The organism is Thermincola sp. GK-1 (genome assembly GCF_059412445.1).
The window spans coordinates 1-57,671 of the sequence record NZ_JBSQAT010000011.1 but is presented as its reverse complement, the minus strand read 5'-3'; the positions used below and the strand labels follow the sequence as shown (position 1 = coordinate 57,671).

Here is a 57,671-nt window from a genome sequence, read left to right as displayed (position 1 = left end):
CCAAACCAGGTTATTATCGGGTTGGCCTTGTTTTTAACTTTTTTTATTATGGCGCCTACCTGGAGCCAGGTTAATAAGGAGGCGCTGCAGCCTTACCTGTCAGGAAAGCTCTCGCAGGAACAGGCTTTAAAGAAGGCTGTTACACCGGTCCGGGACTTTATGTTCAAACAGACCCGGGAAAAGGATTTGGCCCTGTTTGTGAAAATGGCCAATATTAAACGGCCTAGGACACACGATGATGTTCCGACTTATGTTTTAATCCCTGCCTTTACAATAAGCGAATTAAAAACGGCTTTTCAGATAGGTTTTATGATTTACATTCCTTTTATCGTCATAGATATGGTGATAGCCAGTTCTTTAATGTCCATGGGTATGATCATGCTGCCGCCCATGATGATTTCTTTGCCCTTCAAGTTACTGCTCTTTGTTTTGGTCGACGGATGGAACCTCATAGTAAGGTCTCTGATTATGAGTTTTCAATAGGAGGCGTAAAATTTTGACACCGGAAACTATAATTGGCATAGGAAGGGATGCCCTTATAACGCTTCTCTTAATTTCCACACCTATTTTGGCTACCAGTTTACTGATAGGTGTAATAATCAGCGTTTTTCAGGCGGCCACCCACATTCAGGAGCAAACCCTTACATTCGTACCCAAAATCCTTGGGATATTGGGAGCCATTGTACTTTTTGGGTCGTGGATGTTAAACGTACTTTTATCATACACTTCCAATATATTCATAAATTTACCATCATATATCAAGTAAATGAAAGAAGGGCTGCCATGGACAGTTTAACCAGTTTGCTGAACAGGGTTGACATATTTCTGGTGGTTATGGCCAGAGTAAGCGGTGTTTTGCTGGTAGCCCCCGTTTTTAGCTCCCGGAACCTGCCTACGCAGGTAAAAGCAGGCCTGATCGTACTTATAAGTATAATTGTATTTATGGCCAAACATCCCCAAATGGCAACGGTGACAACATCGATTATTCCTTTTGTCTTGCTGTTGATAAGTGAATTAGTAATTGGCTTAATTATTGGTTTCGCCAGTTATCTTATATTCAGTGTGATTTATATAGCCGGTCAGGAGATAGATATGCACATAGGTTTTGCCATGGTAAACGTGGTTGATCCGTTAAGTGGAATATCGGTTCCTCTTGTCGGAACTTTTAAATATATGATTGCTATTTTAGTTTATCTTACTACCAATAGTTATAATTATTTATTTGCTGCTTTATTTCATAGCTACGATGTAATACCTTTGCTGGGTTTTCAGCCCAACAAGGCCATTTCCACATACTTAATCGGCATGTTTGGTAATGTTCTGGCATTATCCGTTAAACTGGCCGTCCCAATAGTCGGCGCACTGCTGGTGGCTGAAGTTGCCCTTGGCATAATTGCCCGGACGGTACCTCAGATGAACGTGTTTCTGGTAGGGATTCCGGCCAAGATAGTCATCGGCATCATTCTCCTGGTATTGATTTTGCCGTTTTATATGTTCTTCCTGGATATGCTTTTTGAAACCAACTACAGTGACTTGCTGAAACTGATAAAACTTATGCATTAGGGGAAGGTTTAATATGATCCACAAACGCCAACCCAGGCATCTTTCGCTTAACCTGCAGTTGTTTGCCCAGGAAAAGACTGAAAAGGCGACAGCGAAGAAAAGACAAAAGGCCAAGCAGGAAGGCCAGGTTTTAAAAAGTATGGAATTCAACTCTGCTGTTGTCTTGTTGGCGACTTTTATTTCAATAAAACTGTTTTTCCCTTATATGCTTGAACAGCTATCCGGATTTTTCAGGGAAATATACAGGATGTGGGGCAGCCAGGACTTTGTATTAAACGTCAGGACCTCTCATCAATTATACTTTTCTACGATAAAGGTAAGCTTCATGACTGTTCTGCCAATAGCAGGCATCGCAATGGTTTCGGGTGTGGCCGCAAACTTGTTGCAATCAGGCTTTATATTTACAACCAAGCCGCTGAAGCCAAATATTAGTGCTTTAAACCCTATTAACGGAATTAAGCGCATGTTTGGCGCCAGGTCGCTGGTGGAACTTGTGAAATCCCTGGTAAAAGTGGCCATAGTAGGATACATTGCTTATGCCGGTTACAAATCTGAGTTTAACAAATTCCCCCAGCTTTTGGACATGAATATTCGGGCTTCCAGTTTGTTTATAGGCCGGTTGATTCTTAATATGGCATTTAAGATCGCTGTTTGTTTGCTGATATTCTCCGCGTTTGACTACTGGTATCAATGGTGGGAATATGAGCGCAGCCTGAAAATGACCAAACAGGAAGTCAAGGAGGAATTGAAACAGACGGAAGGGGACCCGAAGGTTAAAGCTGCTATCAGGCGAAAACAACAGCAGATGTCTCTTGCCAGAATGATGCAGGCAGTTCCCAAGGCCGATGTGGTAATTACCAACCCAACTCATTACGCTGTGGCATTGAAATATGATGCTGATACCATGTCTGCTCCGGAGGTTGTGGCCAAGGGCCAAGATTACCTGGCCCAAAGGATAAAACAGGTAGCTAAAGAACACGGTGTTATTTTGGTTGAAAATAAACCACTGGCTCAGGCTTTATATAACGCCGTTGAAATAGGCGAATCCATTCCGGCGGAACTCTATCAGGCCGTAGCCGAAGTGTTGGCCTTTGTATATAAGCTTAAAGGCAGGATTTAGGAGGAACGCATATGTCCAGCTCTTCCAATACTATCAATATTAGAGGCTTGAAACACCTGGATATTGTTTTTGCTGTAGCGGTTCTGGCAATGGTTATCATGATGATTGTTCCCATACCTACCCAGTTGCTGGATATTCTCTTGACGGTTAATATTTCCGTCGCCGTGGTTATTTTGTTGGTGGCGTTATATAACAAAGAGGCCCTTGAATTTTCGTCTTTTCCATCCCTTCTATTAATTACCACCTTATTCAGATTATCTCTTAATGTTTCTTCCACCCGGTTGATTTTGCTGCAAGGCTTTGCCGGTGAGATTATTCAGACTTTTGGCCAATTTGTCCTGGGTGGCAGTGCTGTTGTAGGTTTTGTCATCTTCATTATCCTGATAATTATTCAATTTATTGTCATTACCCGGGGAGCGGAGAGGGTGTCGGAAGTTGCTGCCCGTTTTACCCTGGATGCTATGCCGGGCAAGCAGATGGCTATAGATGCCGACCTAAACACGGGACTCATTTCTGAGGAAGAGGCCAAGGAACGCCGCCAAAAAATTCAGCGGGAAGCCGACTTTTATGGCGCCATGGACGGTGCTTCCAAATTTGTCAAAGGTGATGCCATTGCCGGTATAATTATCGTAGTCATAAACATAGTTGGTGGTTTTATCATCGGGGTTCTGCAAAAAGGTATGTCGGTAACCCAGGCTTTAAATACATATACCATTTTGACTGTAGGTGATGGCCTGGTAAGCCAGATCCCGGCCCTGCTCATATCTACAGCCACAGGTATTATTGTAACCCGGGCCGCTTCCGATACTGATCTGGGACACGAAGTGGGCTGGCAGGTTTTCCGGCAACCGAAAGTACTGGCAATTGCTACTGGCGCTTTGGTTCTACTAGCTTTTCTGGGAATGCCGGCTATTCCATTTATTGCCCTGGCCGCTGTCATGGGCGTCATTTCTTACAGTATACATAGGACTCAGCAGCAGACGGCACAACTGCAATCAGAAAAACAACAGGAAGAAGAAATTGAAAACATTAAGAAACCGGAAAATGTCCTGGGCTTGCTGCACGTAGATACCCTGGAACTGGAACTGGGTTATTCTCTTATTCCTTTGGTAGATGCCCAGCAGGGCGGTGACCTGCTGGACAGGGTCGTTATGATCCGCCGCCAGTGTGCGCTGGAACTGGGCATTGTTTTACCACCCATTCGTATGCGGGACAATATGCAGTTAAAACCCAACTGTTATTCGATAAAAATTAAAGGTGTTGAGGTGGCCGGCGGTGAATTAATAATGGATAGGTATTTGGCAATGAGTTCCGGTCTTACCGAAAACGGGATAACCGGTATAGATACCGTGGAACCGGCATTTGGTTTGCCGGCCAAGTGGATACCTGCCAACCTGCGGGAACAGGCAGAATTAGCCGGTTATACCGTTGTTGACCCGTCTTCGGTGGTAGCCACTCATCTAACTGAAGTTATTAAAAGTCACGCCCATGAAATCCTCAGCCGGCAAGATGTCCAAACACTTCTTGATAACATCAAGAGCAATTATCCGGCTGTTGTTGAAGAGCTGGTACCCCAGGTACTTTCCCTGGGAGAAGTCCAGAAAGTGTTGGCCAACCTGTTGCGGGAAAGGGTGGCTATCAGGGATTTGGTTACTATTTTGGAAACGCTGGCTGATTACGGGAAAGTAACAAAGGACCCGGAAATGCTTACGGAATACGTAAGGCAGGCGTTGTCACGCCAGATTATAAAACAGTACCTGGACGGCAATGAAAAATTACATGTCATTACTCTGGACCCGGCTGTGGAACAGTTAATTCGCGATTCTATCCAGCATACTGACCATGGGTCTTTTGTGGCGATAGACCCTGTCAAGGGACAGGCTTTGTTTGAAAAACTGTCGAATGTGATTACCCAGGTTACGGAAAAAGGATACATGCCCATTATTTTATGTGCACCGGTGGTCAGGATTTACTTTAAACGGCTCACGGAAAAACTTATGCCTAAACTGGTAGTACTGTCCTATAACGAACTTGATAACAGGATTAACGTAGAATCCGTTGGGGTGGTGAACATTTAGTGCGGGTTAAGAGATATGTTGCCGAAAATCTGCAGGATGCCATGCTGAAAGTGAAAATGGATATGGGAAAAGATGCTGTTATTTTACATACCCGGAAATTTAAAGAAGGCGGTTTTTTCGGCTTTTTTGGTAAAACCATGGTGGAAGTAACGGCCGCTGTGGAAGATAATCCAATTTCTCCGGTTTCGCAGCCCAAACCTACTGCGCAAAAGGTTGCTAACCAGGCTCAGGTTCATTCATTTGCTAACTTTAAGGAAAAAGCCGGCGGTGTCGATGATGAACGGAACGCTGATTTGCAGGCGGAGCTGCAGGAAATGAAAATGTTAATGTATGAAATGAAAAGCCAGATGGAAGCTAACTTGGATGCTAAAAGCCTGCCGGAGCCGCTGCAAAGGTTCCACCAGATACTGATAGATAATGAAGTGGAAGAGGCGCTGGCAGCGAAAATACTAAAAGGGCTTTTAAAAACTTATCCTGCCGAAGAACCGGTAGAAGGGCATAAACTTAAGAAATCTCTGGAACAGTCCATGTTAAAAATATTACGCCGCCCCAAGCCTATCACTTTTAAAAAGCAAGGATTGCATCAACAGGTTGTGGCTCTGATCGGACCCACGGGGGTAGGAAAAACTACAACTATTGCCAAGCTGGCAGCCACCTTTTCCATCGTCGATAAAAAGAAGGTTGCCCTGATAACTGCTGATACATACAGAGTTGCGGCTGTAGAGCAGTTAAAAACTTACGGAGAAATAATCGGTATTCCTGTTAACGTTGTTTATACACCCGAGGAGCTGCGGGATTCTATCGGCCAACATACGGACAAGGATTTAATTCTCATTGATACGGCCGGACGCAGTCATAAAAATGTTGCCCAAATGGCAGAACTGAAAGCATATCTGGATGCGGCTGATGCAACAGAAATTCTCCTGGTGCTGAGCGCTACAACGAAATACAAGGATATGCTGGAAATTATCAACAGCTATTCCGATATTCCACTTACTAAGCTGGTATTTACTAAGCTTGATGAAACTTCAACATACGGAGCTATTTTAAACATTATCAACAAAACCCAAAAGCATTTGTCTTATGTTACGGTAGGCCAGAACGTTCCCGATGACATTGAAATTGCAGACCCTGAAAAAATTGTAAAAATGATTGTGAAGGAGCGGTAGGTATGCGTGATCAGGCAGAAAAATTACGCATTCTTGCTCGAACCATTAAAAACCAAGTCGAGTCAGAAATCAAAGGGAACGGGAAAAAAACCAGGATTATTGCTGTTACCAGTGGGAAAGGCGGCGTTGGCAAGACTAACTTTACTATAAACTTTGCCCTGTCTCTGATGGCTTACGGTCAAAAAGTGATAGTTCTTGACGCCGATTTGGGTTTGGCCAACATAGACGTCATACTGGGTATAAGCCCCAAGTATAATCTGTACCATGTTTTAAAGGGAGAAAAAACAATCCAGGAAATTATCGTACCAGGACCGCAGGGACTCCAGATAATTGCCGGCGGTTCAGGTATCCAGGAACTGGCCAACCTGCGGCGCTGGCAGGTAGAACAGTTTATTGCCAAACTTGGTGAACTGGAGGGCTTGGCTGACATTCTGATTATAGATACGGCTGCAGGGTTATCGCGAAATGTAATGAGCTTCGTTTTGGCGGCCGATGAAGTGATTGTAATAACTACCCCTGAGCCAACTGCCATCACTGATGCCTATGGATTGGTTAAAGTGATGACCACCAAGAAAAAGAACGGCGTAATACATTTGGTGGTTAATAAAGTGGAAAATGCCAGAGAGGCCGATGTTACAGCAACTAAATTGTCAATTGTTGCTGAAAAATTCTTAAAGCTCAACATCGGGAGTCTTGGTTTTATACTGGACGACCCGTCTGTATCCAAGGCTGTCAAAAGCCAGGAACCCTTTGTTTTAAAATATCCCAAGTCGCCGGCTACTGCCTGTGTTCAAAAACTGGCTGCGCAGTTGATGGAGCAGGAATATGCTGAGCCCAGTGGGATTAAGTCCTTTTTTAACCGACTTTCCAATTTTTTTGGTTAGTGTTGTTCAAGGAAAGGAGCTTTGCAATGGGAGCCTTTGGCCCAATTAAAATCAACCAACCCATTGAAATTGAAGTTAATTTTTCTTTGGGAATAAACAAATTTAAAAGCCGTGTGGAAGGTATCACGGAAAAAAACTTGGTCGTGGCGGCGCCTATGGTTAACAGACAAATTGTTCCCCTGAAGATAGGCACCCAGGTCACCGTGTCATACCTGGATAACGCGGCATTGTATACCTTTGATACTGTTGTTTTGGCTACCGACTTAAAACCTGTACCCACACTGACACTGGACAAACCCTATAACATAAAAAGGGTGCAAAGAAGAAACTTTGTCCGGATAGATGCTAAAATACCGATGACTTTTTGTCTCCTGAAAGAGAACCTGGAAAAGAATTCCGACTTTTACTATGCTACAACCATTGATATAAGCGGCGGGGGTATTATGTTCAGCACAGAAAATCCCCTGCATTTGGGAGACCTGCTGGAAATACACATGGCTTTTCCGGATGGAGTGAATGTTCTCGCTATCGGTAAAGTGGTCAGGGTTATCAAGAATGGTCAGGGTGATCAGCAGATGTATTCAGTAGGTATTGAATTCAACATTATCGAGGAGAGCGAAAGGGATAAAATAATCCGTTATATATTTAACCAACAGCGTGAACTTCGCAGAAAAGGGCTTCTTTAGGAGTGGACATGGAAAACAGAAAGTATACAGTTTTAGTTGTGGATGATTCTTTTTTTATGACGCAATTCATTTCCGACCTACTGCATCAGGACCCTGATATTCAAGTTATCGGTACAGCATTCAACGGTGCTGAGGCGTTGGAGAAAGCAGAAAAACTGGGCCCCGATGTTATAACTATGGATGTGGAAATGCCAGTGATGAACGGTTTGGAGGCCCTGCGGGAAATTATGCGAAAAACCCCCACACCGGTTATTATGCTCAGTAATTGTACGCAAATTGGGGCCGAAGCTACTATTAAAGCGCTGGAATTGGGCGCCGTTGACTTTGTAACCAAACCTTCGGGGCAAATATCGCTGGACTTGGAAAAAGTTCAGGATGAACTGATAAAAAAAGTGAAAATAGCAGCAGATGCAAAGAAGATGCTTTATCCTGGGAACAGGGTGATTAATGAAGGTCTCCGGGCCCAAAACAAAAAAACTGAAAATGAAAAAACGGCTAGGGATGACGGTATTCTGTTTCAAGGATTTAACCCGGCAAGAATGAAGGTTGTGGCTATTGGCGCTTCCACCGGAGGCCCTAAGGCGTTGCAAACAATATTGCCGCAGTTGCCAGAGGAATTTCCGGCTGCAGTTATTGTGGCCCAGCACATGCCGTCTGGGTTCACCAGGTCGCTGGCCAGCAGGTTAAATGAGGTCTGTTCCCTGGCTGTAAAAGAGGCAGAGGACGGTGAAAGGCTCCGGCCCGGAACAGTATATATCTCGCCCGGAGGTTGGCACACGGTAATTTGGGAAGATTCAGCAGGGTGTTTTGTTAGATTGCAGGAAAATAAGCCGCCAACGGGCAACTGCCCTTCTATTGATACCATGATGGCCTCTTTGGCCAGATGCAAGGTAAGTAAAATTGGCCTACTTCTCACGGGAATGGGCAAAGACGGTGTGATCGGCTTGCAGCAGATCCAGGCAAATGGCGGGTTAACTATTGTTGAAGACAAGTCCACCTGTATAATTTTTGGAATGCCCAAGGCAGCTATTGAAAACGGGTGTGCCGATTATGTGGTCCCGGTTTCAGATGTTGCCAAGTTGCTGCTTGAACTGCTAAATTAAAGCCTATTCGGGAGGTAATACCATGGATATGTCGCAATACCTCGATATGTTTTTAGAGGAGGCGAAAGAACATCTTCAGAAGTTAAATGACAGTTTGTTAGCTCTGGAGTCAAATCCGGAGGGCAGGGGCATCTTGGACGAAATTTTTCGTTCGGCGCATACCCTTAAAGGTATGTCGGCAACAATGGGCTATACACAGGTGGCAGAACTGACCCATGAAATGGAGAACGTGTTGCATAAACTCCGTAGCGGCGATTTGCAGTTAAACAGTCATATTGTTGACTTGCTCTTTAAGTCAGTAGACATCTTGGATAATGCCGTTAATGATATAGCCAATGGAGGAGAAGGCAAACTTACTTTAGGTGAAATTATCGGCAGTTTACGCGATGTAATCAGCGGTCAAGGTTTTGCCGGACAAGATTCTGCGTCCCCGGTAAGTAACGGCCATAACATTAAAAGTGACAGTAAAGAAGAGGCCTTTAATGAATATGAAAAAAACCTCCTCCTGGAAGCCTTTGAACAAGGTTTCAAATGTTACCATATTACCGTACATATCAGCCCCAAGTGTGTGATGAAATCAGCCCGGGCATTTATGGTTTTTAAAAACCTGGAAGAAATAGGAGAAATCATAAAATGCGTGCCAACGGTACAGGACATAGAAGAAGAGAAGTTCGATACCAGCTTTAACGTTGTTGTAATCTCCAGTGAAGGACCTGAGCGGGTACAAAAAGCCCTACTGAGTATTGCCGAGGTGGAAGAACCTGAGATAGAAGAAATTACCAAAGATAGTTTAAATCATGTTACTATCCCGGCGCCGGCCGCAGTCTCAGCATTAGAAGCGCCTGCAATTCCTGCAGGGCAGGAAATTGCAACTGCACAAATGGCATCCGTACAAGTGCCGGAAACCAATCAATCATTACCTAATGTTTCCAGTCAACCAAATCTAACCCAGCCTAAACCGGGACTCGTTCAAAAAATGCGTACGAGCCAAAGTGTTCGGGTGGATATCCACCGGTTGGATAGCCTGATTAACCTGGTAGGGGAATTAGTGATTAATAAAACCAGACTGGTTCAAATCGGTCGTAACGCGCAGGTTCCCGAGTTAACAGAAACTTTGGAGCAAATGGACAGGATCAGTATAGACCTGCAGAATGTGGTTATGAAGGTTCGTATGGTCCCTATTGACCTGGTATTTAGTAGGTTTCCCCGTATGGTTCGCGATTTGGCCAGGGACCTGAATAAAGAAATTGAACTCGTTATTGAAGGTAAAGAAACTGAAATGGACAGGACTGTTATAGATGAAATTGGTGACCCATTGGTACACTTGCTACGAAATGCGGTAGACCATGGAATAGAAACCAAGGAGGAAAGAATTGCCGCCGGCAAACCGCCTGTTGGGAGAGTTATTCTTGCTGCAAGGCACGAAGGCAACCATGTAATCATCGAAGTTAAGGATGATGGCAAAGGAATAGATGTAGAAGCGGTTAAAAAGAAAATACTCGAAAAGCAACTGGCAACACCCGAGGAACTTGCTGCCATGGATGATAATGCGATTTTAATGTATATTTTCCAGCCTGGGTTTAGTACGGCTAAAAAAGTTACTGATGTTTCCGGGCGGGGTGTGGGGCTGGACGTAGTTAAGAACAAAATTGAGGCCTTAAGCGGCAACATCCAGATCGAAAGCAAAATGGGAGAGGGAACGAGATTTAAAATCCAGTTACCACTTACATTGGCCATTATTCAAGCGCTTTTGGTCCGGTTGGAAGCCGAAATTTATGCGATTCCCCTCAGCTTTATTGCGGAAACAACAAGTATTATGCCGGGTCAAATAAACAGTGTTAATGATCAGGAAGTAATGCTGCTCAGAGGAGATGTGCTGCCCTTAATAAAGCTGCATAAGGTTTTTAATGTGCCTCCTTCCGATATAGAAAAAGAAGAAGAGATTAACGTGGTCATCGTGCGAAAAGGAGAAAAAAGGGCCGGCCTTATAGTCGATGCACTGATGGGACAGCAGGAAATCGTAATTAAATCCCTGGGGAGTTTGCTAGGGGGCATCCCTATGATAGCGGGGGCAACAATACTTGGCAACGGCCAGGTTTCGTTGATTATAGATGTGGCCAGTTTGTTCTAGGAGGGACATACCTTGGAAACTGATATTCAGTTAGTGGCCTGTAATTTGGCGAACGAGGAATACGGGGTTGATATCAGATATGTCCAGGAGATTATCAGGTTACTTGATATAACTCGCGTTCCGCATGCCCCGCATTTTATTGAAGGCGTAATTAATCTGCGCGGTATGGTTATTCCAGTTTTGGACCTACGGACGCTTTTTAATAAATCACCGCGTTCGAATACAGAAGCTACTAGGATAATTATCATCAATGCCGAGGAAGTGTTGTTGGGCATAATAGTAGACTCGGTTTCGGAAGTTATTACTTTACCTAAATCGCAGATAGAACCTGCACCTACTGTCTCTAACAATCAAAACTCAACTTATTTTACAGGAGTCGGCAAATTAGGGGAACGTTTATTGATATTGCTGAACATTGAGGAGATTTTAAATGCTGTAACAAATTACAGAAACCCCTAGATAGTTAGAAAGGGTGAACTATTTCTGTGTCAGCGTTTTTAGAATTAACAGAAAGTCAACTTGATGCTCTCAGGGAAATTGGTACCATAGGAGCCGGTAACGGAGCTACCGCTTTATCGGTGATGATGGGCAAAAGAATACATATGACAGTACCGGAAATAAAAATTATACCTTTTACAGAGGTAACAGAAGCTCTAGGGGGTGCAGAACAGGTAGTCGCCGGACTGTTTACTACCACAACCGGACAGGCTCCCTGCAATATTTTATTTGTATTGCCTATAGAGTCAGCGAGGGTATTGGTAGATATTTTGATGGGGCGACCTCTGGGAACTACCGCAGAATTAGATGCTTTGGACAAGTCTGCCTTGGCAGAGGTGGCAAATGTAGTTTCGGGAGCTTATTTAAATTCATTGTCCAGCTTTACCAAATTGGACTTTATTCCTTCAGTGCCTGCTATAGCTATAGATATGGCCGGCGCCATTTTAGATACGGTCCTGGCCCAGGCTGGCACAATCGGCGACCACGCCCTGTTGCTGGAAACAGAATTTAGTGCAATAAAGGAAAAAATTACTGGCCAGTTCTTTTTGCTGCCGGAACAAGGGTCTTTGGAAAAAATATTGGAATCAATAGGGGTGACTGGGTAGATGGCAAAAATCATCAAAATAGGCATGGCTGACCTTAACGTTGCCAAATGCCCGGACATTCTTCAGACTGCAGGTTTGGGCTCCTGCGTGGGTGTATGTTTGTGGGATTCCATTACCAAAATAGGCGGTTTGGCCCATATTATGCTTCCTTATAGCACACAGGCCCGTTCTGTGGGAAACGAAGCCAAGTTTGCTGACACGGCAATTCCTCTGCTGGTAAAACAAATGGAAAATTTGGGAGCTTTGCGGCAGAGGTTGGTGGCCAAGATTGCCGGGGGCGCTCAGATGTTTTCTTTTTACAGTGGCAACGATATTATGCGTATAGGTGAAAGAAACGCTGAGGCCGTTAAAGAGACATTGGCCAAGCTGAAGATTAAACTTTTGGCGGAGGATGTAGGAGGGAACTATGGACGTACCATAGAGTTTTATACTGAAACCGGTAAACTGTATATCCGGACTATAAATGTCGGGGAAAAAATCATTTAATTTCCGGGGAGGAAATGTTCTTGAATTTTAGCCATTTAAAGTTGTTTGTACTCGTCAGTGGCATAGTATCCGTTTTTATATTTATAGTCGCATTGAGCAGTGATGTTTCCTTATGGGCTTCTTTATCCAGAGGATTATTGGGTGGGGGGATTTTTGCAGTAATCACTTTCTGCTTAACTAATATTGTCCGGATCATGGCTTTCAACAATTCAAATTACGGGGACGGAATACAGTCGAGCAGGCCTAAGCTGGATCTCAGGATCGATGACCATGGTGTCCTGGAGACAAATACAATGCGGGAAAAACCTGAAAATAACGTACAAGAGTCAGAAAATGAACTTAATTTTGAGCCGTTTCAGGCTAAACAAATTGACCCCCAGGTTAGCAGGATAGTTAATAATGACCCGAAACGCATGGCGGAATTAATTCGGAAAATGGGTCTTGAAGAGTAAACCCGCTGCAGGAGGTTAAAAAATGACAGGTTCTACCGCTAAAATCCAATACATTTCCCTGTGGGACAGGTTTAAAAAAGAACGGGATCTTGCTGCCAGGGAGCAGTTGATATTAAAATATGCACCCCTTGTAAAGTATGTTGCGGGGCGGTTAGCCATATCTTTGCCGCCTAATGTACAGCAGGATGACTTGATCAGCTATGGAATTTTTGGCCTGATAGACGCCATTGAGAAATTCGAACCAGAAAGAAATATTAAATTTGAAACCTATGCTATTTCCAGGATCAAGGGCGCCATATGGGATGGATTGAGGTCCATGGACTGGATACCTTACTCCGTTCGACAGAAGGCCAAAGAGTTGGAGGAGACCTACGCACGGCTGGAAAATGAATTGGGACGTCCGGCTACAGATGAGGAAATGTGCCAAACATTGGGCATCACCAAACAACAGTTTTACAGCCTTTTGCAGGAAACCAGTTGTACTTCCTTGCTCTCTCTGGAAGATCTGTTTGTGTTTGACCGGGATGGGTCCAATGGGGTCAAGATGATTGATACAATAGCCGACAGTAAAGTGCCTGACCCCGTGGCAGCGGTAATGTTTGAGGAACGAAAAAAGATCCTCGGAGAAGCAATAAATAAATTGCCGGAAAGAGAAAAGATGGTTATCGCTCTTTACTATTACGAAGGATTGACTTTAAAAGAAATCGGCAAGGTACTTGGGGTTACAGAATCACGCATTTCGCAATTACATACCAAAGCTATACTGAGACTGCGGGGGAGGCTTAGCCGCGTGAAGAAGAAGATTCTTTAAATAAGTGGAGGTAAACATGATGAGTAATCGAAACGACAGCAAATTCTTACTTGAATATCGTGGTGACGGAGTATACTTACTGGTTTTTCCTCCCATACGAGGAGAATCTGTGCCTTCTCCCAATGACATCATTATGGAACTTCATTCACGCAAAGTGGAGAACCCGGATTTGAATAAAGTGAGGAAGGCTTTAGAAAATCCGGGTGAAGCTGTCCTGGTAGCGCCGCCGCAACAAGAAGTATTAGTAGATGGAACTTGCCGGGTTGATGTAAGCAGGAACAAAATGGAAGCCTATCTTTTTATTACTCCGCCAAGAGGAGGAAAACAGGTTACCAGGGAAGACGTGATCAAAGCCCTCGAACAGGCAGGAGTGAAGGCAGGGATTGATGAAGAAGCCATTGAACTTGCCCTGTCTATGGAGAGAATGACTGAACCGTTAGTAGTGGCCAGGGGGAAGGCAGCAGAAGACGGCCAGCCGGCCAGAATAGATTATAAGTTTAACCCCGGCGGAATGCCCGGGAAACCCAAGGAACTAATTGATGGCCGGGTAGATTTTTACAACCTGGATTTGATACAAAATGTGGAGGCCGGGCAGGTACTGGCAGAGAAGATTCCGGCTACTCCCGGTGTGCCGGGTTTTACAGTAACGGGAGAAGAATTGCCGCCCAGGCAAGGTAAGGATGTTATTCTGGCGGCAGGAAAGAACGTAGAGCTTACAAATGATGGCTTGGTGGCTGTTTCTACCATTAACGGCCATGTAGTTCTGCAGGGAAATAAAATAACTGTTTCCAACATTCTGGAAGTAAAAGGCGACGTTGATTTCAGTACCGGTAACATCGATTTTAACGGCAGTGTAATTGTTAAAGGATCGGTAAACGACGGTTTTACGGTCAAGGCGGAAGCTGATATTGAAATCCAGGGTTCCGTATCCGGCGGTTTTGTGCATTGTGGCGGAAATTTAAAAATAAAGAGCGGCATAGTGGGTAGAAGCAAAGGGATGATTGTCTGCCGCGGAAGCGTGTATACCCAGTTTATTGAAAACGCCAGTGTCACGGCAGGACAAGATATAGTAGTCGGTGAAGCAATCATGCATTCACATGTATCAGCCGGCAAAACGGTAACGGTCGGTGGCAAGGGAGTGATAGTCGGAGGAGTTATCCGGGCCGGAGAAGAAATCCAGGCCAAGATAGTTGGTTCTAACCTGGCTACGCTTACTGAACTGGAAGCAGGTGTAAACCCCTATTTACGGTTGGAATATGCCAAGGCCAAAACAGAGCTGGTAGCCAAAGAGAATGAGTTGGAAAAGGCTACAAAAGCATTAACTCTCCTGAAACAAATGCAGCAGTCGTTAGGGGAACTACCCACTGATAAAAAGGCTATCGTGGTTAAAGTGGCCCAGACCCAGGCCCAGTTGGTCAAGGATATAGAAGCATTAAAAAATGACCTGGAAAACATGGAGTATCAGATAGCGCAATCTGAACGAGGAAGGATACTGGTCGAGGGTGTTATTCATTCCGGGGTTAGGGTAACCATAGGCATGGCCTCTCTGCATGTACATGATGATATTCACTTTGCTTGTTTGACCAAGGATGGCTCGGAAATCAAAATTTCTTCATATAGATAAAAGTTAGATAAAAGTAAGTGGTAAAAAGGTGGTGGTTGGGTATGTCGTTGCGTCCAGTGGATATGCAAGTGTTGATACCCAAGATAGACGAAGTAGCCAAAAGCCACCAGATTCAAAACCAGCATGAGGAATTTCAACAACAGCAATTTGCGGCTCAACTCCAGAAGCAGGCTGAATTACAGCAGAAACAGGTGACCAATTCCCCCAAATCAGAAGGTGGCAAGATAAAGAAAGAGAAGGAAAAGGAAAAGGAAAAGGAAAAATATCGGCAGCAGTCCGGAGATGGCAAGAAACAAAGGTATAATGCACAAGAAGAAGATTCTCCGCAGGATTTCAAAGAACCTAATAAAGGCAACCTATTAGACATAAAAGTTTAATTCCATGAGGGGAGATTTAGATTGTCGGATTTACTTTTGTTAATTGGCTTGATTTTAGTAATAGGCAGTTTTTGGTCTAGGCGCCGGTTCAATGAGCAGGAAATTAAGGACTTGCAAAAAATAAAGGCAGAAATTGTTCAGGCCAAAGAAGATGTAGGGAGTCTAATGAAAGAACTGATAGGTGTTTCCGAGCAGGTGGTAGAAACGATCAGCGAAAAGATAAAAGAAGCCCAGGTCACAGTACAAAACATGCCGGTTATTAACCCTGATCAATGTACGCGCGCCGAAGAGGAAAACAAAACCGGGAAAATTATCAGCCTGTATGAGACTCGGTCAAAAGAAAAGGAACGGGATATTAAGCTGCAGTTGGCCAAAAAAGAAGTTGTACAAAAACCGGCAGTAACAAAGGATTCCTCTTCAGAATATCCACAGGAAAAGTTGCCGCAGGCTGTTCCGGCCAAGCACCAAGCGGTGTATTCTCTGGCGGAAATGGGATATACAGTAGATCAGATAGCCAAACAAATGTCCATCGGGAAAGGAGAAGTAGCTTTGATACTGGAACTGAAAAACAAAGGGGAAGAAATAAATGGTATTTAAATGGCTGAAGACGGATACCGTTTTGGGCATAGGTATAGGTTTTATATTAAGCGCTGTTTTGGTGGGCTTTTTTCAGCCGAATCAGCAACTTTCTAATAAAAAAGTTATTGAACAGGCCAAAAAACTGGGCATGATTACCAAAGAACAGCATGAGCGGGCATTGGCGGAATATACCCGGAAAAACCCGACCAAAGAATCGGGTAATGATGCAAAACGGGCCAATAAAGATAAAAATGAGAAGGCCCAGCCAGAAACATATGCTTCCTATGACCAAGAAATAGTGAAACAACAGCCGAATATGCCACGGCCCGCCATGAAAACAGCGAGGGTCCATATCCCCGAGGGTTTCGGTTCAGACAAGATAGCAGATTTGCTGCTTAGTGCCGGTGTTATAGCTGATAAAGAAGCCTTTCGCCAAGCAGTTCAGGCTCAGAATGCTCAGCGCAAATTCCAGCGAGGGGATTTTATTTTACCGGTGAATGGCGATATCAACGAAGTAATTAATATTTTGACGAAACAACCTAACTAAATTTTTTGTTAGTTAACATAATTATTATTATAGGAAGTTATCAATATATAAAAAAATGATACAAAAATGGCTTCTCTCACGAGAAGCAAAACATTAAATTATGTTTCGTTTTGTCCGTGGTTTTTATTTTTCTCTGTTTTTTTCTTATCAACGATAGCTAGTTTTCTTTTTAAATCTTTTTCGATAATAATATCATCAATTTCAATTACTTTATAATCAATATCAGTATCAATACATTTAGCGCAGTTATCACATATTTTCCCAGGGTCAAGGTCGCACGTATTGCATTCCAAGCAATTATCACAAACTTTGTCGTCTTCCAACATACAATATTTGTTTTTTTTCCGGCCCTGGATCTTTGTCATATTAATCGCACCCACCTTTGCAGGTTTTATATATTGCACCGAACGATGCCAGGATGATACTGCAGGAATTCGCGCTTTACATTTTTTTTACTCTTATTCTATACTGGTTTAAACATTACTGCATTAAATGTGCCTTAAAAAGCAAAAAAACTATACCGACCGGTTCGCTAACGGTTTAAACGGTTGGCTTTTGCTACCAGCGCTTTTGTCTTTTGGATAATTTCGTCAGGTTCTACTTCTTCCCTGGCAATACCTTCTTCAAGGGCAGCTTTGGCTACGGCTCCGGCTACAGCAGGCGCTACCCGTAAGTCGAAAGGTTCCGGGATTATGTAATCGGGCCTTAAATCGGCTTCATCTATTAACTCGGCTATAGCAAATGCGGCAGCCAGTTTCATTTTGTTACTGATTTCTTTTGCCCTGACGTCCAGGGCTCCGCGGAAAATGCCGGGAAAAGCAAGCACGTTGTTAATTTGGTTCGGAAAGTCGGATCTACCTGTAGCCACTATATACGCGCCGGCTTCCCTTGCTTCATCAGGAAGTATTTCGGGTACCGGATTAGCCATAGCAAAGACAATAGGTTTGTCATTCATGGCACATACCATTTCCTTTTTCAATACGCCGGCAGCAGATACGCCAATAAACACATCTGCTCCGCGCAAAGCATCGGCTAAAGTACCCTTAAGACCTTGCAAATTAGTAACTTGAGCCATTTCCCTCTGGGCAGTATTGAGCCAATCGGCATCTTTATGAATTACACCTTTAATATCGCACATTATTACGTTTCTCAAACCTGCATCCATCAATAATTTAGTAATGGCAATACCTGCGGAACCGCTACCGTTTACAACAAGTTTTATTTCATCCAAAGGTTTTTTAATGAGTTTCAGGGCATTAATCAAGCCCGCCAGAACAACAATAGCGGTTCCATGCTGGTCGTCATGAAAGACGGGAATATCCAACTCCTCTTTCAACCTTTTCTCAATTTCAAAGCACCTGGGAGCAGAAATGTCTTCCAGGTTAATACCGCCAAAGGTTGGAGCAAGACATTTTACAACTCTAATAATTTCTTCCGGGTCTTTGCTATCAACACAAATAGGGAATGCATCTACTCCGGCAAAACTTTTGAACAACACTGCCTTGCCCTCCATAACTGGCAAAGCCGCTTGAGGCCCGATATCGCCTAAACCAAGTACAGCCGTTCCGTCAGTTACAACGGCTACCAGATTTCCCTTGGCAGTATATGTATAGACATTATCGGGATTTTGGGCAATTTCCTTGCAAGGTTCGGCTACACCTGGTGTGTAAGCCAAACTAAGCATTCTGGCATTATCCACAGCAACCTTAGATATAACCTCCACTTTACCGGCATGGTTTTTATGCAAGGCTAAAGCTTCTTCTCTTATTGATGACAATTTGAACTGCACCTCCACTTAAATATCTGCATTCAGTATCCTGTGATATTTTTTTATACCTTCTATATACAAGTCGCCTCCATAGCAATCGTTGACAACAATTACCGGAAAGTCTTCCACTTCAAATTCATAGATAGCTTCCGGTCCTAGCTCGGGATATAATAAAACCCGCGCATTTTTTATTTGCTGGGCAGCCAGGGCTGCTGCTCCACCGATAGACGCAAAGTAAACGGCCTTGTACTTTCTGATGGCATCTTTAACTTCTTTGCTTCGGCTGCCTTTACCAATCATTCCCTTAAGGCCCTTCTCCAGCAGTATAGGTGTATACGGGTCCATACGCCCGCTGGTAGTGGGCCCGGCAGACCCAATAACCTCGCCCGGTCTGGCCGGTGTGGGTCCAACGTAATAAATTATCTGAGACGCCAGGTTAATGGGCAGCTCAGAGCCGGATTGGATGGTTTCAATAAGTCGTTTATGGGCTGCGTCACGACCGGTAATAATTGTACCGGATATGTATACCCTGTCGCCGGCTCTAAGTTTTTCCACTTTTTCCGTAGTCAAAGGAGTTGATAAATAGATAGTTCCCATTTTCACTTACCCTCACATATATAAAGTTAAATTTCCGCTGACATATGGCGGCTGACATGGCAGTTGATATTAACCGCTACGGGCAGACTGGCTATATGGCAAGGAAACACTTCTATATTAACGCCCAGCGCAGTGACACTACCACCAAAACCTTGTGGCCCTATGCCGAGTTTGTTAATTTTCTCTAACAGCCTTTCTTCCATTGCAGCAATATGCTGATGGGGACTTCTTGACCCCAGCGGCCTGAGCAGCGCTTCCTTTGCCAGCAAGGCGGCCTTTTCCATAGTTCCGCCTATACCAACGCCTATAACTATTGGCGGACAAGGATTGGGACCTGCTTCTTCAACCGTTTTTAAAATGAAGTCCTCGACTCCTTCCATGCCATCGGCAGGTTTCAGCATTTTTACTGCACTCATATTTTCGCTTCCGCCACCTTTTGGCGCAACAGTTATTTTCAACTTATCTCCAGGTACCAATTTTATATGAATAACGGCAGGAGTGTTAGAGCCCGTGTTTGCACGTAAAAAAGGGTCTGCTACTATGGATTTTCTAAGATAGCCTTCCTTATAACCTTTAGCCACGCCGTCATTTAGGGCCTGGTAAAGGTCTCCATTGATGTGCACATCTTGTCCCAATTCTACAAAAACCACTGCCATGCCCGTATCCTGACAAATAGGGACTTTTTGGGCCCGGGCGATTTCCTGATTTTGAATAAGTTGGGCCAGAATATCCCGGCCTATTTCGGAAATCTCTTTTTCTTTAAAAGTTTGAATGGCCTGCAGTACATCCTCGGGCAGGTAATAGTTAGCCTCAATACAAAGCTTGGCAACTACATTGGTTATCGTATCAGTCTCTATGTACCTTATCGCAAACACCCCCTGCAAACATTAAGAAAAAAAGGGGGTCGAAAACCCCTTTAACTTATCTGGTACTTTTTAAGTTTATTATACAACGTTGCCAGTGAGATATTCAAGGCTTTTGCAGCTTTTTTCTTTCCTTCTACAGAGTAACCAAATTTGGTTAAGGCCTGCCGCAGAAGCAACTGCTCCATTTTATCAATGGGCATTACATCAGAAACATTTAGTTCTGCCAAACCATTAAGCTGGCTGAACTTATCATAAAGACTTTCGATTATCGAAGTAGATTTTTGCAGTTCTTCCATCAATTTAATCACGTTAGTCAGGGGCCTGAAAACAGCAACTGCACCGTGTAGCTCATCCCTGACCATTATTGGTGAAGCGTGAAACATAAGTTCTTTTCCGTAGTTTATTATATACTCTTTTTCCGCATGCACAGGTTGTTGAGTTTTTAAAGCTATGGCCAACGGACTTTCTGGGCAAACTTCGAAAATGTTGGCGCCAATTCTCTTTTCCCTTGGAATCCCCGTTATTTTTTCAAAAGTTGGATTAACATATGTAATAATGCCGTCATTATTAGCAATTTCTACAGCATCCTGAATAGAATTGAGCACTGACAGTAATTCTGCTTCGGCTTTTTCTTTTTTATTGCCCAGTGTCATAAGAAGATCCAAGCCATTAGCTTCAATCATCTGGGTATCTTCGCTTTTTAATTCGTAAATTTCCCGCCTAATAACAGGGTCTTTTGTAGTTTCCACGATGACATCAATATTGGGAAGTGTAACAACATCCTTTAAGTTTTGCGATACTATAACACCGACCTTTTGTACCTCGTCTAAACCAAGGCCCTGTTTTGTCACGTCAGCAATTCCTACTATTTCCACGTTAGGCTTCATTCGAAAACAATGGTACAGAGAACTGCCTTCTCTTCCTGCGCCAATGATTACAATACGAATCTTCCTCAAATTTACCTCAGCCCCTCGGATATTTTATGGTGTATTTATTTTAATATTGTCTTAATATTGTATATTATTTGACAAATGGCGGAAATATCCTTCGAGGTTAAGGTAAAAAATGCTATAAATTTAAAGGGATTTTTAATTTTTCCCCGGGATAAATATCAGAAGTAGTTTTATGATTTAATTTGCGGATTTCATAAATGACTTTTTCAATATTTACATTACTGCCATAGGCTGATTTTACCAAATCCCACAAAGTATCACCGGACTTAATGGTAACTTCTTTATACTCCGGTAGCAAATTGGCGGCTATAACAGTATTGGTTATAATTAATACCATCAAAACGCTGAGTATTAAGGTCAGAATTCTATGCAGAAATACTTTTTTATTGATTTTCCATCTTTTTACCTTTTTTACCATCATTCTTACCCCTTTCCTCGAACAAGTGTTTGTTCTGAGAAAAAGTTTACCACGAACTGGTGTTCTGTGTCAATGCATTTTCAGAAAAAATTGGCGATATTACCGAACTAATGTTTGCATTTCTGGATAATTATGCTATAATAAACTAGGAGGTGAATATATGTACCCTGATCTTAATGCAAGGCAAATTGCAATTTTGGAGTTTATAAAACGTGAAATCAGAAAAAAGGGTTATCCCCCTTCGGTACGAGAAATTGGTAAGGCTGTAGGGTTAAGTTCCAGTTCTACGGTACATGGACATTTAGCTCAGCTCGAGGAAAAAGGATATATTCGCCGTGACCCGACTAAGCCCAGGACTATAGAAATACTTGATCCTGATTCGCCGGTCATCAAAAAGGAAATGGTCAATGTGCCCATTGTCGGAAAAGTTACGGCCGGGGAGCCGATTTTAGCCGTTGAAAATATTGAAGATACCTTTCCGCTGCCTCTGGATTTTGTAAAGAATGACAATGTATTTATGCTGTCAGTACGGGGCGACAGTATGGTTGAAGCAGGTATTTTGGACGGGGATTACATTCTGGTAAGGCAGCAGTCAAACGCCAAAAACGGCGATATAGTCGTAGCTCTTTTAGGTGATGAAGCCACGGTAAAAACTTTTTATAAAGAAAAAGACTATATCAGGTTGCAGCCTGAGAACCCTCGCCTTGAACCCATTATTACTAATGAAGCACAAATAATCGGCAAAGTTATTGGTGTTTTCAGGCGCATTCACTGATAGCCAATTTTGTCTGGGAATGGGACTATTCCGGTCTTATTCCCTTTTCCTTTATTAATGCGATTTGACAATAATTAAGTCTACGCCTTAACCTAAAAACAAAGCTGTTTGGACATAAAAAAAGACTGCCGACACTACTTTATCGACAGTCTAATGCCGTAGTTGGTTAACTAAGAACTTTAGTTATATAAAGAACTGCCATAGCTATGGCAAATGAGAACTTGACGGCAGAGCCGACGGCCATACCAAGTAAGGTGCCAATACCAACTTTGGATGCCTCAGCAATGTTCTTGCCGGCTATTATCTCTCCGATAACTGCTCCTACCAAGGGACCCAGTATAATACCGGGCACGTTAAAAAGCATAAAACCAATAACCCCGCCAATGAGAGAACCCCATATACCTGATTTGGTAGCGCCGTACTTTTTGGCACCCAGACTTCCGGATACATAATCTATTACCATAACCAGCGCCATTAATAGGAACAAGGCAACCAGCGTCAGAGGGGTAATTTTGTTAAACTCTTCGTACCAACCGTATAAAATGGCAGTAACAAATATTAAGGGTGCGCCGGGTAAAACCGGAAGGATGGTTCCCAGGGCGCCGATAATAACTATGATAACGGAAATCCAAAGTATTACCTGTTCCAAACGATAACCCCCAACAAAACTTCAGCAAACAACTTTTGTCAAATCACGCGGAATTTACCGGGATCTTCGGTCTTTAACATAGATGCTGCCCGGTTTGGATTTGGCATATTTTTTCATTTCAGCCGCAATTTCCGCCACACGCCAGTGGTTCTCAATCTGCCTGTTTTCATTGCTCACAACAGCAATTGAGATAGACATGAAGGGATAAGTAACGTCCTGATTGGTACGATCCTTTGTTATTATATGTCCCCTTCTCCGGTCTTCCGAAGAATAAAAAAGTTGGATGGTTGAATCAAATTGCTCAATAATGTTTGTACAAATATCATCTACCTTATCAGGCGTAGTAATACAGATAAAGTCATCACCACCGATGTGACCGATAAAGTCGTCGGGGTTGCCAAATTCCTTTACGTTTTTATCCAAAATGTGGGCAACAAATTTTATGACTTCGTCACCTTTCAAAAATCCGTAAACATCATTATAAGCCTTGAAATTATCCAGGTCTAGATATAAAACGGCAAATTTCCGGTTGCTTACCTCAACCCTTTGTTTAATTTCTTCTTCTATTACAATATTTCCGGGAAGCCCGGTAAGTGGGTTAAAAGCTTTTTCCTGTTTTGCGCGGCGCAGGTGGGTCTTAACCCGAGCCACCAGCTCCAGGGGGTCAAAAGGTTTTGTTATATAATCATCGGCCCCTGCTTCAAGTCCGGCCACCTTGTCTTCAGTCATTGCCTTGGATGTAATCATGATAATGGGAACGTGGCTCGTTCTTGTATCATTTCTCAGGAGCCTGCATATTTCAAAGCCGTTCATTTTGGGCAGTACCACATCTAGCAAGATAAGGTCAGGAGTCATCTGGTAAATCAATTCCATGGCAGAACTAAAATCTTCTGCGCCATAAACAATAAAACCTACTTTTTCCAAACAGTCTTTAATAATACGCACCATGAATTTATCGTCATCTATAACGAGAATTCTTTGTTGTGCCGTCTCTTGCACTGCCCACCCCCCTTTAACAGTGGCTAAATTGTCCTTAACATATAGGTTATTCGACCAAATTCTTCTAATTCCTGCACCTTAATAATATATTTACTTTAAGAAGTTATTTTCCTGGCTGCCTTAATGGCTGCAATCTTCACGTAATCTTTTGACAGGCCGCCCTGTAAATATATTGCATAAGGTTCCCTGATTGGCCCGTCTGCACTTAATTCAATAGTAGCTCCCTGTACAAAAGTGCCGCCGGCCATTATTACCTGACAGTCATATCCGGGCATATCCCATGGTTGGGGTAATACGTGACTGTCAATCGGAGATGCCTGCTGCAAAGCTTCGCAAAAAGATACCATTGTTTCTGCGGAGCCAAGCCGAATGCTTTGGATTAAATCAGAGCGGTAATCATTCCATTTGGGCAGTACGTCATAACCTAGTTCCTCAAACAATGCAGCCGTAAACACAGCGCCCTTCAGGGCTTCACAGACAACATGCGGAGCAAGGAAAACTCCTTGCAAAAACCAGCGATTCCAGTCGGATGTTGCGCCGACGGCAGCACCAATGCCGGGAGCAGTCAATCGTTCGGCGGCGTTTTTGATCAAACTTTCTCGTCCGGCCAGATAACCGCCCGTGGGAGCAAGACCGCCGCCCAAATTTTTAATCAAAGAACCCGCCACAAGGTCAGCTCCAACTTCCGTGGGTTCCTGAACCTCTACCAGTTCACCGTAACAGTTATCCACAAAGATGACTATTGAGGGATTAATTTCTTTCACAAATTTACAGGCAGAGCCAATGTCTTGGATTCTCAGCGCGTTTCGCCATGCGTACCCCCGGGACCGCTGGATAAAAACTATTTTAGTTTTAGGGCTTATGGCCTTTTTAACAGCATCCAGGTCAATCTGTCCGTCTTCTGTCAAATCAACCTGGCGATAGGTTACTCCCCAGTTCTTCAGGCTGTTAGGCGACTCCCCTCTTATACCGATAACTTCCTGTAGCGTATCATAAGGAGCGCCGGTGACAGATAACAATTCATCTCCCGGCCGCAGGTTCCCAAAAAGCCCTACAGCTATGGCATGAGTTCCCGTAGTAATCTGCCCTCTGACTAAAGCCGCTTCGGTACGGAAAATAATACTGAAAATCTTTTCGATTACCGTACGCCCGGCGTCAGAATAACCGTAACCGGTGCTTCCTTTTAAGTGGTAATCTGTAACCTGGCTTTCATTAAAAGCTTGCAGTACCTTTTCATGGTTTTTAAAAGCAGTTTTATCCAATAAATTATAAACAGGTTGGATTTTTTCTTCAGTTTTTAAGACTATTTTCTCAAGGTTCACACTCAGATCACTCCTCGATTTTCAAACTTTTTTTCAAACTGGACAGATGCAGTTCATCCGCTTCAATATCCAGGTAAATGGCATCATTCCTATAATCTTCGTGCAGGACCCTGGCGAAACGGTAAACCGTGCCTAATTTGTTGGCTTCACCTTATCGTATAGATCCCTCCTAATTCTATCCTCTAGTTAAGTATGTGTCAACTTTCGTTCTCCGGCAATTCGGTGCCCTCATATATGGCACCAGCCATCCTCTGGGCCCTGGCGGCGGAGTTCCAAGGGAGCAAATAAAATACCTTCGTTTAATCTTCTTAAGGCTTATGAATAAAGGGAAGATATGGGAATAACCTTAACATCCTGCCAATTACAAGACATTCCTTAGCCAATTTTCCCGTGCCCCCTTGATATCTTCCGGAAGTATAGTCATTAGTTCCTCACGGGTAACTTTAGTTTTGGAAACCAGGCGGACTGCCTGCAACCTAATGGCTTTTTCGATAATATTGCGGACCATTCTGGCATTTCCTTCGTGGTGATGCAAAGCAGTTTTACATGCTAGAACATTTTTCAGAGTTTCCCTTGCCTGTGGAGATAACCGGTATTGACGTTGGTTGAGCATTAATTCGCCTATCTGCAGCAGCTCTTCCATGCTGTAGTCGGGAAAATCAATATGTATGGGAAACCGTGACCTTAAACCGGGATTGGTCCCGATAAACTGTTCCATTTCTTCCCGATAACCTGCCAAGATAAGCAGTAGGTTATCTTTATGGTCTTCCATGGCTTTGACTATTACGTCAATAGCCTCCTTGCCGAAATCCTTTTCCCCGCCGCGGGCAAGAGAATAGGCTTCATCTATAAATAATACGCCACCCATGGCTTTTTTTATCTGATCTCTAGTCTTTTGCGCTGTATGTCCAATGTATTCGCCAACCAAGTCTGCCCGTTCTATTTCAAGTAGGTGGCCTTTGGACAAAACCCCTATTTCTTTGAAGAGGCGGCCAAAGACCCTGGCTACGGTGGTTTTTCCTGTACCGGGGTTTCCTTTAAAAATCATGTGCAGCGCCTGAGGCTCTGTCAACAGCCTTTCTTCCTCCCTGAGTTTTTGTATTTTGACAAAAGCCCGGATTTCGTTAACGATTTTTTTTACAGGCGCCAGACCTACCATCTGGTTCAATTCATCCAGAATTTCCTGTTCTCTGTCTATTTGTACCGATTCTTCTTTGGCATAATCCTTAAATTTTTTCCGGTTTTTTTCATTAAAGTAATTTATGGCTTTACTTGGCGGAAGATGGCCCTTTTCGACCAAATTCAACAATTTCTCAGGAGTAATTAAACCTTTATGGCGATCGCGAATAATTTTGATTTCCATGGTTTGTCAACTCCTTATTAGAAATAATTTCTACCTAATATGTTTATGAGGAAAAATGTAATTCATGTATAATTCATTAAAAAGATGTGGATTTATTGGTAAAATATGCAGGATTTCTGCGATATATGTAGAAATAAATTAGCATTAACATAAGAAACAAGAACAACCCATTGTTCTAAAAGCATTCGAGTCAGTCTTTTTGGTGAACTAATAAACAGTAGGGTTTTTAATACAACAGAATTCACTCCTTGAACATCTTGAGGGCAGGTTATAGTTGTTGCAGACATTATTTTGTTTTTTAATAGTGTGTGATTTATGGGGATCATTTTTAGCGGGTAAGCAGGTCTTAAGCCGCATCAACCAAAACCAATAAATTTTATGATTAATCACCACCCGACCGAAAGGAGGTATTCTTGAGTTTTCCTTCAAGAGCAATTATAACAAAGCCCAAAATCAAGATTTAAAAGGAGGTATTTTTGTTGACTAAAACAGATTTAGTTGCCCAAGTGGCAGAAAAGGTTAGCAACTTAAAGAAAAAAGACTGTGAAAAGGCTGTAAATGCTGTATTCCAAAGCATTCAGGAAGCATTGGCTCGCGGTGAGAAAGCTCAGTTCATTGGTTTTGGTACTTTTGAAGTCAAGCAGAGAAAAGCCCGGAAAGGCCGCAACCCGCAAACTGGAAAAGAAATCAAGATTCCGGCTTCCAAGGTTCCTGTGTTCAAAGCTGGTAAGGCTTTAAAGGATTCTGTTGCTAAAAAGAAATAATGTTGTTTAATATTTCACAAAGTGATTAGATATATAAAAAACCAGCTCAGTAAAAGAGCTGGTTTTTTGTATGCGCCAGGCCACACGGATTATGTCCAAACTAAAGACATAGCGGTAAGGTTCTCTTGACCAATTACTAGTTAAATGGTAAAATTATTACAGACGGACAATTCAGGGTGAATTAAACATAGGAAGTAGGTGCGGTTCGAGCAACAGCACGCTTGGGTGGGTTGTTGTAAGTGCCTAAAGAAACGGAAGGGTTTCCACCGAAACCTAGCGTTGAAAAACCCGGTCGAGGGAGCTGGGGCTTTCTCTTAGTTCTACGAGGGCTGGAGATAGGTCATTGCATAGTGGTCTAGGGTGAGTTACGCGAGTTAACGAAGCCAGGGCACTCTAACTCTCTCTTCTGCTGAAAACACATCAGAAGAGAGTTAGAGTGCCCTGGTTTTTCTTATCCGGCAACCATACTATAACCATGGTAAAGATCCAAGTGAGTCTTTTACCCAGGGATTAAAAAATTCAAAAAAAGGAGAGTGATGTATATTGCAGAAGCAATGTAATGGTTTAAACTGGAAGAAGGATAATGAAAAAAAATGGAATGATTGGACGTGGCAATTGCGAAATAGAATTACATCCGTTGAAGAATTGAAAAAAATTCTGAAACTTACCCCAAAAGAGGAAGATGGAATACGAAATTGCCTCACTCACCTTAGAATGGCCATTACCCCTTATTACGCCTCACTTATGGACCCAAACGATTCTAACTGTCCTATCAGAAAACAGGCGGTACCAACCTCCGATGAATTGGTTTCCGTATGCAGCGATATGGATGACCCATTGCATGAAGAAATCGATTCACCTGTTCCCGGGATTACTCATAGGTATCCGGACAGAGTATTAATGCTGGTCACAGACCAATGTGCCATGTACTGCCGCCACTGTACCCGGCGACGGATGGCAGGAACCAATGACAGGCAGTTGCCAATGAAGCAAATTGAAAGGGCTCTGAAGTACATTAAAAGCTCACCTTCTATTAGAGATGTTTTGATTTCCGGAGGAGATAGTTTTCTGCTCCCTGACGAAAAAATTGAATACCTGCTGAAAAATTTAAGAGCTATTAAACATGTAGAAATAATTCGCTTTGGCACCCGAACTCCTGTCGTTTTACCACAAAGAATTACGCCTCAGCTCTGCAATATCTTGAAAAAATACCACCCTATATGGGTAAATACCCACTTCAACCACCCGAAGGAGATTACTCCAGAATCTATTCACGCCTGTAATATGTTGGCCGATGCCGGGATACCTCTGGGAAACCAAACAGTATTGTTAAAAGGAATAAATGACTGCCCCGGGATCATGAGAAGATTATTTCAAAAACTATTGACTATCAGGGTGCGACCCTATTATTTATATCAATGTGACCTGGCCAGGGGAATAGAGCATTTCCGAACACCTGTCAGCAGAGGTATTGAGATTATTGAAATGCTCCGTGGACATACTTCCGGCCTGGCAGTACCTACCTTTGTGGTCGATGCCCCGGGGGGTGGTGGAAAAATCCCCGTAAACCCTCAGTACCTGATCTCTCATTCTGTAGATAAAACCATTTTACGAAATTATGAAGGAGTAATATGTTGTTACTCAGAGCCGGAGGATAAAACCAGCCAGTGTAAAAACTGCGAAACCTGTGGCATACCTAAAAAAGCCTTCGGCCTCGCAAAATTATTTAACGGGGAAATAAGTCTGGTTCCCAAGGGCAACAACCGGGAAAAAAGAAGGGGTACTTATGATGATGCAATATAAATTCACAGGGCACAAAGATTGTCGGGAAGCCGTCACCCCCACTACCGGCTTGAACATAAACTTTGACAAATTCAACCGACGCCTGATTGTAAAAGATCAGGGCACGGGCACCACCGCTCAGGTAATTGATTATATAGAAAAGATAGCCAGGAAAACTGCCTGGATGAACAAGATAATCGTTTTTTGCAGGGAATTCCGTTGGAAAGAATTTGTGTCTGCAGGGTACATGGTAGAAGGCTTTATGAACTACTATTATAAGGGAAGACCGGCTGTCCTGGTATCTAAGTTTTTAGATCCGGAAAGGTTTCTGTCCAAGGATTTTCTTCAGGAGGATGGGGTTTTGGAGAAAATCTTTGGGAAATCTGTTAATTTATCTGGCCGCGGTTTGCCTGCCGGTTTTCAGATAAGGGCAGCCAGCCCTCGTGCTGCCTATGAACTGGCTGAGTTTTTTCAAAAAGTGTTTGACCTGTATCCCACTCCTATCAAAGACCCGAACTATTTAAAATACTGTATGAATAATAATTATGTTTTTCACGTAATTTTACATAAAAAGCAAATAGTTAGCGCTGCTTCTGCAGAAATGGACCTGGATAATAAAGCGGCCGAAATTACCGATTGTGCAACACTGGATAATTACAGGGGGCAGGGGCTGATGTTCCAATTAGTTCAGGCCCTTGAAAAAGACATGGAAAATCGGCCTATAACAACTGTTTTCAGTCTGGCTCGGGCCAAATCTGCAGGTATCAACAGCGTGTTCCATAAAAGCGGGTATAAATATAGGGGCCGGTTGGTAAACAATTGTAGGATATGCACAGGCTTTGAAGACATGAACATATGGGAAAAACATCTGATTAAATAGATAAGAGCCCTCAAAAAAAGAGGGCTCTTAATTTTGTCCATCATGTTAATCGTATCTGTCCCGGATGACATTGGGACAATATACTATGTCAATTTTATCTCTGAATATAAGCTACTGCTGTTTGGGTTCGGCTACAGTTGCATTGGCAGTTGCGCTGGTATAGGACGAGCTTATTGGTTTCAGAGGAGATATGGTTGAAACTGCATGTTTATACACCATTTGCTGTTTTCCGTCTAATTCCAGGATAACAGTGAAATTGTCAAATCCTTTAACCATTCCCTTTAGCTGAAAACCATTGACTAAATATATGGTTACAGGAATATTCTCCTTTCTAACCTGATTTAAAAATGCATCTTGCAGATTAATTTGCGGCTTAGTCATCTTTGTCCCTCCATTTTTAGTTTTTTACAATATTCTACGTCTTAATAAATTGTCCTTCAAATTGCATGGCAATTTCTCTCGCAATTTCTGATTTGAAGGTATATGCTTCGACATCAAACCATTTAATCCTTGCATCCCTGCGAAACCAGGTCAGTTGTCTTTTTGCAAACCGTCGGGTGTTGCGTTTTAAAAGTTGCACAGCATCTTCTAAAGTATATTCACCCCGCAGATAGCCTATGATTTCCTTATAACCAATGCCCTGCATGGAAACCATGCCTTCATGATAACCTTTTTTCAGGAGACATCGAACTTCTTCTATCAGCCCCTTTTCAATCATTTTATCCACTCTTTCCTCAATACGACGGTAAAGATTATGTCTTTGCATCGTCAGCCCATAATAGCCCAACCGATATTTCGGAGGCAGACTCTCATCCTCTAATCTGTGAAACGAAGAAATTTGCCGGCCGGAACTTAAATAAACTTCCAAAGCCCTGATAATTCTGCGCATATCGTTGGGATGAATTTTTTCGGCGGCCTTTGGGTCAACCTGCTGAAGTTTTCGATGCAGACTTGCACTGCCATACATTTCAGCTTCTTCTTTCAGCTTTTCCCGCAGACTTGGATCAACGGCCACAGGTGTGAAATCATAACGATCAATTACAGATCTTATGTATAAACCTGTACCGCCCACCAAAATAGGTACCTTTCCTTTATCATAAATCTGTTTAATGTAGTTTTCCACCATTTTTTGAAAAAGCGCCACACTGAATTCTTCATCAGGGTCAAGTATATCTATCATGTAATGTGGAATCCCCTGCATTTCCTCTTTTGTTGGCTTGGCAGTACCTATATCCATACCGCGGTAAACCTGCATAGAATCCCCTGAAATAACTTCTCCATTAATCAGCTTGGCCAGTTCAATACCTACCTCGGTTTTTCCAACGGCGGTAGGACCTACTATAACTATCAGGAAAGGTGGTTTCACAACGCAGCTTTCTCTCCTTTCCCTGTAATTATAAACCCAAAAGCAATCGGGCTGTGTTTTCCGCCCACTATGTTTTTAAAGCCTAAGCGAGCAAATTCACCACTGGAACTACCTTCTTTCATAACCACCCTTTTGGTAGCCACACGGACTGCTTCATTCACTGCTTCCATGGACAACGGATCTCCGTTTACCCATCTGCGCAGCGGTTTCATTGAACTGGATTTCTGCATGGGTTTCCTGAACATAGGGTCAAAATATACTATATCAAAGCTATTATCCGGCAGGGTTTTCAAGTAGTTCAGATAATCAGCATTGATTACTTCTATTCTGCGCATGGCTTCATTGATCCTCTCGTTTTTGTCCCGGTAGTGCTGCAAACCATGCCGGACAATCAGTGCAATGACGGGTACCGATTCGAGGCCTACCACCCTACCCGAAGCTCCCACGGCGAAGCTTGCTACTATAGCATCGGAACCCAGGCCCAGAGTGCAGTCCAAGACTGAGTCTCCTGGACAAGCATCCATAGCGGTAAGCATGGGGTCATTTTGCCCTTTTTGCAGCGCTTTGATACGCACCTTACTCATACTGGGGTGAAAAAACAATTCAAAACCCTTATAAATTAAAGATAGTTCCAAGTTCTTACTGACCACCAGAAAACCGGCCTCTTCCCCCTCCGGACACAGCGCATTCAAGGGGCGCTTATTCCTTGGAATAAAAGGGACCTTTAAAACTTTGCTGCAGGATTCGGCCATAGCCACAGACTCAGGATTGATCTTATGGGTATTGGTAACATATAGATTTGGTGACATGTTATAATACCCTCTTAAACATTTTCTCTAATTCATAGCCCGAGATATGTATTACCGTCGGCCTGCCGTGCGGGCAGGTATATGGCAATTCCGTGTTGCTCAAATCAGCAAGCAACTTTTCCATCTGTCCCTGTAATAGCCTGTCTCCCGCTTTGATAGCGGCTTTACAGGACATCATGATAATAAGGTCTTCCCGCAGCTCTTTATTTGTTAGTTTGTGCTGATTATTGAAAAAATAATCCAATAAATCCAAAAAAATCTTTTTTTCCTCTCCCGGCGGGAATCCTCCTGGGACTCCCCGTAACAAGAAACTGTCCCCTCCAAAATGTTCTATAACAAATCCTATGGCCTGGAACTCCAGAATATTGGTAATCAATACCTGAGCTTCCAGGTGGGTCAATTCAATATGCTGGGGAATGGCTAAAAGCTGAGAATAGTTAGTTGTTGGCACCTGCATATTTTTTTCATATAAAATTCGCTCGTGAGCCGCATGTTGGTCAATCAGGTATAGCCCTGCTTCCCTACCCTGGGCTACGATATAAGTGCAGTCAATCTGGCCTATGGGGCGCAAACCCGCTATGACTTTGTCTTTTGGGAAATAGTTATAGGGTGTATCCAGGGAAATCCGCCCCTGTAGCATATTCAGTGGTATGTCTTGCGGTTCCTTCTGTGGTTCCTTCTGTGGTTCGTCCGCAAGGCTTCTGTCCGGCAATTCAGCCAAAACCGGAGTACCTTCTTTAACCAGAGAACATTCGGCCTGTTTTCCGTGATAATGGCCTTCATCTACATCCAGAAACTGCTGAACATATTGAGCTTGGTTCCTATTTTGTATACCTGACGGTTTCTCCACGGGAATCTTCGTTTCCGGGATAAGAGTGTTGCTGGACAGGGCATCTTTTACAGCGCTACTTAGCAAATCGCTGATTTTATCTAAAACAAATAGCCTTACTTCCATTTTCGCGGGGTGAACATTCGGGTCAATCAGGTTGTAAGGCAGATGGATATTCAAAAATGCCACCGGATACCGGCCCGTCATTATTAATGAATGATACCCCTGTTCAAGAGCCTGGCTTAAGGGGCGGCTTTTTACTATTCTCCTGTTTACTATAAAAGTTTGATGGTTCCTTGTGGACCTGGTCACGGAAGGCCTGGCTATATAGCCATTGATACCGATGCCATCCCTTTCTGCATTGATAGGCAGCAGCGCCCTGGCAGTCTCTGTCCCGTAAAGGGAAGCAATGATGTCCAGCATATCACCGTTTCCCGAAGTTTTAAATAAAAACCGGTTATCATGCTGCAGACTAAAGCTGACTTCCGGGTAAGCCACAGCCAGTTTACTGACCACGTCACTGATATGCCCTGCTTCCAGGGATACAGATTTTATATTTTTTAAGCGCGCCGGAACATTGGCAAAAAGGTTGGATACTGTGATTGTGGTTCCGGCCGGGCAACCGATATCTTCATCTTTAACGATTTTGCCTCCCTCAACGATGAGGCGGGCGCCGCAAACTTCATTATGTGGCCTAGTTCGCACTTCCACTGTAGATACGGCGGCAATGCTCGGTAAAGCTTCGCCCCGAAAACCAAGGGTAGCGATGGCATCAAGGTCCGCATCATTTCTTATTTTGCTGGTAGCATGCCTGTGAAAAGCTAGGCGAGCGTCTTCTCTGTCCATTCCCTCCCCGTTGTCAATAACTGTAATCTTATCAAGTCCACCCCGGAAAATCTGAATCTCAATTTTACTGCTCCCGGCATCAAGGGCATTTTCCACCAGTTCTTTGATTACCGATGCCGGTCGCTCCACAACTTCCCCGGCGGCTATTTTATTGGCTGTAAAATCATCAAGTATCTTGATTTTACCCACTTCATTCACCTGTCTGTCGTTATGAGTTAAAACTCTTCCAGTTTTTTAGTTCCCACATTGGTAAAGATACGGTAAACGTCTTCCGCTTTGTTCTGCAGGTAAACATAGTCGTAGGCTTCTGACCTAACAGCGTTCATATAATCATTATGGGCGTCATTGTAACACCTCTGGCAAGCGTTAAAAGGAATAGCGACACAAAAAACCTTACTCCGCCGGTCATTATGATGAAAAGCCTGGGACATGATTGTAATGTATCCGGCACAATCATAGCAAAGCCGCACTTTTTCTACCTGGTTTTCGTGAATATAATCAGTATCATAGAAAATGGTTTTCTGCCGCTGATAAAAATCTGATTTATGGGCCAGTACGCCAAGTTCAATTTTGTTTCTTTGTTTCCATACAGCCAACAGCTCTTCAACAGTTTCCTTAATCCTCTCCGTTTTTTCCGGAGATTGCACAAGTTGGTTTTTATTATAATCAGGCTCAATAACATGCGAGTAATCAAGGCCCGCCATAGCCAGGATAATTCCAGTATTGACATAAGGAAGGGCCGTTTCAATAGCGTAACCGCCTTCCAAAACAGCAATGTCCGGGGCCAGTTTCTGGTTCAACTGGGCATAACCCTGGGCTGATACCTTCATGTTGGCAAGGGGGTCCGTATAATGGTTATCCTGTCCGGCCGAGTTAATAATAATTTCCGGTTGGAATTCGTTTAACACAGGCAGAATTAAATTATCCAGCACATAATGAATACCTTCATCGGTAGTACCCGGCGGGAGCGGAACATTCAGGGTAGTACCGTAAGCTGCCGGGCCGCCTGCTTCGTTGGTAAAACCACTACCCGGATAGAGGGTCCGGCCATCCTGGTGAAATGAGATAAATAAAACATCCGGGTCATGGTAAAAGATATCCTGGGTGCCGTCGCCGTGGTGCACGTCGGTATCAATGATGGCCACCTTTTTTATGCCGTATTTATGCCTTAAATAATCAACCATAATGGCTTCGTTATTGATATTGCAGAAGCCCCGGTTACCATGTACCACCCGCATGGCATGGTGGCCGGGCGGTCGAACCATGGCAAATCCGTTATGGATTTCCCCCTTCATAAGTGCATCGGCAATTACCAGAGCGCCACCTGCCGCAATTAAATGCGCTTCCGTAGTCTGGCCGGCCACGTTGGGCACGCAAAAATGGGTCCTGGCCACATCCTTTTTTGTGGCGAGGCGCGGTTTATATTCGGTTATCTGCGGCAAATCCATAAGCCCTTCCTCAAAAATTTGGTCTCTTGTATAAAGCAGCCGTTCCTCCCTTTCGGGGTGAGTCGGCGATATGGCCCAGTCAAAGGCCGGGAAAAAAACCAGTCCTGTTTTCTTCATGCGTCCTGGCCCCCTTGTTTATAAAGACGGGTAAGGATTTTTCTGGGGGTTTGCACCGTGACGTGATAAATCCTGCCAGTGGTGGTAAAACCCCTGATCACATTAAATACTTCCGAATGAGTAACCTCTACGCTGCCGGTATCAACCGGGACATGTAGGTCGTCAGCCATTTTTAGCAGTTGTTCTTTAGCCAGTCGAACGGCATCTTCTTCCCGAAAAGAAGAAAACTTGCTGACAGACCCTTGATTGCCGTTTTCTTCGACGGTATATAACCCCTCTCCTGTATCAATCCGTAAAGTTGCTTTCAAAGTGGGCTGGGCAACGGCAGCGCCTATGGCATTGGCTACTTCGGCGTGTTCCGGTATAACAGGGGTGCAGTTTATTAACCGGGCTACGGCCTGAGTTATGCCGGGAGCGGCGCCACCTACCCCGATTATGTTTTGGGGACGTATCTGGGTCGGGTGCAATAATTCCCAAACCCTGTAAGCAGGCTCCTGTTCCCAAGATAAAAACATATCTTCAATAGCCCCGGTAATGCTTTGGCTGAATTTATCCAATATTTTTTGCGCCACCGTTTTTACATCACATCCCAGCGGCTCGGCCAGTTTAACCAGTCCTTCTTTTGCCGCTTCCACATTACCGTGACTGTAATATCCCAATACCAACAGGGCATCGGTAGGTGTTGGATACGGTCCGCCGAAACAATAGGCTGGGCCTTTTCTTTCGTAAAGCAGGTCTATGTCATTTCCTTTCACTGCAACGGCTGTGTCTCCCCCAACAGGTACGGAACGAACCGCGTAGGATGTTATGCTGGTATAATAACCTTTTACTGTGGCTCCTTTTGAGGCCAGAACCGGTTTACCGGATAGAATTAGAGCCAAATCGGTGGTAGTACCGCCTATATCCATGACTACTGTATCTTCCCCTTCCGGAGACAAAGCCATGGCACCGAGAGTGCTGGCTGCCGGTCCCGAAAAAACAGTCTCAACTGGCGCTTTTTTGGAATCTTCCAGGGACAATGTACCGCCGTCAGCTTTTAAGATAAATATAGGCGCCGTAATTTGCCTGTCTCTAAATGCTTTGTTAACTGTATCCACAAACTTTACATGTTCATCACGGGTGGCAACCGTGAGCATGGTGGTAGCTGCCCGACGCAGGAAATTCAACCGGCCGGAAACTTTATGGCCCAGTTCGGTTATTATTCCCGCTCGATTAAATATGTTGCCAACTTCTATTTCGTGGGCATTATTACGGCCGGAAAACTTGCCGACAATGGCTGCTTTTCTATACCCTTTCTTTTTGATTTCTGATATGGTTAAATCCAATTGCCGCTTATCCAGGGGAATAATCTGCCGGCCCCTGTAATCAATGGCACCGTCGATAATAAAGGTATCTTCCTTAAAAGGGTAATCCCTGGGGTTTAACCCGGGTCCTGGTTCCAGTACCAGGGCTACGGGTTCGTATTTGTTCTGGACAATCAGGTTAGTTATGAGGGTAGTACTGATAACCACTCTCTCAATCAAACTGTTATCCACTTGGTCCGTTACCCTGTCGAGAGCTTCCAATAAACTGAGCAATAAGTTGTCATGTACTGTTGGAAACTTTGTTTTGCTGATCACCCGGTCCTTATCGATTAAGACGGCATCGGTAAAAGTGCCGCCCACATCGATACCGATATACATTTAATCACCTGCTTCCTTATTCCCCTGACGAGCTTCTTAATTTCTGCTGAAGTTTATAAAGGTAGTTCAAAGCTTCCAGGGGAGTGAGATTTAAAAGGTCGAGCGAGAGTATTTCCTTGGCCACAGCATCGCCGGCGGCCGGTTCGTCAAACATCCTTAACTGGATGACGTTGTTGCCATCAGAACACTTTTTCCTCGCTGCAGCTACTTCCCTTTTCGTTTTCACTGCATCCTCGTTAACTTCCAAAGTGCGGAGGATTTCCTTGGCTTTTCCCAAGACTTCTCCCGGCAAACCCGCCAACCGGGCAACCTGGATGCCGTAACTGCGGTCTGCCCCGCCCGGAATGATTTTACGCAGAAATATAATATCATCACCTTTTTCTTTGACTGCGATATTATGATTTTGCACCCCCGGATAAATATCGGCCAATTCCGTCAATTCATGGTAATGTGTGGCAAAGAGAGTTTTGGCTCCGATTTTTTCGGGATCCAAAATATATTCTGCCACGGCCCAAGCGATACTTAATCCGTCAAAGGTACTCGTACCCCGCCCTACTTCGTCCAAAATTATCAGACTTTTAGCTGTGGCATTGTTTAAAATATTGGCTACTTCATTCATTTCAACCATGAAGGTGCTCTGCCCCGTGGCCAGGTCGTCAGAAGCGCCGACACGGGTAAAAATCCGGTCTACGATACCTATCCGAGCTTCCGAAGCGGGCACGTAGCTGCCGATTTGGGCCATTAACACAATTAGAGCTACCTGGCGCATATAAGTAGATTTTCCGGCCATATTGGGCCCGGTAATAATGTCCATCCTGTAACCTGAGCAATCAAGATAGGTATCGTTAGGGACAAAACTGCCCTCAGGCATGAACTTCTCCACCACAGGGTGCCTGCCGTCGGTTATTTTAATAATACCGTCGTCATTGATAATAGGCTTGGTATAGTTGTTCCTTATGGCAGCTTCGGCGAAAGCAATATATACGTCAAGTTGGGCCACAATAGAAGCTGCCTGCTGAATTCTCGCCGTGGAATTGCTGATTTTTTCCCTGACGGCCTGAAAAAGTTCATATTCCAGTTGCGTAATCTTTTCTTCCGCTCCAAGAATGAGAGATTCGTATTCTTTTAAATCGGGAGTAATAAAGCGTTCAGCGTTGGCCAGCGTTTGTTTGCGTATATAGTCATCCGGGACTGCATCCAGATTTGCCCTGGTTACCTCAATGTAATAACCAAAAACCTTGTTATATCCGACTTTTAGCGATTTAATCCCCGTTCTTTCCTTTTCCCTGCGTTCCAGTTCGGCAATCCATGTCTTACCGTCCCGGCTGGCTTTTCTCAGTCTGTCAATTTCTTCGTTATAACCTTTTTTAATTATACCCCCGTCCCGCAAGGTAATAGGCGGGTTATCGTCTATAGCAGATTCGATTAAGGAGGCTACGTCTTCAAGTATGTCAAGCTGCCGGTACAATTGAATTAAACCTGGTGAATAGGCCCTTTCAAGTATCTCTTTAACTTTAGGAAGAACCTGCAGTGATTTTTTCAGGGCAATCAGGTCCCTGGCATTTGCTGAACCGAAAGCAATCCGACCAGCCAAACGCTCGAGGTCATAAACTTCAGTAAACAGTTTCTGCAAGTCACCCCGCATAAAAACGTTATTGACCAGTTCCTCAACGGTATCCAGCCTGGTTTCGATAGCCGTTATATCAGTCAGGGGCTGTTCCAGCCAGGTTTTTAACAGCCTGCCGCCCATAGCTGTTTGCGTGTAATCAAGAACCCACAGTAAAGTGCCTTTCCTGGACGAATCCCTGATGGTCCTGGTCAGTTCCAGATTTCTCCTGGTAAATGGATCCAGCAGCATATATGAAGTGGTCGTATAAGGTATCAATTTGTTGATATGTTTTAAGGAGTTTTTCTGCGTTTCCGCCAGAAATGCCATGAGGGCCCCGGCGCAACTGATACCTACTGACATTTCCAAACAACCAAACCCTTCCAGGGAACCCGTAGCAAAATGGCGCAAAAGAGTACTGGTGGCATTTTTTATAGAAAAATGAACCGATGAATAAGAATGTAGCGAAAGTTTAACCTGTTTGAGAATCTCTGTAGTTAAATCCATATTTTTAACCAGGTTATCCGGTATCAGGCATTCCACCGGTTGCAGCCTGGATATTTCGTCTATTAACTGATTAAGCGCTTTGGCCCCTCTTAATTCAGTAACGGCAAAATACCCGGTGGATACATCAGCTACGGCCAGACCATAACCGAAATCATCTTTGTTTACGGCAATTAAGAAGTTATTTTGTTTTTCATCCAGCATATTTTCTTCGAGGACAGTCCCGGGCGTAATAACCCTGATTACCTCTCTCTTGACGATCCCCTTGGCAGCCCCGGGGTCTTCTACCTGTTCGCAAATGGCTACATTATAACCCTTATTAATTAACTTGGCAATATATGTAGTGGCAGCATGAAAAGGAACGCCACACATCGGTACCTTTTTATCATTACCCCCATCCCGGGCTGTGAGAGTTATTTCCAGTTCTTTGGAAGCTTTTTCGGCATCCTCAAAGAACATTTCATAGAAATCGCCTAAACGAAAAAATAAGATGGCATCCGGGTATTGACTTTTAATTTCAAGGTACTGTTGTATCATTGGCGTGTAGCTGCTCATATGTTCCTCCTGAAAAACATCAATGTTGGCCCTGGATAAAGTTATTTACAAGCATATCTTAAGTACACTTTCCTAAATATTAAGAAAAAGAGACTCAGCAAACCAAGTCTCTTTCCTCCTACTTAATTGCAACCGCTGCAGCCTGAATCGCAGCAATCTGCTGCGCCGTTATCCCCACAACCACAACCTGAATTACCTGAAATAGCCTGAGCAATAATCATATTTACTGAATTTAACAAGGCCTCAAACCTTTCCTGAGCGCCCACAAATTTGCGGATATATTCATTTTGTGACATCCTGTTTTCGATTCGTTCCACATCGCGCTTCTGCTCTTCTGTAAGTTCTCCGCCGTTCACCTGTATATTGTAAAATTCCCTTTGTTTGATCTGAAATTCCCTTAGGATATCCTGGGCATCAGGGTCAAGGGTCATTCTGGTTTCAGCAGCACGGACTTCTTTCAGTTCATCACATTCAGCAATTGCCTGAGCCAATTCCTTTGCCTTTTCCAGTACGGTCAATTGTTTCACCTCCAGTTTATATATTGCTTCGACAGGTCAGCGCTATTATCCTGCTAAATGGTCAATTTTTACCAGATGAAAGAATCTCGCCATCTAAGTGCCACGGACCTGCCTTTACTATCTTTACCCTGTACATGTTGCCGATCATATTACTATCACCGTTTAATAATACTAGTTTATTGGTACGCGTCCGGGCTTCCACCTTGTTTTGGTTGTTTTTCAGGCCTTCCGCCAGGACCTCATGCTCCCTGCCCACTTCGCAGAGGTTCTTTTCCAGACTTATTTTATTCTGGAATTCAATCAGTTCTACAATACGTTTGCTTTTTTCTTCGTCAGGAACCTGGTCGGTCATGCTGGCAGCCGGAGTCCCGGAGCGTTTGTTATAAACAAAGGTAAATGCGGAGTCATAGCGGACTTTATCCAGTAAATCCATGGTGTTTTCGAAATCCTGCCTTGTTTCGCCCGGAAAACCGACAATTATATCGGTGGTAATACTGGCGTGTGGAATTTTGGACCGGATTTCCGCTACCAGTTCGAAGTAGTATTCCCTGGTATAACCCCTGTTCATTTTTTTCAGGATGCTGTTGGATCCTGACTGGACAGGCAGATGGAAATGTTCACATACCTTTTCGGAACGGGCAATAACATCAATCAGTTTACTCGTAAAATCACGGGGGTGAGAAGTCATATACCTGATGCGCCGGATACCGTCTATCTCGTTGAGTACCTCCAGCAGGTCGGCGAAATCCGTTTTCTCCGGGAGGTCTTTTCCGTAAGAATTAACATTCTGCCCCAGCAGCGTAACCTCTTTATATCCCTGTTCAGCCAGAGACTTGACTTCCCTGACGATATCAGCAATCTGCCTACTCCGTTCCCTGCCCCTTACGTAAGGAACTATGCAGTAAGTACAGAAATTATTGCAACCGAACATGATGGAAACAAAAGCTTTAACCTTACTTTTACGGCGGGCGGGCAGGTTTTCTACAATACTCCCCTCAGCATTCCATACATTAAGCAAAGGTTTGCGTTCCGCCACGAGTCTATTGATCATTTCGGGCAGTTCGTGGATGTTGTGGGTACCAAAAATAAGCTCTATATGCGGGGCTTTTCTCCTTATTTTCTCGGCTGTTTCCTTTTGCTGGGCCATGCACCCGCAAATGCCGATAATCAGATCGGGCTTTTTGCTCTTTAACGCCTTTAACTCCCCTATTCTGCCCCAAACCTTATTTTCAGCTGTTTCCCTTACCGTGCATGTGTTTAATATGATGATATCTGCATCTTCCGCATTGGCAACCGGCTCATAACCCATACCTTCCAGCAGGCCAGCCATGGTTTCCGAGTCACGTTCATTCATTTGACATCCGAAGGTTTGCAAAAAATACTTTTGCTTGTCGTTATTTTGATTCACCATTCCTTCTCCTCTGAAACATAAATTAGTATATAGTTTAATCAATTTTAACAAAAAGTATTGCTTGAGCATTATCAAAGTATTGCTTGTGTATTATCATGGAAAAAAGATAGGTTTAACAAGCTACCTCGTCTTATAGTCAAGCCTAAACATATTTAATTATAACCCATTTCGTGGTATCCATCAATCTTGCTGATATTAATGATGCAGCACATCAATAATCATAAGGGATTTGCTCTGACCAGAACGCAGAGATGTAGCAGGTTAAGGTGTTATATACTCTAACTTGGCTTTCCACTTATCCTAAACAGTATAATAACGGCATTTATCTTTTCTGCACCCATGCGGATGTCTCTCTACGTGAGTACAAAGGGGGATTTCATCGGAAATTGGAAGTTGTACGTTTAGATATTGAGCTGTAAGTTTAATAGCTTCAGCAAGGGCAGTTCGAACGAAATTTTTGCAACAGCACGGACCGGTTTCATCAGCAATAACATTTACTATTTTCCCCACAACTTTCATAGTAATTGAAGTTTCACGATCTTTTGGACATGCAGCCCCGAGAATTATACTAAAGCAGGCTCCGATAGCAGGCGCAATCCCGCAGACTCCCGTCAGACCACAATACCCGCCAATGGCCTGTCTGCGGGTCCGATTCAGCGCCTCGTCAATTTGGCTATCAGCTATTTTTATGGATCCTTCATTCTTAATAGATGCCATTAAAGACCCCGCAGCAATCCAGGCATTTTCGCAGCCCAGCATCGGGACCTTATCGGTGTAACCCATTAGAGTTTCAGCAATATGCAAAGGATTATTCGATTTTGTTGTTAATAAATAGTCCCTTATTGTCTTAAAAACGTCCTTCCCGTGGCATTCATCGCATATATAATGTTCGTTTGGACAACTTATATTGGCAAATTCTTTTTTTCTACAACGGAAACATTTTAATTCCTTCCCTTGAGCAAAATATTCTAGCCTGCTTCCGCAAATCTGACAGTTTTCCGTATTGGGTTTCTGTTGATGCTGACCTGCATCATCGGCAGAGCCTCAACAACTTGATATCGCTTCCATGTTATTCTTGTATTCGTCCATATGTTTACACCTTCTTTTTTCAAAAATACCCTGACATGGTATACTTTTATCTAATTATATAGAAAAACCCGAGGCTTTTCAATGTACTATATGATTTATTCACTGTCTCATCGTTTAATTTAATATATTCTGGCCTTTTGTGAAATAATTTAATGAAGACCGGTAAGTTGGAGGTTTAGATGTGGAGTATTTACTTGTACTTTACCGAGTTATTACGATTTTAGCAGTCTTCCTGATTGTAGCCCTGTTATTGAGCAAAAGACATCTGGGTCGCTTTAATGTATTTGATTTCATTACGGCTGTAACATTAGGAGCGGTGGCCGGAGCGGATATGTCAGACATAAATGCGCCGCATGGGCCGCGCATCTTCGCCCTGTTCATGATTGGAATTTTACATGTCCTATTTACAAAACTGATTCTTGAAAACAGGAAGATTGGGAAATACCTCACCTTTGACCCGACAATGGTTATCCAAAACGGTAAAATTGTGGTAAAAAACCTGGAAAGAGTAAGGTATTCCCTGGACGACCTTTTATGCCAGCTTAGACAGAACGGTATTTTTGACCTTGGTGAAGTGGAATATGCCATTTTGGAACCTTACGGCAAGTTAAGTGTTCTCAAAAAAAGCCAATACCTGCCTGTCACACCAAAGGACCTCAATCTTCCCTCGGAATATAAAGGGCTCAGTACACCTTTGATCATCGAGGGAAAAATCAACAGTGATGGTTTGCAAAGTATTGGCTTCACAGAACCATGGCTGGTTGATAAACTTAACAACCTAGGCATAACCGATCCCGGGGAAGTATTCCTAGCCCTTTTGAATACAAGAGGCGACCTTTATGTATCAAAATATGCAGAGCCTGCCAACGTGCAAAAAGTAAGTCATTAATGACCCATTTAACTGCACAAATCCATGGTACCGGTTATTAGCAAAACCGGTACTATGGAACCTTAAATTAAAAACATGTATATGCATAACGTTAACGTTCAATTAATTGGTTGTTTTTAACTGATGACACGGCCCCTGCAGAAACAATAAACTTCATCACATCTTCTATTTTTACTCCCTCCAGGATTTCCAGGTTTTTTTTCGGTACCAGGACCGTATTCCCGGCCCACTGCATCGACTGCATGACGTAAACTGCCACATAGTCTTTAAAACCAATGTGTTCCAGGTCTTCCGAGGTGACAAAACCTACAACTTTCATTTCTGTGCCCGGGATCGTGATTACCGCTACTTTACCGAAGGATTTTTTTTCTCCTAACAGGCTGGTTACAGTATCCTTAATTATGCCGTAAATAAACTGAACAACAGGTACTTTGGTAAAAAGGCGGTCAATATAGCCCAGTACCTGACCGCTTAACCACCAAGATGCCATATATCCAATCAAAACAATGACGACAATGCTCATCAAAAGTGGTAAACCAGGTACTTTCAATGGAAAAAACTTACCCGCTGTAGTATCCCACGCTACCAGCACTTTGCTGATTATCAGGATAGTCAGCATAATAGGAGATAAAACTAAAATGCCGTTTAAAAAGTATTTGGTCAGGGTTTTCATTAGTTGTTCCCTCCTTTTTCCTGCACAATTGGACATGACCTGCCTCTTTTACTGACCAGCAGAGATAAAATAATGCTTATGACCAGGACGCCAACAATAAGACTCAGGGCAACTAAAATCGGCACCTTTATGTGGAAGATTAACAGTAGCATTTTTACACCGGTAATGAAAAGAATTACCCCCACACCCTGCTTAATGAAAACAAATGCTTGCTGTATGCGTTCGATAAAAAAGTATAGAGACCTAAGCCCCAGAATAGCCAGGATATTGGAGGTGTAAATAATAAATGGGTCTGTAGTAACAGCGAAAATTGCCGGAATCGAATCTATGGCAAACAAAAGATCGGAACTTTCTATCACCAGTACTACAATAAACAATGGCGTAGCATGAAGAATACCGTTTAGTCGAATGAAAAACTTGTTGCCATACAACTCAGTTGTAACAGGAAAAAACTTTTTGAACAATATTACTAATTTGTTGTCTTCGGGGTGAATTTCTTCTTCCTTGCCAAAAATAATTTTCAGAGCAGTAATGATTAGGATGCCGCCGAAAATATACAAGACCCACTCAAACCGGGTAATAATGGAGACTCCTAACAGGATAAATATAAAACGCATTATGATGGCGCCGATAATCCCGTAATTTAATGCCCGCCGTTGATACTCTGCTTTTATACCGAACATAGTAAATATCATTAAAAACAGGAATACGTTGTCCATGCTAAGGGATAACTCAATAATATACCCGGTAAAAAATTCCAGGGCTTTCTGGTGTCCTTCAAAATATAAGACCCCGGCATTGAAAATTAAGGCTACGGCCACCCAAAATGCAGTCCAAAAAAGAGCCTTCTTAAATGTCAAATTTCACACACCTCCCTACTATTTTAACCTCTTGTCCACATGGTGTATAAATAAAAAGACCTTTAACACGTACAGCCATAAACTGTAACGTGTTAAAGGTCTCACCTTTTGGCATAATACCAAACCACAGGGCCAGACGGCTTTTCCGTCGGTTGTTGACACTGTGGAGCAGAAGCCGGTTACTCCCCTTCAACTAATGATTATGATATCAGATGTTACCAGGTATGTCAACTCTAACTAAGCAATAAAGCTTCTCTGTGTAACAACTGGCAAGATGATTACATATTTTACTAACAAAAAAACCTTTTGATTGGAGGAATTCATGTGACCAACAGTATATCAGCACAAAAACAAAGCTTTTTTTTAAAAGATCTGAAGCTGCGCCTCAAGCGTTTTATAGGTAAAAACCTTCATGTGGAGTTTGAATGCAATGGCTGCTGCAAAAGGGCCATCGGTGGCGTATTAACCATTGTTGGAGACGATTTCATTGAACTCACCGGAACCATTACCATTGTGACGCTTGTTCCCGGTTTTCCCCATCCAATTAAGAAAAATGCCACTACTATATTGATACCGTTGGCCCGGGTGTGCAGTATCGAGCTTGTATAAATAAGAAGCAAGGTAAAACCTGTGCTAAGGAAGCACAGGTTTTGTTATTTCCGGACTTTGATTATCAGTTTTTTCTAGCGAAGCGCCCAGATAATTGTACTGGAAATTTGCCGGTTTGACCGAATTTCCTACTTCCGCTTCCATAAAGGAATCCTGAAAAATGTCTTCGTTTATGATAATGCCGGATATCTTGCTGAGTTGCTGCCGGTCATAAGAAACTTCGGGCAAATCAATATTATCAACCACTTTTGCCTCCTCCCCTGCTAAGGTTTCTTGTAAAATATTTTGTGCTATCTGGCTTTACCTATACCTGCAAAAATCAGGATGACACCGCAAAAAATGAGAATGAATCTGTGTAAAGGCAGCTTGCCGCTTAAGCCTATCAACCCAAGGGTAGTTACGGTTAGCATTATTGTCGGCCCTACAAAGGCCAAAGCCGCATTAATTTTTAAAGCTTTTCCTACTGAGTCAAATTTTAACATAAGTAGAGCAGCTATAAGTTCTATTAAGCTGGATAAGCATCTCATCATGGCCATACCAAAAACAATTTTGTCTTTTACCAAAAACAAAATATATAACCGTCCTTCCCAACATATTTTGAATGCAGCTTACTAGTTGTATTTATGCGATAAATCCTGATTTTAGAAGAAAACATATTTTAGGATTTTTGTATTAACCCTATTTCTTTCGGGGAAAATTTTAATGCTATCCCAGGAAAGGAATGATGATCTTTGAAGGGTAACAAAATAGCTACGATTCTTGCATTGGGCGGCGTGCCCTTTGTTATGGTTTTGGGCAATTCCATGTTAATTCCGGTACTTCCCAAAATAAAAAGTGTTCTCCAAATAAGCCAGTTTAAAGTGAGTTTAATTATAACGTTGTTTTCCATCCCGGCAGGTATTATCATTCCCCTCGCCGGGTTCTTATCTGACCGGTTAGGAAGAAAGACTGTAATTATCCCATCCTTGCTGATTTACGGTATCGGCGGGGTAATTGCCGGGCTGGCTGCCGTTTTGATGAAAAACCCCTTTACTGCTCTTCTTGCCGGCCGGGTAATTCAGGGTATTGGGGCGGCAGGAACTGCGCCTGTTGCAATGGCTCTGGCCGGGGATATTTTTACCAACCAACAAAGAGGTAAAGCCCTGGGTTCCATTGAGGCAGCCAATGGGCTGGGAAAAGTCGTCAGTCCTATATTGGGATCTTTAATCGGGCTGATAGCTTGGTATGCTACCTTTTGGGTATTCCCTATCCTGACTGTTCTGGTTGCTGCTGCTGTATGGTTGACCGTGAAAGAACCAAAGGTAGCCAAAAGGCAGGAAAATGTAGCCAATTATATAAGCTCTTTAAAAAACATTTTTTCCAATAAAGCAGGCCTTTTATTAACATCTTTTTTTGCGGGTTCATTGGCCCTTTTGGTACTGTTTGGCATTTTGTTTTACCTTTCTGATTTCCTGGAAAACACTCATAAAATATTTGCCGTAAAAAAGGGGTTCATACTGGCGATTCCTGTTCTGGCCATGAGTTCCACTTCCCTGATTACCGGCAGCTTTATTCAGAAAAAAGTTAAATTGATGAAAATTTTAACGGCTGCAGGGATATTGATTTTGGGCGCTTCGCTGGGCATATTGCCTTATTTGAAAAACATCTATCTTTTTGTAGGAGGAATTGCCGTTGCCGGCATAGGCGTCGGCTTGGTTTTACCGTGTTTGAATACCCTAATCACCAGCGCCTGTACTATAGATGAACGGGGCATGGTTACTTCTCTTTATGGTGGCGTACGGTTTATCGGAGTGGCCATAGGACCTCCTCTATTTGGCTGGATGATGGATATCAGCACCTTGTTTATGTTTTGGGCGCCGGCTGTTACAGCGTTCATAGCGGCAGTACTGACAATTGTCTTTTTGCCCGGCAAAGAAAAGAAAGAAACAGATACAAAAAATCTAAAATCTATACAGGCAAACATGGCTGGATTGACCCCGGCGCGAAAAACGCTACCGAGGCGTGAAAACAAAACAAAAGGGTAAAAATGATTCCTTCATTTTTACCCTTGCTGGTTGCCTGGTAAATTGGTCTATTTTTCTTTTGGGTAAGACAGTAACCCGGTCAGATTTGGTTTGAACTTTAAGTAACCTGCTTCGTAGGAAAGTGTGGCAAACTCCCTGATTGTGGCCGGGTCAATTTCTGCTGTGAATTTACATCTTTCTACAGCGCTTTTTAAAGTTTCCGCTTTAAGTTCTTTTCCGGTGAGTTTTTTAAGCTGTCTTGACATGGAGTTACGGGCTTTTTCGGGCTCCGTAGCCGCATATTTTACAATTTCACGGTGTACCTCAAGCCATTTTTTGATTATTTCAGGCTTATTCATGATAAATTCGTTGCGGGCAATAATAACCGTGGTAGGATAATTGCCGTTATTCCATACCTCGTTCCATTCCAGAATAATACGGGCCTTGGCATCTTTGACCAACTGAGTTCCCCACGGTTCCGGAACAAGGGCAGCATCTATCTGGTTGCGGCTAAACAACAGTTGCATATCAGCGGGAGCAACCTGAAGAATTTCTACAGTTCCTCCTTTGGAGACATCTTTTAAATTATGCTCTTTCAGAATATGTCGCAGGGAAATATCCTGAGTATTGGCAAATTGGGGAACAGCCACTTTTTTACCTGCTAAATCGGCTACTTTTTTTATCCCGCTGTTTTCCCCGGCTACTAAAACTGCGCCACCGTTATTAGCTCCCGAAATAATAGAAATATCTGCGCCTTGGACATAACCGTTGATAGCCGGTATGGGTCCTATGTACCCTATGTCAACCTCCCCTGCTATCAGCGCTTCCATTAAAGCCGGCCCCGCTATAAAGATCTTTTCCTGTAGTTCAACGGAAGACCCCAGTTCTTTAGCAAATCTTTTTTCCGCAAACCCTATCAGTGCAGGACCGTGTGTAATATTTGGAAAATAACCTACCCGGACAACTTGTTTGTGGCCGGCGGTTTTTCCGCAGCCTGTTAAACAAAGTGCAATCAAGGTAACAAAAACCAGCAATACATAAAACTTATTTTTAATGGTTTTCCCCTCCTGTTACACTATGAGTAAACCCCATCTTCTTCTGATATTTAGTTCAACTTTTTTAAACATCAAGTTATCAACCAGGCAACCAATCATACCTATAATTATCATCACAGCGACAATCTGGCTCATGTCACTGAGATTTCGTCCCATCATAAGAATTTGGCCAAGCCCAGTACCGCTGGACAGGAGTTCTCCGGCCATAAGGGCCCGCCAAGCAAACGCCCAGGCCAGTCTCATGCCGGTGATAATCGACGGTACTGCGGCCGGTATAACCACATGCCAGAAAAGCTTGGTACCTTTTGCACCCATTGTTCTTGCGGCCCGCAGGATGATGGGTGGTACGCTTTTTACGCCGGTGTCCGTGTTGACAATCATTGTCCATGTTCCACCGAGACTGGTAATGAAAATGATGGCCTTCTCATTCATACCAAACCATAACAGGGCCAACGGCAGCCATACAACACTGGGAATGGACTGCAATCCGACGATTAAGGAACCGACAGTTTCGTCTATAACTTTATACTTGCCCATTAAAATACCGACAGCTACACCTATCACAACGGCTATGGCATAACTGATCAACAGCCTTTGCAAACTGCAAGTTATAGCCAGAACAAAGGAATTGTCCACAAACCCGTTATAAAGGGTTTTACCTACGGTAAAGGGTGACGGAAACAATATTGGGGACCAGATTCCTGCTTTATAAACCAGTTCCCATATTATTATGAGCAGTAGATAAAACAGAAACCTGCGTATGCGTGCGTTCATAGGCCGACTGCTCCTTTGCGACTTTTTCAATCTCTTCTTGCAAAAAAAATTTTATTTTCCTTTGCAGCATTATTAATTTTGGATTTGTCAGGTCCCTTGGCCTGGAGTGATTAACCACAAATTGCCTTTTTATTTGCCCCGGCCTGGCTGTCATCAAAATTATCCGGTCTGCCAGTATCAACGATTCTTCTACGTTATGAGTTATAAATATAATAGCCTTGCCTGTTTTTTGCCATATCTCCTGCAGTTCCTTGTGTAACATCGTTCTCGTTTGAGCATCCAGGGCTGAAAAAGGTTCGTCCATTAACAGTATGGTGGGGTCCATGGCCAAAGTCCGGGCCAGGGCTACTCTCTGCTTCATGCCACCCGACAGTTCATGCGGGTAGCAATGAGCAAAAGGTGTCAGGTGTACCATCTGTATATACTTGTCAGCAATTTCCTTTCTCTTTTGCTTTTCCATACCCATTATTTTTAGGCTGAATTCCACATTTTCCTGGACCGTTAGCCAGGGGAACAGCGCTGCATCCTGGAATACCACTCCCCTGTCGGGGCCGGCTTCACGGACAACTTTGCCGTCTACCTTCACCTGGCCTGTATCGGGAAATTCTAGGCCGGCTATAATGTTTAGCAGTGTTGATTTACCACATCCTGAAGGGCCCAGTATACATAAGAATTCACCTTCGGAAATTTGCAGGTCAATGCTCTTGATCGCGGAAATGCGGAAATTGACATTCTGTTTAAAGGATTTGGAAATACCTTCAATTTCAACCTTCAAAATTTTACACCACCCTGTTAAACGGCACTGCCGTTATGTATAGATATCTTCCACTTCTATCAGGCCCAGTGGACTTTCCTCTTCATCCTTTAACAATGCTTTTTTGCCCAGAATTAGTTCCCTGGCGGTATCTTCATCTACGGACAGGGTGATCAGATGACTTGGACTATAAGCCCCTTTTGCCATTCTGTTAACCACTCTTCCACCATGGGACGGAATCAATTTTGACATTTCATCAGTCACTCCTTAATTTAATCCTTTTGTTTCCCCTCTTCCTTTATATGCGTTTGCCGGGCAATTTGACACCCAGTCGTTTTGTCCTCTTGCATGGAAATGTTGGCTGGACAGGATGTTTATTAGTAACCCATGAAAACCGGTGGGAATAAACTAATCTATGAAGACCTGCTTTATATGATATTTTTTATGGGTAATAACGCCCGGAATTCATTATTAAAAAGGGGAGGTAACAAGATTGGATGGGCCTGAAAAAAAGAAAGCGTGGAGTGAAGTAGTTGATTTTCCTATACCTGGCCGTACAAACAAGCCCCGTATAAAAGGTCTGACCATGGTTATCGACAAAGGATTGGGACTGGTTTCTACCGAGGAGTTATTAAATGTTGCCGGGGATTATATTGATTACTTGAAATTGGGTTTTGGCACGTCCGCTTTGTACGATGAGGATGTCCTGGTGAAAAAGATATCTCTTGTCCGCTCCTGCGGAGCTGATATTTACCCTGGCGGGACCTTTTTTGAAGTAGCCTGGCTGCAGAACAAAGTGAAAGATTACCTGAAATATGCCTGGCATCTTGGTTTTTCCGCCATAGAAATCAGCGACGGTACAGTGGATATGGGATACGAAGTCAAGCGGAATTTTATCGCTATGGCTAAAGATATGGGATTTAAAGTTATCACCGAGGTGGGTAAAAAAGATCTCCACGACATGCCAGACTTGAATAAATTTATTCGCCAGGTTAAAAAAGAGTTGGATTCAGAAGCTGATTTGGTCATAATCGAAGGCCGGGAATCGGGCAAAGGTATCGGCATGTACGATGCCAGGGGGAATATCAGAAAAGATGATTTTGCAGAACTTCTATTAAACACCTACAAAATGGAAAAAATAATGTGGGAAGCGCCTTTAAAGAAACAGCAGCAGGAGTTTATCACGTTGTTCGGGCCGAATGTAAACCTAGGCAATGTGGCCATTAATGAAATTCTGGCGCTGGAGGCTTTAAGGGTAGGTATGAGAGGAGATACTCTAAAAAACACATTATCTGCCGGGGAGTTTTTGCAGTGCGTGTTGATTTGATCCCTCACCATGGACTGATTGACAGCGAGGACCTGAAGGGAAAAACGGCGGTAGTCATAGATATTCTGAGAGCTACCAGTACAATTATATCTGCGCTGGAGAACGGGGCTGCTTATGTTATACCGGTAGAAACACCTACCGATGCGGAGCAGTTGGCTTTCACAGACAGGAGCATAATTCTTGCGGGTGAAAAAGAGGGCATTAAAATTAAGGGCTTTCGACTGGGTAACTCCCCCCTTGAGTTTACGCCGGCCAAAGTTAAAAACAAAGTAATTGCTCATTGTACCACTAACGGTACCAAAACTATCTTAAAATGTTCCGGAGCCGATTATGTATTGATCGGCTCCCTGCTTAATAGGAGCGCCTGTCTTGATTATGCAGGCCGATTAAAGAAGGACATTGTATTGGTATGCGCCGGAAGAAAAAACGGCCCGGCCGAAGAAGACAGCTTATGTGCCGGCGCTTTTGCGGAGTACCTCAGGCAAAATTATTTTGGCTATTCCTTTTCCAAGATATCGATGGATGCCTATTATTTGTATAAAATAAACGCTATAAATCTCCATGACCGGGTTTATAAAAGTCCCAGCGGCCAAAACCTGATTGGCATGGGATTAAAGGTTGATATAGACTTTTGTTTGCGCAAAGACGTTTATTCCGTAGTAGCCCTGTACAAAAACGGCGTTATCAAAAAAATTAAAAATAATGAAATGTATTAATGAAACAACGTTTTTCCTTTACAGGGGTAAAATAAATGTATAGGGGTAAAATAAATGTAGGTTTCAATAATGACCATGAACAAATCCGGTTACTGCCGCTTGTTTACCGGCCATGGGCTATTGGAACGGAGGTGGTTGATATGCCTGGAAAAAAGGGCTCGGCAAAGTATAAAGGCGTGCATGACATGTACGAGGGTGTCCACGACAGGTACTCCGGAGTACGGGACGAATATACCGGAGTAAAGCCCACCGTGGCACCTGGTATGAGAGATTTCCTTGAGGAAGAAGCAAGCCCTAAGGAAATTGCAAACAAAGATTATACCAAGGTTACTACCCTTTCTTATGATGAAACTCACTGATTAACTGTTTACTCGGTACAGTCTGTTAAAAAATTACCACAGAGCGTACTATAGTCAATAGCTTATTCTTAAAAAAGGCAATAAAGTGCCTATTCTATTAAATATATGGAAATATTTAACAGCAACTTGCAGGGAACAGTTATGGCTTCCAACTAGTAAATCACATTAGGGCCTATATCCCCGCGTTACTAGTCCACAGTGATGCAACCTGGCGTTAATACGGTATTTTGCCAACGTACCTATTCGCATTTGTGGAGCGAGGGTATCACGCTCTGTGGCGAGGTTATGGTTATCCTCTATGGCACTAGTCGATACTCCCTCAGCTCCTAATGCGACTATCTAATTTGAGGAAGCATTTATCAAAGATTATTCTAACACAACGGTTAAAGACCGGCAGGGCCAGTGCTTTGCTGGTGTTTTTGCATGCTCAGCTGCGGAAACACGGCTTTATGTTAGGTGAAGTTTATTTTCTGGCTTTTGCCCATTTAATTATTACTTGCTCCATAATGTTATTACTGCCTAACCCGCTTCTAATATTTCCTAAGTAGTGTTCCTTCTCATCAGCAGGTAAAATGCTAGATGCAATTAGCAAGGCCCTTTTATTCCATACATCATAGCGTGGATAATCCTCCTTTAGTTCCCGAATCCAAGCCTCAGCTCTAGCAGTAAAACCCGCAAAAATTATCTTACGTTTCATACTTTCTGACCCTAATCTAAAAACATTCAATAGTTTGTCAAAATGGTTAAGTTGGCTGTTGTTAGAAAACAAACTAAGTAATGAAATCCGAAAAAATTCGTTGGATTTAATTAGGTCATGATCTAATAATCTCAATATTTCTTCTCCAATGTCTCTCCAATCTCTTGTAAAATTAGATGTTGTTGAGATTAGATATTGACAGACGTCACTTATTGCAGGAATTAACCTCTCCATGTTTCTAATTGAAAATTCAACGGCATGAGGCGTTCCAACCTGAGCAAGTCTCCTATAGAACCATCTAATCCTTGAATAATCTGGTTCACTTTTATCCAAATATTCACTTATGATGTTTTCAAGTATAGGTTTTGAGAAAAACTCCAGTTCATCCGGGGTAAGATCACTAATATTAACTTTTATGTATGGGTTACCACCGGAATACCTTTTTAAAATGTCAATAAGCTGTTCTTCCAACTTATTGATAGGGTTTTCTATAAGGTTTTGCTGGCAAAGCTTTTGAAATTCTTCCTTAGGAATTATTCTCGTTTTCTGTTTCTGTAAGACTAATCTCTGTTGCTTATCTAATATCCCCGCCATTTCATAGACTGCAATTCTTGCTTGTTGTTCATCTTTACAGTAAATGATAATGTCATCCGCGTATCTAGAAAATTCATAACCTTTCAAAATTAAACTATCATCAATTGGTATCAATGTCATTTCCGCAAGTAAGTGCGAAGGGTGTGGACCTATTGGCAATCCTCTGGAAACAGTCTGAGTAACTGATTCCAGCAGTTTAATAATAGACTTAGTAACTTGATTGGGGAGAGCTGACGCAATTAAACGGTTTTCAACAGCGTGGTGATATATCTGGTTGTAGAAGTCAGAAATATCTAAGTAAGCAACACAATTGTAGTCTTCCACCTTTTTCAGACACGTTTCCCAAAATTCATTCCACGCATTCTGGTTGCTATAAAGAGTACCGTCTGGATTAGGAGAAAAACGGTAACTATAAACGCGATGTTCGGCTATTGGACGGCGATTGTTCTCTATTAAAAAACCAAATTGATGAATAATAGCGGCAAATATGATACTATCAATGGGGTCCAGTTGAGTAGCAATACGATAAGATAATTCGCCTTTTGGTATAACAAACCTTCTTGAGGCATTCCAATTATAACTACCCAAGTCTACATCCTTGATCTTGTCCAACACATAATCATGCATTTCGTTAATTATTGTCAGTTCGAATGGTTTTGGAAATAAGTCGGTGTCACTTTCCTTAAAAAGATGTTTTATTGCCCAAGATAAAGACGTTTCATTTAGTTTCATTTAGAGACCCCCAATTAGAAAATAAATTTCGCCGTCACGGTAGGACTGCCGGTTACCCGACAACCCCCGCACAGATCCCGGCGTACGGATCTACCGCACCGGGCTCTTCAGCAATACTCAATTCCGTAATCAGACAAAATCAAATTCAAGTTCTAACTGGTAGTAACGACTCTCCATTATTCGAGGCCGCAATATTTTGTATCTGTCCAGGGTTCCCCGAAATTCCATCCAGTTGAAGCTCCTTTGGCTCCTTCGATTTAGCCATTTATATAAGATTCTTACGGCATTTTGGTAGAAACCGAGTTGGTTGGAACCGACAGGGCCTCCCAAGTTCCTGGTACTTCTCTCCATACATGCCATGTGCTTGGACCCCGGCAGACCCTCCGGAATCTCACCTCTAACGATTCCTTTGTGTTGGCTTCCGTGGCGTTAAACACGTCGCCGCCTGCATTTTCCGCCATTGACGGGGCTGTATATGCTTCGAAAGCTACGGTTCTCCCTATGGCCTATATGGTTCTCTGTGTACGCTTCACCTAACTGTTACCAGTTTCGGCGCAACACTCGATACGGGTGGCTGGTTAGGCCTTACCCGACAGGGACTTTCACCCTGCTAGAAGAACCAAGCTTTGCTTGGCGCACTAACGCATATTGGCTAAACGAACTTTTCCGCCCGCAACGCTGGCGCGGTTTTTGCACCTGATCCGCAAAAATCGTGACACCAAAACTGTCGTTTAGAACGCCGTTAGTCGGCCATTCTGCGAAGCCGCTCATTTGTGTCGGCTTTATCACTTTGTTAAGTAGGAACGGCCCATCGGCCAGGCACGCGGCGGCCTTTTCCCAGTGTGCCGCCTGTCCAGTGGTACCAAATGAGCGGCGTGATGGGTCGTTGTCGTAGCCCTGGCTTACCTGTTTGGTGGCGCGATTTTTGCCAGGTAATTGCAAAAACCGTGACAGCCGAGGACGGGGAAAGTTGGGTTGGAGCGATAGCGGAGCCGTTTCCAGCGTTGTTAGGCGATGTAACCCCGTTGGCCTGAATAGTCTTTTTGTTTACTTGAATATATAACATATATGTGATATAATTGTTCCAGATTCGAGGTGATAATGTTGTTCGTAATAGAGTATTATACAGAAAATGGTATATGTCCTGTTTTTGATTTCATCAAAAATCAGTCTCCAAAAGAACAGGCTAAAATATTGAGAGAAATTGACCTTCTTGAGGAATTTGGCTTGTCTCTCGGGCTACCTCACATTAAGAAAATACAGGGTTACGAAGATTTATGGGAACTCCGGATAAAACATAGCTCAAACAACTTTCGAATCTTTTATTTTTGCTACACCGGTGGAAGATTCGTATTGCTTCACGGAATTAGAAAAACTACAGGAAAAACACCGTCTAAGGATTTGAAGATTGCTGATAAATGAAGGGTTAAATATTTGGAAAGGAAGTGATTAGTTTGAAACACGACGACATTAAGAAACATCTTCTCCAGGACCCGGAAGTAAAATCTGAGTATGAAAAACTCCAAGTCTTATACAACATAAAAAGAGAAATTATAAGGTTGAGATTAGAGCAAGGTTTGAGTCAAAAAGATTTAGCTGACAAAGTCGGAACAAAGCAGTCTGCTATTTCCAGGTTAGAAAGTGGAGAATATAACCCTAGCGTAGAATTCCTTATCAAGATCGCTCATGCTTTAGGAAAAGAACTCGAAATAAAATTCTATTAACAGTGGTGCAATCCACTGTTTTTCACCCCAGATAAGGGGTTATTTCACCTAACGCATTGGCTGGAAACGAACTTTGCCTTCCGACTCTCCGGCTGGCGCGGTTTTTGCCGCCCCAACCCCCTACCCCCTGCCGCAAAAACCGTAACAGCCGAAGACGGGGCAAATTGGGTTTGAGCGAAGCGCAGCCGTTTCCAGCGTTGTTAGGCGAAGTCGGTTTGGCCCAAACTATTGTTTTCATCTTCTCATTGCCTTAACATTAAATCTTCTAGAAGACTTATTAAGGATCTAATTTTTTGGTCCTCAGTTGATATAGTTCCTTCTATGATTTCCTTAAACATTAGTCTAATCATGCCAAATAAATATATCATTCCAAAAGAAATTCCAGCCAAAATAAATAATAAAGAAACAGCAATCTTAAGATCAGATATTCCCTTATAAATTACTCCTAGAACTTGAACCCATAAAGGAACAAGAACGGGTAACAAAATGCCTGGAGCAATAATCGGGGGCAACTTTATTCTCTCTAGCTCCTTGTTAAAAATATCTATTAATAATGGAATTTTGTCAGTCAACTGCATTTCTTTTAAGTAATCTAGTAATATATTAATTTGCTTTTCTCTGAATTCTAAATTATGCCAATAAAGACCCTTAGATTCAATTTGGAACGTAGATAGTAATACTTTCCTGGCTGCAGATCTAATTAAAAAAAACATTAAAGTAGAATATGTAAGTGATAAAATTACCGCAAAAATCCCATAAATCAGGAAGCTCTTAACTATTAATCCAATAGCAAAGAATATAGATGCAAGAAAAACAACGTAAAGAGATGCATTATATAAATAGTATCGAACTTTAAAACGAGAAAATACTAAGCCATACGGGCTGACGTTAAGATGATAATAACTTAAAATCCTTTCTACCATACTTACCCCCTTATTTTCTTTTTTCATTCATAATAAACCGATTTCGCCTAACGCATATTGGCTAAACGAACTTTTCCGGCTCCCGGCTGGCGCGATTTTTGCAAACGTTGTTTTTTACGTGTCACATAAAGCGTGACACCTGCCTTCTACGGAAAAGTTCGTTTTCAGCCCCGTCCTACTCCGGTTGTTTTAAAGGTTAAGCTGACGGGGCGGTCGGTTGTTTTTGTCGGTAGCAGGTGGCGCGATTTTTGCCAGGTAATTGCAAAAACCGTGACGGCCGAGGACGGGGCAAGTTGGGTCGGAGCACAGCGCAGCCGTTTCCAGCGTTGTTCGTATAATACGGTCATAACCAG

General features: G+C 43.1%; 63 protein-coding genes (1 of these 63 running past the window's edge). 31 read left to right on the top strand and 32 right to left on the bottom strand.

The window, feature by feature from the left end:
• The 19 genes in view from fliP to ACSNJE_RS11140 are tightly spaced (at most 41 nt apart) and all read left to right on the top strand, a layout consistent with a single transcriptional unit that may run on beyond the window.
• Positions 1–483, top strand: the 3' portion of a protein-coding gene (gene fliP / locus ACSNJE_RS11230) for a flagellar type III secretion system pore protein FliP (protein WP_052216766.1). Its footprint begins 306 nt before the window's first position; only the last 483 of its 789 coding nucleotides appear in the window; the start codon falls outside the window, past its left edge; its stop codon occupies positions 481–483.
• Between the two features lie 13 nt (positions 484–496).
• Entirely contained in the window at positions 497–766 is a 270-nt protein-coding gene (fliQ, locus tag ACSNJE_RS11225) for a flagellar biosynthesis protein FliQ (protein WP_474773039.1), read from the top strand.
• 17 nt (positions 767–783) lie between these two features.
• Complete coding sequence (gene fliR / locus ACSNJE_RS11220) at positions 784–1,563, top strand: flagellar biosynthetic protein FliR (protein ID WP_052216764.1); 780 nt, start codon at positions 784–786, stop codon at positions 1,561–1,563.
• Positions 1,564–1,576: 13 nt separating this feature from the next.
• Positions 1,577–2,683 (top strand): flagellar biosynthesis protein FlhB, encoded by a 1,107-nt coding sequence (flhB, locus tag ACSNJE_RS11215; protein ID WP_474773040.1) that lies wholly within the window; start codon positions 1,577–1,579, stop codon positions 2,681–2,683.
• 11 nt (positions 2,684–2,694) lie between these two features.
• Complete coding sequence (flhA, locus tag ACSNJE_RS11210) at positions 2,695–4,761, top strand: flagellar biosynthesis protein FlhA (protein ID WP_495252686.1); 2,067 nt, start codon at positions 2,695–2,697, stop codon at positions 4,759–4,761.
• On the top strand, positions 4,761–5,930 hold the full coding sequence (gene flhF, locus ACSNJE_RS11205; protein WP_495252685.1) for a flagellar biosynthesis GTPase FlhF: 1,170 nt from the start codon (positions 4,761–4,763) through the stop codon (positions 5,928–5,930). Before flhA ends, flhF begins: the two co-directional genes overlap by 1 nt.
• Before the next feature lie 2 nt (positions 5,931–5,932).
• Positions 5,933–6,814 (top strand): MinD/ParA family protein, encoded by an 882-nt coding sequence (locus ACSNJE_RS11200; protein ID WP_013120388.1) that lies wholly within the window; start codon positions 5,933–5,935, stop codon positions 6,812–6,814.
• 26 nt (positions 6,815–6,840) lie between these two features.
• Complete coding sequence (locus ACSNJE_RS11195) at positions 6,841–7,500, top strand: flagellar brake protein (RefSeq protein WP_013120387.1); 660 nt, start codon at positions 6,841–6,843, stop codon at positions 7,498–7,500.
• An 8-nt stretch (positions 7,501–7,508) separates the two neighbouring features.
• The gene (locus ACSNJE_RS11190; protein WP_013120386.1) at positions 7,509–8,603 is read left to right on the top strand and encodes a protein-glutamate methylesterase/protein-glutamine glutaminase; all 1,095 of its coding nucleotides are present in this window, start codon (positions 7,509–7,511) and stop codon (positions 8,601–8,603) included.
• 22 nt (positions 8,604–8,625) lie between these two features.
• The gene (locus ACSNJE_RS11185; protein ID WP_495252684.1) at positions 8,626–10,734 is read left to right on the top strand and encodes a chemotaxis protein CheW; all 2,109 of its coding nucleotides are present in this window, start codon (positions 8,626–8,628) and stop codon (positions 10,732–10,734) included.
• Positions 10,735–10,746: 12 nt separating this feature from the next.
• Positions 10,747–11,193 carry a chemotaxis protein CheW gene (locus ACSNJE_RS11180; protein WP_461568037.1) on the top strand — a complete coding sequence of 149 codons (447 nt, stop codon included), beginning with the start codon at positions 10,747–10,749 and terminating at the stop codon, positions 11,191–11,193.
• 26 nt (positions 11,194–11,219) lie between these two features.
• Positions 11,220–11,837, top strand: coding sequence for a chemotaxis protein CheC (locus ACSNJE_RS11175; RefSeq protein ID WP_013120383.1), 618 nt, complete (start codon positions 11,220–11,222; stop codon positions 11,835–11,837).
• Complete coding sequence (locus ACSNJE_RS11170) at positions 11,838–12,323, top strand: chemotaxis protein CheD (protein ID WP_013120382.1); 486 nt, start codon at positions 11,838–11,840, stop codon at positions 12,321–12,323.
• 20 nt (positions 12,324–12,343) lie between these two features.
• Entirely contained in the window at positions 12,344–12,775 is a 432-nt protein-coding gene (locus ACSNJE_RS11165) for a hypothetical protein (protein ID WP_495252683.1), read from the top strand.
• A 22-nt stretch (positions 12,776–12,797) separates the two neighbouring features.
• Entirely contained in the window at positions 12,798–13,586 is a 789-nt protein-coding gene (gene whiG / locus ACSNJE_RS11160) for an RNA polymerase sigma factor WhiG (RefSeq protein ID WP_052216753.1), read from the top strand.
• A gap of 19 nt (positions 13,587–13,605) precedes the next feature.
• Complete coding sequence (locus ACSNJE_RS11155; RefSeq protein WP_495252682.1) at positions 13,606–15,210, top strand: flagellar assembly protein A; 1,605 nt, start codon at positions 13,606–13,608, stop codon at positions 15,208–15,210.
• Between the two features lie 41 nt (positions 15,211–15,251).
• Positions 15,252–15,587, top strand: a complete 336-nt coding sequence (locus ACSNJE_RS11150) for a hypothetical protein (RefSeq protein WP_495252681.1) — start codon at positions 15,252–15,254, stop codon at positions 15,585–15,587.
• Between the two features lie 21 nt (positions 15,588–15,608).
• Positions 15,609–16,184 carry a DUF6115 domain-containing protein gene (locus ACSNJE_RS11145; RefSeq protein WP_052216750.1) on the top strand — a complete coding sequence of 192 codons (576 nt, stop codon included), beginning with the start codon at positions 15,609–15,611 and terminating at the stop codon, positions 16,182–16,184.
• Positions 16,174–16,713, top strand: coding sequence for a hypothetical protein (locus ACSNJE_RS11140; RefSeq protein ID WP_495252680.1), 540 nt, complete (start codon positions 16,174–16,176; stop codon positions 16,711–16,713). The genes ACSNJE_RS11145 and ACSNJE_RS11140 overlap by 11 nt, the downstream gene beginning before the upstream one ends.
• Before the next feature lie 98 nt (positions 16,714–16,811).
• Here the strand turns inward: ACSNJE_RS11140 and ACSNJE_RS11135 are convergent, their stop codons facing one another.
• The 6 genes from ACSNJE_RS11135 to ACSNJE_RS11110 form a co-directional block, all read right to left on the bottom strand.
• Positions 16,812–17,078 carry a hypothetical protein gene (locus ACSNJE_RS11135; RefSeq protein ID WP_052216748.1) on the bottom strand — a complete coding sequence of 89 codons (267 nt, stop codon included), beginning with the start codon at positions 17,076–17,078 and terminating at the stop codon, positions 16,812–16,814.
• A gap of 167 nt (positions 17,079–17,245) precedes the next feature.
• Entirely contained in the window at positions 17,246–18,490 is a 1,245-nt protein-coding gene (locus ACSNJE_RS11130; protein ID WP_495252679.1) for an NAD(P)-dependent malic enzyme, read from the bottom strand.
• An 18-nt stretch (positions 18,491–18,508) separates the two neighbouring features.
• On the bottom strand, positions 18,509–19,078 hold the full coding sequence (locus ACSNJE_RS11125; protein ID WP_474773050.1) for a Fe-S-containing hydro-lyase: 570 nt from the start codon (positions 19,076–19,078) through the stop codon (positions 18,509–18,511).
• A 26-nt stretch (positions 19,079–19,104) separates the two neighbouring features.
• Complete coding sequence (locus ACSNJE_RS11120; protein WP_152908945.1) at positions 19,105–19,953, bottom strand: fumarate hydratase; 849 nt, start codon at positions 19,951–19,953, stop codon at positions 19,105–19,107.
• 41 nt (positions 19,954–19,994) lie between these two features.
• On the bottom strand, positions 19,995–20,900 hold the full coding sequence (locus tag ACSNJE_RS11115; RefSeq protein ID WP_152908944.1) for a PAS domain-containing protein: 906 nt from the start codon (positions 20,898–20,900) through the stop codon (positions 19,995–19,997).
• 112 nt (positions 20,901–21,012) lie between these two features.
• On the bottom strand, positions 21,013–21,315 hold the full coding sequence (locus ACSNJE_RS11110; protein ID WP_052216743.1) for a LysM peptidoglycan-binding domain-containing protein: 303 nt from the start codon (positions 21,313–21,315) through the stop codon (positions 21,013–21,015).
• Positions 21,316–21,475: 160 nt separating this feature from the next.
• Here ACSNJE_RS11110 and lexA point away from each other — a divergent pair, with 160 nt between their 5' ends.
• Positions 21,476–22,090, top strand: a complete 615-nt coding sequence (lexA, locus tag ACSNJE_RS11105) for a transcriptional repressor LexA (protein ID WP_013120369.1) — start codon at positions 21,476–21,478, stop codon at positions 22,088–22,090.
• A 166-nt stretch (positions 22,091–22,256) separates the two neighbouring features.
• Here the strand turns inward: lexA and ACSNJE_RS11100 are convergent, their stop codons facing one another.
• From ACSNJE_RS11100 to ACSNJE_RS11085, 4 genes are all read right to left on the bottom strand, one after another.
• Positions 22,257–22,739, bottom strand: coding sequence for a DUF456 domain-containing protein (locus ACSNJE_RS11100; protein WP_052216742.1), 483 nt, complete (start codon positions 22,737–22,739; stop codon positions 22,257–22,259).
• 54 nt (positions 22,740–22,793) lie between these two features.
• On the bottom strand, positions 22,794–23,738 hold the full coding sequence (locus tag ACSNJE_RS11095; protein ID WP_013120367.1) for a response regulator: 945 nt from the start codon (positions 23,736–23,738) through the stop codon (positions 22,794–22,796).
• Positions 23,739–23,833: 95 nt separating this feature from the next.
• The gene (locus ACSNJE_RS11090; protein ID WP_495252678.1) at positions 23,834–25,060 is read right to left on the bottom strand and encodes a methionine gamma-lyase family protein; all 1,227 of its coding nucleotides are present in this window, start codon (positions 25,058–25,060) and stop codon (positions 23,834–23,836) included.
• Positions 25,061–25,421: 361 nt separating this feature from the next.
• A complete protein-coding gene (locus ACSNJE_RS11085) occupies positions 25,422–26,423 on the bottom strand; it encodes an AAA family ATPase (protein ID WP_052216740.1) in 1,002 nt (333 codons plus the stop codon).
• A gap of 479 nt (positions 26,424–26,902) precedes the next feature.
• Here ACSNJE_RS11085 and ACSNJE_RS11080 point away from each other — a divergent pair, with 479 nt between their 5' ends.
• The 3 genes from ACSNJE_RS11080 to ablB all read left to right on the top strand — a co-directional run bounded on the left by ACSNJE_RS11080 (position 26,903) and on the right by ablB (position 29,849).
• The gene (locus ACSNJE_RS11080) at positions 26,903–27,187 is read left to right on the top strand and encodes an HU family DNA-binding protein (protein WP_052216739.1); all 285 of its coding nucleotides are present in this window, start codon (positions 26,903–26,905) and stop codon (positions 27,185–27,187) included.
• 543 nt (positions 27,188–27,730) lie between these two features.
• The gene (gene kamA, locus ACSNJE_RS11075; protein ID WP_495252677.1) at positions 27,731–28,990 is read left to right on the top strand and encodes a lysine 2,3-aminomutase; all 1,260 of its coding nucleotides are present in this window, start codon (positions 27,731–27,733) and stop codon (positions 28,988–28,990) included.
• Complete coding sequence (ablB, locus tag ACSNJE_RS11070; RefSeq protein WP_495252676.1) at positions 28,977–29,849, top strand: putative beta-lysine N-acetyltransferase; 873 nt, start codon at positions 28,977–28,979, stop codon at positions 29,847–29,849. The genes kamA and ablB overlap by 14 nt, the downstream gene beginning before the upstream one ends.
• Positions 29,850–29,960: 111 nt before the next feature.
• Here the strand turns inward: ablB and hfq are convergent, their stop codons facing one another.
• From hfq to ACSNJE_RS11020, 10 genes are all read right to left on the bottom strand, one after another.
• On the bottom strand, positions 29,961–30,230 hold the full coding sequence (gene hfq, locus ACSNJE_RS11065) for an RNA chaperone Hfq (RefSeq protein WP_495252675.1): 270 nt from the start codon (positions 30,228–30,230) through the stop codon (positions 29,961–29,963).
• Between the two features lie 34 nt (positions 30,231–30,264).
• A complete protein-coding gene (gene miaA / locus ACSNJE_RS11060) occupies positions 30,265–31,215 on the bottom strand; it encodes a tRNA (adenosine(37)-N6)-dimethylallyltransferase MiaA (RefSeq protein WP_052216735.1) in 951 nt (316 codons plus the stop codon).
• Positions 31,212–32,024: a class I SAM-dependent methyltransferase gene (locus ACSNJE_RS11055; protein WP_052216734.1), complete on the bottom strand. Its 813-nt coding sequence runs from the start codon at positions 32,022–32,024 to the stop codon at positions 31,212–31,214. The genes miaA and ACSNJE_RS11055 overlap by 4 nt, the downstream gene beginning before the upstream one ends.
• Before the next feature lies 1 nt (position 32,025).
• On the bottom strand, positions 32,026–33,888 hold the full coding sequence (gene mutL, locus ACSNJE_RS11050) for a DNA mismatch repair endonuclease MutL (protein WP_495252674.1): 1,863 nt from the start codon (positions 33,886–33,888) through the stop codon (positions 32,026–32,028).
• Positions 33,889–33,914: 26 nt separating this feature from the next.
• A complete protein-coding gene (locus tag ACSNJE_RS11045; protein WP_052216732.1) occupies positions 33,915–35,264 on the bottom strand; it encodes a histone deacetylase family protein in 1,350 nt (449 codons plus the stop codon).
• Positions 35,261–36,946 (bottom strand): hydantoinase/oxoprolinase family protein, encoded by a 1,686-nt coding sequence (locus tag ACSNJE_RS11040; RefSeq protein WP_052216731.1) that lies wholly within the window; start codon positions 36,944–36,946, stop codon positions 35,261–35,263. Before ACSNJE_RS11040 ends, ACSNJE_RS11045 begins: the two co-directional genes overlap by 4 nt.
• A 16-nt stretch (positions 36,947–36,962) precedes the next feature.
• Positions 36,963–39,611 carry a DNA mismatch repair protein MutS gene (mutS, locus tag ACSNJE_RS11035; RefSeq protein WP_495252673.1) on the bottom strand — a complete coding sequence of 883 codons (2,649 nt, stop codon included), beginning with the start codon at positions 39,609–39,611 and terminating at the stop codon, positions 36,963–36,965.
• 122 nt (positions 39,612–39,733) lie between these two features.
• Positions 39,734–40,129, bottom strand: a complete 396-nt coding sequence (locus ACSNJE_RS11030) for a YlbF/YmcA family competence regulator (RefSeq protein WP_052216729.1) — start codon at positions 40,127–40,129, stop codon at positions 39,734–39,736.
• A gap of 61 nt (positions 40,130–40,190) precedes the next feature.
• Positions 40,191–41,540, bottom strand: coding sequence for a tRNA (N6-isopentenyl adenosine(37)-C2)-methylthiotransferase MiaB (gene miaB, locus ACSNJE_RS11025; RefSeq protein WP_495252672.1), 1,350 nt, complete (start codon positions 41,538–41,540; stop codon positions 40,191–40,193).
• Positions 41,541–41,840: 300 nt separating this feature from the next.
• Positions 41,841–42,629: a DUF5714 domain-containing protein gene (locus ACSNJE_RS11020; RefSeq protein WP_495252671.1), complete on the bottom strand. Its 789-nt coding sequence runs from the start codon at positions 42,627–42,629 to the stop codon at positions 41,841–41,843.
• 181 nt (positions 42,630–42,810) lie between these two features.
• Between ACSNJE_RS11020 and ACSNJE_RS11015 the strand changes: the two genes are divergently transcribed.
• Positions 42,811–43,518, top strand: coding sequence for a DUF421 domain-containing protein (locus ACSNJE_RS11015; protein WP_052216726.1), 708 nt, complete (start codon positions 42,811–42,813; stop codon positions 43,516–43,518).
• A gap of 91 nt (positions 43,519–43,609) precedes the next feature.
• Here ACSNJE_RS11015 and ACSNJE_RS11010 read toward each other — a convergent pair whose 3' ends face one another.
• Positions 43,610–44,191, bottom strand: coding sequence for a DUF502 domain-containing protein (locus tag ACSNJE_RS11010; RefSeq protein ID WP_495252670.1), 582 nt, complete (start codon positions 44,189–44,191; stop codon positions 43,610–43,612).
• Positions 44,191–45,051: a TerC/Alx family metal homeostasis membrane protein gene (locus tag ACSNJE_RS11005; protein ID WP_052216724.1), complete on the bottom strand. Its 861-nt coding sequence runs from the start codon at positions 45,049–45,051 to the stop codon at positions 44,191–44,193. The genes ACSNJE_RS11010 and ACSNJE_RS11005 overlap by 1 nt, the downstream gene beginning before the upstream one ends.
• Positions 45,052–45,375: 324 nt before the next feature.
• On the opposite strand from ACSNJE_RS11005, the gene ACSNJE_RS11000 reads away from it, so the two are divergent.
• Positions 45,376–45,660: a hypothetical protein gene (locus ACSNJE_RS11000; protein ID WP_474773063.1), complete on the top strand. Its 285-nt coding sequence runs from the start codon at positions 45,376–45,378 to the stop codon at positions 45,658–45,660.
• A gap of 24 nt (positions 45,661–45,684) precedes the next feature.
• Here ACSNJE_RS11000 and ACSNJE_RS10995 read toward each other — a convergent pair whose 3' ends face one another.
• Together ACSNJE_RS10995 and ACSNJE_RS10990 are read right to left on the bottom strand one after the other, a co-directional pair.
• On the bottom strand, positions 45,685–45,906 hold the full coding sequence (locus ACSNJE_RS10995) for a hypothetical protein (protein WP_474773064.1): 222 nt from the start codon (positions 45,904–45,906) through the stop codon (positions 45,685–45,687).
• 44 nt (positions 45,907–45,950) lie between these two features.
• Positions 45,951–46,229 (bottom strand): YqhV family protein, encoded by a 279-nt coding sequence (locus tag ACSNJE_RS10990; RefSeq protein WP_474773065.1) that lies wholly within the window; start codon positions 46,227–46,229, stop codon positions 45,951–45,953.
• A gap of 162 nt (positions 46,230–46,391) precedes the next feature.
• Between ACSNJE_RS10990 and ACSNJE_RS10985 the strand changes: the two genes are divergently transcribed.
• On the top strand, positions 46,392–47,684 hold the full coding sequence (locus ACSNJE_RS10985) for an MFS transporter (protein ID WP_474773066.1): 1,293 nt from the start codon (positions 46,392–46,394) through the stop codon (positions 47,682–47,684).
• Between the two features lie 47 nt (positions 47,685–47,731).
• Here the strand turns inward: ACSNJE_RS10985 and ACSNJE_RS10980 are convergent, their stop codons facing one another.
• The 4 genes from ACSNJE_RS10980 to ACSNJE_RS10965 are packed head-to-tail and all read right to left on the bottom strand — an operon-like array spanning position 47,732 to position 50,498.
• Positions 47,732–48,679 carry an aliphatic sulfonate ABC transporter substrate-binding protein gene (locus ACSNJE_RS10980; protein ID WP_495252669.1) on the bottom strand — a complete coding sequence of 316 codons (948 nt, stop codon included), beginning with the start codon at positions 48,677–48,679 and terminating at the stop codon, positions 47,732–47,734.
• 54 nt (positions 48,680–48,733) lie between these two features.
• On the bottom strand, positions 48,734–49,492 hold the full coding sequence (locus tag ACSNJE_RS10975) for an ABC transporter permease (protein ID WP_013120345.1): 759 nt from the start codon (positions 49,490–49,492) through the stop codon (positions 48,734–48,736).
• A complete protein-coding gene (locus ACSNJE_RS10970; RefSeq protein WP_495252668.1) occupies positions 49,425–50,267 on the bottom strand; it encodes an ABC transporter ATP-binding protein in 843 nt (280 codons plus the stop codon). The genes ACSNJE_RS10975 and ACSNJE_RS10970 overlap by 68 nt, the downstream gene beginning before the upstream one ends.
• A gap of 33 nt (positions 50,268–50,300) precedes the next feature.
• On the bottom strand, positions 50,301–50,498 hold the full coding sequence (locus ACSNJE_RS10965) for a hypothetical protein (RefSeq protein WP_495252667.1): 198 nt from the start codon (positions 50,496–50,498) through the stop codon (positions 50,301–50,303).
• Positions 50,499–50,739: 241 nt separating this feature from the next.
• On the opposite strand from ACSNJE_RS10965, the gene comA reads away from it, so the two are divergent.
• The 3 genes from comA to ACSNJE_RS10950 are packed head-to-tail and all read left to right on the top strand — an operon-like array spanning position 50,740 to position 52,648.
• Positions 50,740–51,573, top strand: coding sequence for a phosphosulfolactate synthase (comA, locus tag ACSNJE_RS10960; RefSeq protein WP_474773067.1), 834 nt, complete (start codon positions 50,740–50,742; stop codon positions 51,571–51,573).
• Complete coding sequence (locus tag ACSNJE_RS10955) at positions 51,558–52,289, top strand: 2-phosphosulfolactate phosphatase (RefSeq protein WP_052216718.1); 732 nt, start codon at positions 51,558–51,560, stop codon at positions 52,287–52,289. Before comA ends, ACSNJE_RS10955 begins: the two co-directional genes overlap by 16 nt.
• A 35-nt stretch (positions 52,290–52,324) precedes the next feature.
• A complete protein-coding gene (locus ACSNJE_RS10950; RefSeq protein ID WP_474773068.1) occupies positions 52,325–52,648 on the top strand; it encodes a hypothetical protein in 324 nt (107 codons plus the stop codon).
• A gap of 463 nt (positions 52,649–53,111) precedes the next feature.
• Here the strand turns inward: ACSNJE_RS10950 and ACSNJE_RS10945 are convergent, their stop codons facing one another.
• The gene (locus tag ACSNJE_RS10945; RefSeq protein ID WP_495252666.1) at positions 53,112–54,671 is read right to left on the bottom strand and encodes an RNA-directed DNA polymerase; all 1,560 of its coding nucleotides are present in this window, start codon (positions 54,669–54,671) and stop codon (positions 53,112–53,114) included.
• A 585-nt stretch (positions 54,672–55,256) separates the two neighbouring features.
• Entirely contained in the window at positions 55,257–55,613 is a 357-nt protein-coding gene (locus tag ACSNJE_RS10940) for a hypothetical protein (protein ID WP_495252665.1), read from the bottom strand.
• A 159-nt stretch (positions 55,614–55,772) separates the two neighbouring features.
• Here ACSNJE_RS10940 and ACSNJE_RS10935 point away from each other — a divergent pair, with 159 nt between their 5' ends.
• Both ACSNJE_RS10935 and ACSNJE_RS10930 read left to right on the top strand, forming a co-directional pair.
• A complete protein-coding gene (locus ACSNJE_RS10935) occupies positions 55,773–56,093 on the top strand; it encodes a type II toxin-antitoxin system RelE/ParE family toxin (protein ID WP_495252664.1) in 321 nt (106 codons plus the stop codon).
• Between the two features lie 32 nt (positions 56,094–56,125).
• Positions 56,126–56,395, top strand: a complete 270-nt coding sequence (locus tag ACSNJE_RS10930; RefSeq protein WP_495252663.1) for a helix-turn-helix transcriptional regulator — start codon at positions 56,126–56,128, stop codon at positions 56,393–56,395.
• A gap of 242 nt (positions 56,396–56,637) precedes the next feature.
• On the opposite strand, the gene ACSNJE_RS10925 is transcribed toward ACSNJE_RS10930, so the two are convergent.
• Positions 56,638–57,318: a hypothetical protein gene (locus tag ACSNJE_RS10925; protein ID WP_495252662.1), complete on the bottom strand. Its 681-nt coding sequence runs from the start codon at positions 57,316–57,318 to the stop codon at positions 56,638–56,640.
• A gap of 164 nt (positions 57,319–57,482) precedes the next feature.
• A partial coding sequence (locus ACSNJE_RS10920; RefSeq protein WP_495252661.1) for a hypothetical protein occupies positions 57,483–57,671 on the bottom strand: 189 nt, incomplete at its 5' end.

Coding starts and splice junctions, on each gene's coding strand:
- fliR (WP_052216764.1), top strand. CDS start 784: ATGGACAGTTTAACCAGTTTGCTGAACAGGGTTGACATATTTCTGGTG.
- flhB (WP_474773040.1), top strand. CDS start 1,577: ATGATCCACAAACGCCAACCCAGGCATCTTTCGCTTAACCTGCAGTTG.
- flhA (WP_495252686.1), top strand. CDS start 2,695: ATGTCCAGCTCTTCCAATACTATCAATATTAGAGGCTTGAAACACCTG.
- ACSNJE_RS11200 (WP_013120388.1), top strand. CDS start 5,933: ATGCGTGATCAGGCAGAAAAATTACGCATTCTTGCTCGAACCATTAAA.
- ACSNJE_RS11195 (WP_013120387.1), top strand. CDS start 6,841: ATGGGAGCCTTTGGCCCAATTAAAATCAACCAACCCATTGAAATTGAA.
- ACSNJE_RS11190 (WP_013120386.1), top strand. CDS start 7,509: ATGGAAAACAGAAAGTATACAGTTTTAGTTGTGGATGATTCTTTTTTT.
- ACSNJE_RS11185 (WP_495252684.1), top strand. CDS start 8,626: ATGGATATGTCGCAATACCTCGATATGTTTTTAGAGGAGGCGAAAGAA.
- ACSNJE_RS11170 (WP_013120382.1), top strand. CDS start 11,838: ATGGCAAAAATCATCAAAATAGGCATGGCTGACCTTAACGTTGCCAAA.
- whiG (WP_052216753.1), top strand. CDS start 12,798: ATGACAGGTTCTACCGCTAAAATCCAATACATTTCCCTGTGGGACAGG.
- ACSNJE_RS11155 (WP_495252682.1), top strand. CDS start 13,606: ATGAGTAATCGAAACGACAGCAAATTCTTACTTGAATATCGTGGTGAC.
- ACSNJE_RS11150 (WP_495252681.1), top strand. CDS start 15,252: ATGTCGTTGCGTCCAGTGGATATGCAAGTGTTGATACCCAAGATAGAC.
- ACSNJE_RS11140 (WP_495252680.1), top strand. CDS start 16,174: ATGGTATTTAAATGGCTGAAGACGGATACCGTTTTGGGCATAGGTATA.
- ACSNJE_RS11135 (WP_052216748.1), bottom strand. CDS start 17,078: ATGACAAAGATCCAGGGCCGGAAAAAAAACAAATATTGTATGTTGGAA.
- ACSNJE_RS11125 (WP_474773050.1), bottom strand. CDS start 19,078: ATGGGAACTATCTATTTATCAACTCCTTTGACTACGGAAAAAGTGGAA.
- ACSNJE_RS11110 (WP_052216743.1), bottom strand. CDS start 21,315: ATGGTAAAAAAGGTAAAAAGATGGAAAATCAATAAAAAAGTATTTCTG.
- lexA (WP_013120369.1), top strand. CDS start 21,476: ATGTACCCTGATCTTAATGCAAGGCAAATTGCAATTTTGGAGTTTATA.
- ACSNJE_RS11085 (WP_052216740.1), bottom strand. CDS start 26,423: ATGGAAATCAAAATTATTCGCGATCGCCATAAAGGTTTAATTACTCCT.
- ablB (WP_495252676.1), top strand. CDS start 28,977: ATGATGCAATATAAATTCACAGGGCACAAAGATTGTCGGGAAGCCGTC.
- hfq (WP_495252675.1), bottom strand. CDS start 30,230: ATGACTAAGCCGCAAATTAATCTGCAAGATGCATTTTTAAATCAGGTT.
- ACSNJE_RS11055 (WP_052216734.1), bottom strand. CDS start 32,024: ATGTCACCAAATCTATATGTTACCAATACCCATAAGATCAATCCTGAG.
- ACSNJE_RS11045 (WP_052216732.1), bottom strand. CDS start 35,264: ATGAAGAAAACAGGACTGGTTTTTTTCCCGGCCTTTGACTGGGCCATA.
- ACSNJE_RS11040 (WP_052216731.1), bottom strand. CDS start 36,946: ATGTATATCGGTATCGATGTGGGCGGCACTTTTACCGATGCCGTCTTA.
- mutS (WP_495252673.1), bottom strand. CDS start 39,611: ATGAGCAGCTACACGCCAATGATACAACAGTACCTTGAAATTAAAAGT.
- miaB (WP_495252672.1), bottom strand. CDS start 41,540: ATGGTGAATCAAAATAACGACAAGCAAAAGTATTTTTTGCAAACCTTC.
- ACSNJE_RS11010 (WP_495252670.1), bottom strand. CDS start 44,191: ATGAAAACCCTGACCAAATACTTTTTAAACGGCATTTTAGTTTTATCT.
- ACSNJE_RS10975 (WP_013120345.1), bottom strand. CDS start 49,492: ATGAACGCACGCATACGCAGGTTTCTGTTTTATCTACTGCTCATAATA.
- ACSNJE_RS10965 (WP_495252667.1), bottom strand. CDS start 50,498: ATGTCAAAATTGATTCCGTCCCATGGTGGAAGAGTGGTTAACAGAATG.
- ACSNJE_RS10950 (WP_474773068.1), top strand. CDS start 52,325: ATGTATAGGGGTAAAATAAATGTAGGTTTCAATAATGACCATGAACAA.
- ACSNJE_RS10945 (WP_495252666.1), bottom strand. CDS start 54,671: ATGAAACTAAATGAAACGTCTTTATCTTGGGCAATAAAACATCTTTTT.
- ACSNJE_RS10935 (WP_495252664.1), top strand. CDS start 55,773: ATGTTGTTCGTAATAGAGTATTATACAGAAAATGGTATATGTCCTGTT.
- ACSNJE_RS10925 (WP_495252662.1), bottom strand. CDS start 57,318: ATGGTAGAAAGGATTTTAAGTTATTATCATCTTAACGTCAGCCCGTAT.